General features: G+C 70.2%; 33 protein-coding genes (2 of these 33 only partly in view). 8 read left to right on the plus strand and 25 right to left on the minus strand.

From position 1 onward, the window contains the following. Window positions 1-305, plus strand: the final stretch of a protein-coding gene (locus tag MCHLDSM_RS15855) for an acyl-CoA thioesterase domain-containing protein (protein ID WP_048470953.1). The gene continues 511 nt to the left of window position 1, outside the view; only the last 305 of its 816 coding nucleotides appear in the window; the start codon falls outside the window, past its left edge; the stop codon is at window positions 303-305. Here the strand turns inward: MCHLDSM_RS15855 and MCHLDSM_RS15860 are convergent. Both MCHLDSM_RS15860 and panD read right to left on the minus strand, forming a co-directional pair. Then, window positions 296-1,594 (minus strand): lysine N(6)-hydroxylase/L-ornithine N(5)-oxygenase family protein, encoded by a 1,299-nt coding sequence (locus MCHLDSM_RS15860; protein WP_048470954.1) that lies wholly within the window; start codon window positions 1,592-1,594, stop codon window positions 296-298. The two genes, MCHLDSM_RS15855 and MCHLDSM_RS15860, sit on opposite strands and share 10 nt — an antisense overlap. Further along, entirely contained in the window at window positions 1,594-2,001 is a 408-nt protein-coding gene (gene panD, locus MCHLDSM_RS15865) for an aspartate 1-decarboxylase (RefSeq protein ID WP_048470955.1), read from the minus strand. Before panD ends, MCHLDSM_RS15860 begins: the two co-directional genes overlap by 1 nt. Window positions 2,002-2,342: 341 nt before the next feature. Between panD and MCHLDSM_RS15870 the strand changes: the two genes are divergently transcribed. Next, a complete protein-coding gene (locus tag MCHLDSM_RS15870; protein WP_234714035.1) occupies window positions 2,343-3,260 on the plus strand; it encodes an ABC transporter substrate-binding protein in 918 nt (305 codons plus the stop codon). 55 nt (window positions 3,261-3,315) lie between these two features. Here the strand turns inward: MCHLDSM_RS15870 and MCHLDSM_RS15875 are convergent, their stop codons facing one another. The 4 genes from MCHLDSM_RS15875 to MCHLDSM_RS15890 form a co-directional block, all read right to left on the minus strand. Further along, window positions 3,316-29,067 (minus strand): non-ribosomal peptide synthase/polyketide synthase, encoded by a 25,752-nt coding sequence (locus MCHLDSM_RS15875; protein WP_053083002.1) that lies wholly within the window; start codon window positions 29,065-29,067, stop codon window positions 3,316-3,318. A gap of 63 nt (window positions 29,068-29,130) precedes the next feature. Continuing rightward, window positions 29,131-30,915, minus strand: coding sequence for an ABC transporter ATP-binding protein (locus MCHLDSM_RS15880; RefSeq protein ID WP_048470957.1), 1,785 nt, complete (start codon window positions 30,913-30,915; stop codon window positions 29,131-29,133). Further along, entirely contained in the window at window positions 30,912-32,639 is a 1,728-nt protein-coding gene (locus MCHLDSM_RS15885) for an ABC transporter ATP-binding protein (protein WP_048470958.1), read from the minus strand. Before MCHLDSM_RS15885 ends, MCHLDSM_RS15880 begins: the two co-directional genes overlap by 4 nt. Then, window positions 32,636-32,884, minus strand: a complete 249-nt coding sequence (locus tag MCHLDSM_RS15890; RefSeq protein WP_048470959.1) for an MbtH family protein — start codon at window positions 32,882-32,884, stop codon at window positions 32,636-32,638. Before MCHLDSM_RS15890 ends, MCHLDSM_RS15885 begins: the two co-directional genes overlap by 4 nt. Before the next feature lie 134 nt (window positions 32,885-33,018). Between MCHLDSM_RS15890 and MCHLDSM_RS15895 the strand changes: the two genes are divergently transcribed. Next, window positions 33,019-33,963 (plus strand): methionyl-tRNA formyltransferase, encoded by a 945-nt coding sequence (locus MCHLDSM_RS15895; RefSeq protein ID WP_048470960.1) that lies wholly within the window; start codon window positions 33,019-33,021, stop codon window positions 33,961-33,963. Here the strand turns inward: MCHLDSM_RS15895 and MCHLDSM_RS15900 are convergent. The 4 genes from MCHLDSM_RS15900 to MCHLDSM_RS15915 are packed head-to-tail and all read right to left on the minus strand — an operon-like array spanning window position 33,947 to window position 37,681. Next, on the minus strand, window positions 33,947-34,762 hold the full coding sequence (locus MCHLDSM_RS15900; RefSeq protein WP_048470961.1) for an ABC transporter ATP-binding protein: 816 nt from the start codon (window positions 34,760-34,762) through the stop codon (window positions 33,947-33,949). The two genes, MCHLDSM_RS15895 and MCHLDSM_RS15900, sit on opposite strands and share 17 nt — an antisense overlap. Before the next feature lie 7 nt (window positions 34,763-34,769). After that, the gene (locus MCHLDSM_RS15905) at window positions 34,770-35,822 is read right to left on the minus strand and encodes a FecCD family ABC transporter permease (RefSeq protein WP_048470962.1); all 1,053 of its coding nucleotides are present in this window, start codon (window positions 35,820-35,822) and stop codon (window positions 34,770-34,772) included. After that, the gene (locus MCHLDSM_RS15910) at window positions 35,819-36,859 is read right to left on the minus strand and encodes a FecCD family ABC transporter permease (protein WP_048471145.1); all 1,041 of its coding nucleotides are present in this window, start codon (window positions 36,857-36,859) and stop codon (window positions 35,819-35,821) included. Before MCHLDSM_RS15910 ends, MCHLDSM_RS15905 begins: the two co-directional genes overlap by 4 nt. A 9-nt stretch (window positions 36,860-36,868) precedes the next feature. Then, entirely contained in the window at window positions 36,869-37,681 is an 813-nt protein-coding gene (locus tag MCHLDSM_RS15915; RefSeq protein WP_048470963.1) for a siderophore-interacting protein, read from the minus strand. 188 nt (window positions 37,682-37,869) lie between these two features. Between MCHLDSM_RS15915 and MCHLDSM_RS15920 the strand changes: the two genes are divergently transcribed. Continuing rightward, window positions 37,870-39,081 (plus strand): ankyrin repeat domain-containing protein, encoded by a 1,212-nt coding sequence (locus tag MCHLDSM_RS15920; protein WP_048470964.1) that lies wholly within the window; start codon window positions 37,870-37,872, stop codon window positions 39,079-39,081. On the opposite strand, the gene MCHLDSM_RS15925 is transcribed toward MCHLDSM_RS15920, so the two are convergent. Genes MCHLDSM_RS15925 through MCHLDSM_RS15935 form a run of 3 tightly spaced genes read right to left on the minus strand, consistent with a single transcriptional unit; the run spans window position 39,059 to window position 42,547 of the window. Next, window positions 39,059-40,039, minus strand: coding sequence for an SIS domain-containing protein (locus MCHLDSM_RS15925; RefSeq protein WP_048470965.1), 981 nt, complete (start codon window positions 40,037-40,039; stop codon window positions 39,059-39,061). The two genes, MCHLDSM_RS15920 and MCHLDSM_RS15925, sit on opposite strands and share 23 nt — an antisense overlap. Then, complete coding sequence (locus MCHLDSM_RS15930; RefSeq protein ID WP_174545815.1) at window positions 40,036-41,235, minus strand: glucosamine kinase; 1,200 nt, start codon at window positions 41,233-41,235, stop codon at window positions 40,036-40,038. Before MCHLDSM_RS15930 ends, MCHLDSM_RS15925 begins: the two co-directional genes overlap by 4 nt. Further along, window positions 41,228-42,547, minus strand: coding sequence for a glycosyltransferase (locus MCHLDSM_RS15935; protein WP_234713991.1), 1,320 nt, complete (start codon window positions 42,545-42,547; stop codon window positions 41,228-41,230). Before MCHLDSM_RS15935 ends, MCHLDSM_RS15930 begins: the two co-directional genes overlap by 8 nt. Window positions 42,548-42,608: 61 nt before the next feature. Here MCHLDSM_RS15935 and MCHLDSM_RS15940 point away from each other — a divergent pair, with 61 nt between their 5' ends. Next, window positions 42,609-43,433, plus strand: a complete 825-nt coding sequence (locus MCHLDSM_RS15940) for an alpha/beta fold hydrolase (RefSeq protein ID WP_048470966.1) — start codon at window positions 42,609-42,611, stop codon at window positions 43,431-43,433. On the opposite strand, the gene MCHLDSM_RS15945 is transcribed toward MCHLDSM_RS15940, so the two are convergent. The 4 genes from MCHLDSM_RS15945 to MCHLDSM_RS15960 are packed head-to-tail and all read right to left on the minus strand — an operon-like array spanning window position 43,430 to window position 46,787. Then, complete coding sequence (locus MCHLDSM_RS15945) at window positions 43,430-44,254, minus strand: PHP domain-containing protein (protein ID WP_048470967.1); 825 nt, start codon at window positions 44,252-44,254, stop codon at window positions 43,430-43,432. The two genes, MCHLDSM_RS15940 and MCHLDSM_RS15945, sit on opposite strands and share 4 nt — an antisense overlap. Window positions 44,255-44,257: 3 nt before the next feature. After that, window positions 44,258-44,665 (minus strand): nuclear transport factor 2 family protein, encoded by a 408-nt coding sequence (locus tag MCHLDSM_RS15950; protein WP_048470968.1) that lies wholly within the window; start codon window positions 44,663-44,665, stop codon window positions 44,258-44,260. 45 nt (window positions 44,666-44,710) lie between these two features. Then, a complete protein-coding gene (locus MCHLDSM_RS15955; RefSeq protein ID WP_234713993.1) occupies window positions 44,711-46,318 on the minus strand; it encodes a phytoene desaturase family protein in 1,608 nt (535 codons plus the stop codon). Next, window positions 46,308-46,787, minus strand: a complete 480-nt coding sequence (locus MCHLDSM_RS15960; protein ID WP_048470969.1) for an SRPBCC family protein — start codon at window positions 46,785-46,787, stop codon at window positions 46,308-46,310. Before MCHLDSM_RS15960 ends, MCHLDSM_RS15955 begins: the two co-directional genes overlap by 11 nt. Window positions 46,788-46,879: 92 nt before the next feature. Between MCHLDSM_RS15960 and MCHLDSM_RS15965 the strand changes: the two genes are divergently transcribed. Continuing rightward, window positions 46,880-47,710, plus strand: coding sequence for a peptidoglycan recognition protein family protein (locus MCHLDSM_RS15965; RefSeq protein WP_048470970.1), 831 nt, complete (start codon window positions 46,880-46,882; stop codon window positions 47,708-47,710). Here the strand turns inward: MCHLDSM_RS15965 and MCHLDSM_RS15970 are convergent. Further along, window positions 47,694-49,940, minus strand: a complete 2,247-nt coding sequence (locus tag MCHLDSM_RS15970; protein ID WP_048470971.1) for a molybdopterin-dependent oxidoreductase — start codon at window positions 49,938-49,940, stop codon at window positions 47,694-47,696. The genes MCHLDSM_RS15965 and MCHLDSM_RS15970 overlap by 17 nt on opposite strands. Before the next feature lie 70 nt (window positions 49,941-50,010). Here MCHLDSM_RS15970 and MCHLDSM_RS15975 point away from each other — a divergent pair, with 70 nt between their 5' ends. After that, window positions 50,011-50,598 (plus strand): TetR/AcrR family transcriptional regulator, encoded by a 588-nt coding sequence (locus MCHLDSM_RS15975; protein ID WP_048470972.1) that lies wholly within the window; start codon window positions 50,011-50,013, stop codon window positions 50,596-50,598. Here the strand turns inward: MCHLDSM_RS15975 and MCHLDSM_RS15980 are convergent. Genes MCHLDSM_RS15980 through MCHLDSM_RS15995 form a run of 4 tightly spaced genes read right to left on the minus strand, consistent with a single transcriptional unit; the run spans window position 50,595 to window position 53,267 of the window. Further along, a complete protein-coding gene (locus tag MCHLDSM_RS15980; protein WP_048470973.1) occupies window positions 50,595-51,584 on the minus strand; it encodes an SDR family NAD(P)-dependent oxidoreductase in 990 nt (329 codons plus the stop codon). The genes MCHLDSM_RS15975 and MCHLDSM_RS15980 overlap by 4 nt on opposite strands. Before the next feature lie 49 nt (window positions 51,585-51,633). After that, window positions 51,634-52,023 carry a VOC family protein gene (locus tag MCHLDSM_RS15985; protein ID WP_048470974.1) on the minus strand — a complete coding sequence of 130 codons (390 nt, stop codon included), beginning with the start codon at window positions 52,021-52,023 and terminating at the stop codon, window positions 51,634-51,636. Further along, complete coding sequence (locus MCHLDSM_RS15990; RefSeq protein ID WP_048470975.1) at window positions 52,020-52,304, minus strand: ArsR/SmtB family transcription factor; 285 nt, start codon at window positions 52,302-52,304, stop codon at window positions 52,020-52,022. Before MCHLDSM_RS15990 ends, MCHLDSM_RS15985 begins: the two co-directional genes overlap by 4 nt. 48 nt (window positions 52,305-52,352) lie before the next feature. Beyond that, a complete protein-coding gene (locus MCHLDSM_RS15995; protein WP_048470976.1) occupies window positions 52,353-53,267 on the minus strand; it encodes a DUF5996 family protein in 915 nt (304 codons plus the stop codon). Window positions 53,268-53,371: 104 nt separating this feature from the next. Here MCHLDSM_RS15995 and MCHLDSM_RS16000 point away from each other — a divergent pair, with 104 nt between their 5' ends. Continuing rightward, window positions 53,372-55,357, plus strand: coding sequence for a DUF7064 domain-containing protein (locus MCHLDSM_RS16000; RefSeq protein WP_048470977.1), 1,986 nt, complete (start codon window positions 53,372-53,374; stop codon window positions 55,355-55,357). Between the two features lie 4 nt (window positions 55,358-55,361). On the opposite strand, the gene MCHLDSM_RS16005 is transcribed toward MCHLDSM_RS16000, so the two are convergent. From MCHLDSM_RS16005 to MCHLDSM_RS16015, 3 genes are all read right to left on the minus strand, one after another. Beyond that, window positions 55,362-56,735, minus strand: coding sequence for a wax ester/triacylglycerol synthase family O-acyltransferase (locus MCHLDSM_RS16005; protein WP_048470978.1), 1,374 nt, complete (start codon window positions 56,733-56,735; stop codon window positions 55,362-55,364). A 102-nt stretch (window positions 56,736-56,837) separates the two neighbouring features. Next, window positions 56,838-57,461, minus strand: a complete 624-nt coding sequence (locus tag MCHLDSM_RS16010) for a flavin reductase family protein (protein ID WP_234713994.1) — start codon at window positions 57,459-57,461, stop codon at window positions 56,838-56,840. A 45-nt stretch (window positions 57,462-57,506) separates the two neighbouring features. Beyond that, window positions 57,507-57,671, minus strand: partial view of a GNAT family N-acetyltransferase gene (locus MCHLDSM_RS16015; RefSeq protein WP_048470980.1) — the final stretch only. The gene runs 342 nt beyond the window's last position; the window shows 165 of its 507 coding nt (coding positions 343-507); its start codon lies off the right edge, out of view; the stop codon is at window positions 57,507-57,509.

Here is a 57,671-nt window from a genome sequence, read left to right on the forward strand (position 1 = left end):
CGCCGTTCGTCCGGGCGGCGATGGTGGCGGAGGCGACCAGTCTGGTCACCAACCTCGGCACCGCGGGCGTCGGCTACATCAACGGCGACCTGACCGTGGCGCTGTCCCGTCTGCCGGTCGACGAGTGGGTCGGCATCCAGGCCGACTCCCACCACGCCGCCGACGGCATCGCGGTCGGCACCGCGACGCTGTTCGACCGCCTGGGCGCCTTCGGTTCGGGGATGACGACGGCGATCGCCAACCCGGCCGCACAAATCGATTTCTCCACGCGCGCATTCGGTGTGGACGATCTCAACTACGAGTGAGCGGGCGCCCCGACCTTCTCGTGCGCCATCGCGGACCTGCTCGCGGCGATCGACCCCACGATCTCGCCGCTGCGCACCGCGATATTCGACAGCAGCGACGACGTGAGCCCGTGGGTGTGTTCGGTGTTGCCCTGGATGTAGAGCGATCCCGCCGTCGGTGGATCGGTGGTCAGGCGGTAGTCGCGGGACACGACGGGCTGACCGTCCTGGTACACCAGCCGCGCGTGCAGATCGCCCAGGATGGCGCGCAACGACGCGGGTGCGAAGCCGGTGGCGTAGATGACGGCGTCGCACTCGATCCGGTCGATGTCACCGGTGGGGTGGTGCAGGATGTCGACCTCGATGCCGTCCTCGCGCTCGGTGGTCGCGCAGATGCTCGACGCGCCCCGTAGGAAGAGTCTCCTGCGTTCGGCAACCCGTTCGGCGTACTCACGGGCATAGAGATCTTCGATCAGTGGGAGGTCGACGGCGGAGTAGTTGGTGCTGCGGTGGTAGTTCAGCAGCTGTCGCCGCACCCCGGGTTCGGCGGCGTAGAAGTCGTCGACGGCGTCGGGATCGAAAACCCGGTTGGCGAAGGGGCTGTCGTCTGCCGGGCTGTACCCGTACTTGGCGAAGACGCCGTGCACCTCGACCGAGGGCAGATCGTGGAGATAGGCGCAGACCTCGGCGGCGCTCTGCCCGGCGCCCACGACCACGAATCGGTTGTGGCGTCGACTCGGCAGGCGCTCCAGGTCGTGGAGCAAGCCGTGATTGTGGATCTGGCGCGCCGACCTCACGACTCCCGGCGGTAGGCGGGGTTGCAGCCCACCGGCGATCACGACGTTGCGGGTGAGCAGTACCCCCGCCTGCGCCCCCTCGACCTCGACCCGGAAGAGTCCGTCCACGTCGCAGACGGACGTGACGCGCGATCCGAAGCGGACGGAGGCGGCCACCTTCTCGGCAGCCCAGGTGAGGTAGTCGTGGAACTCGAGGCGGGTGGGGAAGAACGTCTTGTAGTTGATGAACTCGGTCAGCCGGCCGCGTTCGGTCAGGTAGTTCAAGAACGTGAAGTCACTCGTCGGATTACGTTGCGTGACGAGGTCTTTGAGGAACGAAATCTGCATGGTGGCGCCGGGAATGAGCATTCCGGTGTGCCAGCCGAACTCGGGCTTGAGTTCGACGAACTCCGCGCTCAGCGGCACGCCTGCGCGCTGGTTGTGTTCATGGAGGGCGACGGCCAGCGCCAGGTTCGACGGACCGAAGCCCACCCCCACGACATCGAGGACACGGTGATGTCCGTTGGAGCTCATCAGGCTCCCGCCATCTGGTCGACCGCCCCCGGCACGGGCTGCGACGGGTCGGATCCCACGGCGACGATCCGGTTCGCGGAGTCCACGTGGACCACCTTGGGGCGGTGCGCTGCTCGTTCGGCCTCGTCGAGGGTGAGGAACGACATGATGATGACCAGGTTGCCCGGCGAGACCAGATGTGCGGCCGCACCGTTGATGCCGATGACGCCCGATCGGGCGGCTCCGGTGATGGCATAGGTGACCAACCGGGCGCCCGTGCTGATGTCGACCACATGGACCTGCTCGCCGTCGCAGATGCCGGCGGCCGACATCAGGTCCGCGTCGATGGTGATGGACCCTACGTAGTGCAGATCCGCTTGGGTCACCGTGGCTCGGTGGATTTTTCCTCCGAGCATTGTGCGCTGCATTCGACCTCCCGGCTCGGCTGCCTGACTCGACACGTCACAACTCGATCGCGCGGCACCTCGACCCACGCTTAGCCAAGGCTAACCTATTTCTGGTGCCGCGCAATACCGCCCCTCTGCCCGGTCGGCTCGATTGAAGTCGTTGCACCGCAACCTCGCTCGCGGCGCGCCCGTCCGTCCTCGTCGAACGCGGCACTCCGGGAAGGCGCATGACTTAAGAAAGCCTAAGCTAATGTACTTCACGCACTGATGTCGAAAGAAGGGACATACGCGTGGAGCATCGATCGGGTCGATATCGCGGTTGGCGCCGCCTCACGGCGGTGCTGGCCGCCGTCGTGCTGGGTGTGGGAGCGTTGGCGGGCTGTGCCTCCGAGCAGAAGTCGGAGCCGCAAGCCGCGACGGTGACGATCGCGCACAAATTCGGCGAGACCAAGGTGCCTGCCGATCCGAAGCGGGTGGTCACCGTCGGGTGGACGGATCAGGATTTCGTGCTGCCGTTGGGGGTGGTCCCGGTCAGCACCCGGGAGTTCTTCCAGGAGTACAACAACTATCCCTGGGTCAAGGCCGCCACCGACGGCAAAGGTGTCGGCACCTGGGGCGCGGACACCATCGATTTCGAGGCCATCGCCGCGCAGAAGCCCGACCTGATCTTCGCGATCTACGAGACGATCGACAAGCAGACCTATGATCGCCTGTCGCAGATCGCGCCTACGGTGATCCAGTCCGGTGACTATGCCGACGAGGAAACCCCCTGGGACGTGCAACTTCTCACGACCGGTAAGGCGCTGGGCAAACAGGAGCGGGCGCAGCAACTGGTCGACGAGGTCAAGGGGCGCATCGACGAGGCGCGGAAAGCCAACCCGGAATTCGACGGCAAGATGCTCGTGGTCGACTTCGGGCCGGAGAACGGCGGTCACTACCTGTTGCCCGCCAAAGATCCGCGCCGTGCCCTCTTCTCGGCGTTGGGGTTCGAGACCCAGGACGTCGAAGGTGATGTCAGCGAGGAGAAGTTGGATCTGCTCGACCGTGACGTGCTGTTCGTCAACGGAGCGACCAGGGAACAGATGATGGCTTCACCGGCCTTCGCGCGTCTGGGCGTGGTGCGTGACGGGCGCACGCTGTACACGACGTTCGAGTCCAATCTCAGCGGTGCGCTGACCTACAGCGGTCCCCAGGCGCTGCTCTACGCGCTGGATGTGCTGACCCCGCAGCTGGCCAATGCACTCAACGGTCGCCCCGTGGCCGACCTGGCCAACGCCTGAGAAATTCTCCTCACCCGCGATGCCCCGCCGGCGACCCGCCGGCGGGGCATCGCGGTCAGTCCTGCCGGTGGGTCAGATCGGCGGCCAGCACCGGGCCGATCTCGTCGAGTGCGGTCGGGCCCAACACGTCCGCGTGCCGGCATTGCACGGTCATCACGCGCAGCGAACCCGGAATGTATCGCCGCCAGGCCTGTGACGCGACTCCCCACCTGTCGTCCTCCAGCGCAGCGTCGACGAAGAACACCTCGCCGTCATAACGGCCGTAATCGGCTCTCACCGTGAACTTCTCGGCGGCGATGTAGTTCTCGACGGCCGCAGCGATCTGCGTGTCGTCGAGGATGGCGATGGCGTCGTCGTGAGCCCGCATCAGGTCGATCGCCTCCGGGACCGTCAGACGATCGCCCACATCTGCCGCAAACCCCATCTCGCTGAGCACGGACGCCAGGACCGCCTCGCGGTCGAACTCGCCGCTCGACACGTGCGGATAGGAGTCCAGCATCCCGACGTAGCCGACGTCGCGGCCCCGGCGGACCAGTTCCTGGGCGACCAGCAACGCCAGGACACCCCCGAATGACCAGCCGAGCACCCTGATCGGGCCCGTCGGCGCCACCCCGGTGATGGTGTCGGTGTAGAGATGCACGAGTTCGGTGAGGTCGTCGGGGAGCGCCCCGCCTGAGAACAACGGCGACTGCAGCGCGTAGATCGGGATCTGCTGGGGCACATGACGTTTCAGTGCGGTATAGGGCCAGCTCAGCCCGCTGGCCGGCGGGAGGCAGAACAGCGGCGGGGCGGTGCCGCCCGTGCGCACCGGCAGGATCGGCGCGAAGCTGTCGTGGCGGTCCTCGCCGGACAGGAGGCGATCGACCGCGGAGACCGTCGACGCGACCATCAGATCGCCCACCGAGAGTTCATCGGCGACCACCGGGAACTCACGACGAATCGCTGACGCCAGACGCACCAGCAGCAATGAATGCCCGCCCAGCTCGAAGAAATCGGCGTCGACCGTGGTGACGGGGGTCTGCAACACCTCACCGAACAAGGCGCAGAGCGTGTGTTGACGGGTCGTGGACGGTGGCCGGCCGGATGTCGACCCGCGCTGGGGCACCGGCAGCGCGCGCTTGTCGAGCTTGCCGCTGGGCGTCAACGGAAACACGGTGAGCTCGACGAAATCGGACGGCACCATGTGCAGGGGTAGATGGCGCGAGGCGTAGTCGCGTATCGGTTCGTCAGCCGGATGGCCGGTGGGCAGGTAATAGGCGAGCAGTCGGTCCCCGCGGGCGACGACGCGCGCCGAGGCGATCGCGGGGTGGCTGTCGAGCACGGCCTCGATCTCCCCGGGCTCGATCCGCACGCCGCGCAGTTTGATCTGTTCGTCGGTGCGACCCAGGTATTCGAGTGCCGGTGCCCCGTTCGCGCCGACGCGCCAGCGCACGAGGTCACCGGTGCGGTACATGCGGGTGCCCGGCGTGTAGGGGTTGGCGACGAACCGCTCGGCGGTCAGGCCGTGGCGGTGCAGGTAACCGTCGGCGAGTTGCGTTCCGGCCAGGTACAGTTCGCCCGCCACATTGTCGGGCACCGGGTTCAGGTAGATGTCCAGCACGTGGGCTCGGACGTTCCAACCGGGCAGCCCCAGGGCGACCGGGCCGCCGTCGGCGGTCCAGTTCAGTACGTCCACCGAAGCCTCGGTCGGACCATAGAGGTTGTGCAGTGGGGTGTGCGGGCAGATGCGACCGAATCTGCGGGCCAGTTCGGTACTGAGCGCCTCACCCCCGACGGTGACCCGGGTCAGGGAGCGGCAGTTGCGCACCGCGGGTTCGTCGAGGAACACCTCGAGCATCGAGGGAACGAAGTCGACGGCGGTGACGCGCTCGTCGGCGATGACCTCGGCGAGGTATCGGGGCTCGCGGTGGCCGCCGGGACGGGCGATGACCAGGGTGGCCCCGGTGCTCAGCGGCCAGAAGACCTCCCAAACCGAGGTGTCGAAGCTGATCGGGGTCTTGACCAGCATCCGGTCGGTGTCGTCGAGGGGGTAGGCGTGTTGGAGCCAGGCGATGCGATTGACGATGCCTGCGTGGGCGACGGCGACGCCCTTGGGCGTGCCGGTGGATCCCGAGGTGTACAGCACGTAGGCCCAGGACGCCGGGTGAGGGTCGGGAAGGCTGGCGGGCGGTGGACCGTACTGCGCCCCGCGGATGTCGGCGACGTCGTCGAGCACCTCGGCCGGTGTCGCATCGGCGATCATGAAATCGATTCGCTCGCCGGGGTATTCGGGGTCCAACGGCAGGAATGCTGCGCCGGTCTTGGTGACTGCGACCAGTGCGACGACGAGCTCGACGCAGCGTGGCAGCCGGACCCCGATGAGCGTGCCCGGGCCTGCGCCCGCACCGATCAGTCGAGCGGCGAGGCGGTCTGACCACTCGTCGAGCTCGGCATAGGTCAGTTCGCCTGTGTGGTCGCGCACGGCACAGGCATGGGGGCTGCGCCGGGCCTGGGCTGTCACCATGGAAGCCAGGCTCGTCGCCTCGACCACGTGACCGGTGTCGTTGCGCGCGGCCAGAGACGCCTGTTCGGCCGGCGCGAGTACGTCGAGTTCGGCGATGCGGACCGTGCTGTCGCGCGCGACCTGGTCGAGGACGGCCACCAACCGTTCGGTGAGGGCGTGGGCCGTGGACCCGTCGAACAGGTCCGAGCTGTACTCGGTGGTGACCACACCGCCGCCGTCGCTGGTGTCGGTGACGGTGAAGCCGAGGTCGAAGATCGCCGTCGACACCGTGTGCTCGTGCCAGTGCGCGGACATCCCGAACAGCATGGAGTCGTCCCCGTCGCGGCGGTGGTGGGCGATGAAGACGTTGAACAACGGGTTGCGCCCGTGGACCCGGGGCGGTTTGAGCGCGTCGACGACCTGATCGAACGGCAGCTCGGCGTGGGCGAACGCAGCCAGGTCGGTATCGCGCACGCGGGCGAGCAGCTCGTCGAACCGGGGGTTGCCCGAGACGTCGGCCCGCAGCACGACGGTGTTGATGAAGAGACCCACCACGTCGCCCAGGGCGGTGTCGTCACGGCCCGCCACCGGTGTCCCGGTGACGATGTCGGTGCCCGCCCCGATGCGGTGCAGCAGCGCGGCCACCGCGGCGTGCACCACCATCAGCATGCTCACCTTATGGTGGTTGGCCAGGGCGCCCAGCGCGGCGACGGTGTGCGCGTCGAGGTCGCGGTGCAGCGCACCGCCGGCGCCGGTGGGTTCGGACGGCCGGGGGCGGTCGGTGGGCAGCGGCAGTTCGTCCGGCGCGTCGCGCAGAGCGTCGGTCCAGAACTGCCGATGCGCGTCACCGACCTGGGCGAGCAGGTCCTGCTGCCAGCTCGCGTAGTCGGCATAGTGCACCGGCAGGTGTTGCCACTCCGGTGCTCGGCCTTGCCGTCGTGCGGTGTACGCCGCCTCGAGGTCGCGCAGCAACGGTGCGTCCGACCACTCGTCGGTGGTGATGTGATGCAGCAGCAGCACGACGGTGGTGGCGCCGTCGGAGCCACGGATCACGCTGGCGCGCAACGGGATCTCGGAACGCAGATCGAATCGGTGACGTACTGCCGCGGCGATCTGGTCGTCGATCTCGGGACCGGTGCCCTCGATGATCTCGACCGGCACGGCGGTGCCGGCGGGCTGGATCTGTTGGGCGAAGCCGCCGTCGTGCTCGACGAACACCGTGCGCAGCGACTCGTGGCGGTCGACCACGTCGCCGAGCGCCCGGGTCAGCGCCACCACGTCGAGTTCCCCGTCGAGGGTGACCACCAGCGGGTAGTTGTAGGCGACCCCGGTCTCGGGGAGCTGATCGAGGATCAGCATCCGTTCCTGCGCCGGGGACACCGGGACGACCTCGGGCCGAGGTCGAACGGTCAGTTCCGGTCGCCGGTCCGCGGGTGTGTTCGCCGCACCCACGACGGCGGCCAATCCGGCGACCGTCGGATTGTCGAACACATCGCGCAGCGACAGGCTCACCCCGAAAGCCGCCCGCACCTTGCCGATCAACCGGACACCGGCCAGCGAATGCCCGCCGAGGGCGAAGAAATCGGCGTCGATGTCGGCGATCTCGGCATCGAGCAGCGACCCGAAGAGCTCACACATCCGGCGCTGGACATCGTCGGTGGGCGGTCGCCCCGTCACGCGGGTGCCAACGGAGTCCGGAAGTGCGCGTCTGTCGAGCTTCCCACTGGGCGTCAGCGGGAAGGCCGCGAGCTCGATGAACTCCGACGGAACCATGTGGACGGGCAGACGACGCGCGACGTACTGGCGCAACGGGTCGTCGATCGGCTCCCCACTGGGCAGGTAGTAGGCGAGCAGTCGGTCGGCGCGCGCGATGACCCGCGCCGAGGCAACCGCCGGATGACCGCCGAGGACCGCTTCGATCTCCCCGGGTTCGATCCGTACGCCGCGCAGCTTGATCTGGTCGTCGGTGCGGCCGAGGTAGTCGAGAACCACCGCGCCCGAGGGCGTCGACCGCCATCTGACCAGATCCCCGGTGCGATACAACCGGCTTCCGCCGGCGCCGAACGGGTTGGCGACGAACCGTTCGGCGGTCAGGACGTGCCGGTTGAGGTAGCCGTCGGCGAGCTGGACCCCACCGAGGTAGAGCTCCCCGGGGGTGCGGTCGGCAACCGGCGTGAGATGTTCGTCGAGCACGTAGGCGGTGACGTTCCACCCGGGTACACCGAGCGCCACCGGGCCGCCGTCGGCGGTCCACCCCAGCACGTCGACGGAGGCCTCGGTCGGACCGTAGAGGTTGTGCAGCGGGGTGCCGGGGAAGGCGCGCGCGAACTGTCCGGCCAGCTCGGCGCTCAGCGCCTCGCCGCCCACTGTCACCCGGGTCAGCGAGTTGCAGGTCGCCGCGGCGGGTTCGTCGAGGAAGACCTCGAGCATCGAGGGGACGAAATCGACGGCGGTGACCTGGTTTTCGGCGATGGTCTGCGCCAGATACTCCGGTTCCCGATGCCCGCCCGGGCGGGCGACGACCAGCGCGGCGCCGGTGCTCAGCGGCCAGAACACCTCCCACACCGAGGTGTCGAAACCGACGGGTGTCTTGACCAGCATGCGGTCGGACACTCCCAGCGGGTACGCGTGCTGCAGCCAGGCGATCCGGTTGACGATGCCGGCGTTCGGCACCGCGACTCCCTTCGGGGTGCCGGTCGACCCCGAGGTGTACAGGATGTACGCCCAGGAGGACGGGTCGATCTCGGGCAGCGGGCCAGGTGCTGTGTCCGCCCGGGCGCGCCGGACCTCGGCGGCGTCGTCGACGACGACGACCGGCCGCGCGTCCGTGATCATGTGGTGGACACGTTCGCGCGGGTAATCGGTGTCCAGCGGGAGGAATGCCGCGCCCGACTTGGCGATGCCCACCAGCGCCACGATCAGCTCCACCGACCGCGGCAGCGCGAGACCGACGATCGCCCCGGGTACCACGCCACGCCCGCCCAGGCGCGCCGCCCACCGGTCCGACCATGCGTCGAGTTCGGCATAGCTCAGTTCGTCGGCCCCGGACACCACGGCGAGGACGTGCGGGCTGCGGCGGGCCTGCGCCGACACCAACGCACCGAGGCTGGTCGGTGGCAGCGGGTGCGCGGTCGCGTTGCGTTCGACGAGCACCGAGTGTCGTTCTGCGGCGGTGAGAATCGGAAGATCGCGCACGTGCACCGCAGAGTCGGTGGCCGCCCCGACGCACACCCGCACCAGCCGGTCGGTGATCTCACGCACCGTCTGCTCGTCGAAGAGATCCCTGCTGTACTCGGTGACCAGGTGCGCCGAACCCGATCCGGGCGCATCGACGAGGGTGAACCCGAGGTCGAACATGGCGCCGTCGGGCGGCAATTCGTGCCAGTCCGCGGGCAGGCCGAAGATCGACGGGTCGTCGTCGCGGCGGTGGAAGCCGACGAACACGTTGAACAGCGGGTTGCGGCCCGCCGCGCGGGTGGGGTTGAGGTCCTCGACGATGCGGTCGAACGGCACGGTGCTGTGGGCGAACGCAGCCAGGTCGGCGCTGCGGACCCGGTCGAGCAGCTCCGCGAAGTCGGGGTCGCCCGACAGGTCGGCGCGGAGCACCACGGTGTTGACGAACAAGCCCACCACGTCGTCGAGCACCGACCCATCGCGGCCTGCCACCGGCGTACCCACCACGATGTCGGTGCCCGCCCCGAGCCGGTGCAGCAGCGCCGCGACGGCAGCGTGCAGCACCATCAGCATGCTCGCCTGGTGCCGGGCCGCCAGGGTGCGCAGCGCCGCCGCGGTGGCGGCGTCCAGGTCGACGCGGAGGGTGCCGCCGGCGCCACTCGGTGTGGCCGGCCGGGGCCGGTCGGTCGGCAGCGGCAGCTCGTGGGGAGCGCCACGCAGCGCCGCACGCCAAAACGCGAGCTGGCTGTCCTCGATGTCGGTCAGCAGTTCGCGTTGCCAGAGTGCGTAGTCGGCGTACTGCACCGGCAGCGGTTCGGTCACCGGGGCCTGGCCGCGCCTGCGGGCGTGGTACGCCCGGTCCAGATCCGTCAGCAGCGGCGCATCGGACCATTCGTCGGTGGCGATGTGATGCAGCAGCAGCGCCACGGTGTGACGTTGCGGATCGTGGCGAAACACGCTGACTCGCAACGGGATGCCTGATTGCAGATCGAACCGGTGGGCCACCGCCGTGGCCAGCTGCGTCTGCAGGTGCGCGTCATCGCAGTCGATGACGTCGATCGGGACGTTCACCCCGGGCGGCAGGATCTGCTGGGTGAAGCCGCCGTCGCCTTCGGGGAACATCGTGCGCAGCGACTCGTGGCGGTCCACCACGTCGCCGAGGGCTCGGCGCAGGGCGGGCAGATCGAGTGCGCCGTGCACGGTGACGGCCAGGGGATAGTTGTAGGCCACGCCCGACTCGCCGAGTCGGTCCATGATGAGCATGCGTTCCTGCGCGGGGGACACCGGGATCACGTCGGGGCGCGGACGCGCCTGCAGGCCGGTCCGCTGCGTCGTCGCGGGCCGGCTCTCGAGCCTTTCGGCGAGTCGTGCGACCGTCGGGTGATCGAAGACGTCCCGCAGTGACAGCGTCGCGCCCAGCTCCGCCCGCACCCGGTTGATCAGCCGGATGCTCGACAGCGAATGCCCGCCGAGTGCGAAGAAATCGGCGTCCACACCGGCCACCGTGGTCCCCAGCACCTCGCTGAACACCGCGCAGAGAACCTCCTCGACCGGTGAGCCGGGAGCGCGGCCCGCATCCTGGCCGGGGTCGGCGTCGACCTCCGGCAGCGCCCGCACGTCGAGCTTGCCGTTGTCGGTCACCGGCAGCTCGTCGAGCACACCGATGGCCGCCGGCACCATGTACGCCGGCAGCGACGCGCGCAGATCGGCGCGCACCCGGGCGGCCAGATCGCCGGTGTCGGTCTCGGGGTCGGTGGGCACGACGAAGGCCACCAGCCGGGGCGAGCCCGTCGGGTCGGGCCGGGTGATCACCGCCGCCTGCGCCACCTGCGGGTGCTCGACCAGAGCGGACTCGATGTCACCGAGCTCGACGCGGTAGCCCCGGATCTTCACCTGGTCGTCCGAGCGGCCGCGGAAGTCGAGATTTCCGTCAGGGCGCCGGACGACGATGTCGCCGGTCCGGTACATCCGTGCGTCGAAGTCCGCGTCGGCGCCGCGGAACGGGTCGGCGACGAAGCGGCTCGCCGTCAGCGCCGGCTGCCCGAGATAGCCCTGCGCCAAGCCGGCGCCCCGGATGTAGAGCTCGCCGGCCACGCCGTCGGGGACCGGCCGCAGCGCGCGGTCGAGGATGTGGACGGTGGTGTTCCAGATGGGTTGCCCCACGGTCGGAGTGGGGCTCGAATCGGTACCTCCGCCGAGCGTGTTGATCGTGTACTCGGTCGGACCGTACAGGTTGTAGCCGGAGGTGTTCTCTCGCAGTCTGTTCCACACTGCCGTCGAGACCGCCTCCCCGCCCAGCAGCACCAGCAGGGGGGGATGCCCGGCGGGGTCGAGCAACCCCTGCTCGAACAGCAGTGCCGCGTAGGTGGGTGTCACGTTGACGACGTCGATCCGGTGACGGTGGCAATAGGCCACCAGCGCGTGGGCGTCCCGGCGCAGCGTCTCGTCGCAGATGTGCACTTCGTGGCCTTCGATCAGCCACAGCAGCTCTTCCCACGACATGTCGAAGGAGAACGACACCGTGTGCGCGACCCGGATCCGGCGTCCGCCGGCCTCGGCGATCGCCGGACCGAAGATCGCCTCCCGGTGGTTGAGGTGCATGTTGGTCAGCCCCCGGTGGGGGGTCACGACACCCTTGGGCCGGCCGGTGGACCCGGAGGTGTAGATGACGTAGGCCGTCTCGTCCGGATAGGGGGAGTAGCCATCCCAATCCGGCCGAGCGGCAGCACATTCGGAGGTGACGGCGTCGCCGTCGAGGAGCCACGACGGGCACGCCGACGGTGCCAGGCCGGTGATGCGGTCGGCGACCGCGGCGGTGGTGAGCACACAGGCGGGCTCGGCGTCGTTGAGCATCGCGGCGAGCCGGTCGTCGGGGTAGTCGAGTTCCAAGGGCAGGTAGGCCGCGCCGGCCCGCAGGACACCGAACAGTGCCACCACCGCCTCGATCGACCGGGGGATGGCCAGCGCCACGATCGCACCGGAGCCGATGCCGCGGTTGCGCAGCACCCAGGCCAGCCGATTGATGCGTGCCTGCAGGTCGCGGTAGTCGACGCGCTCGTTTCCGCACACCAGGGCAGTCAGCTCCGCGCTGTGATCGGCGCGGTGGGCCAGCAGATCGGTGACCGTCGCCGGCGGCAGCTCGTGCCGGGTGGTTTCGTCTCGGGCCTCGAGGGCGGCGACCTCACGCGGCATCAGCACCGGCACGCCACCGAGGGGTTCGTGGGCCCCGGCGGCGGTCAGGTGAATCAGCAGGTGCTGCAACCGATCCAGCAGGCGGGCGGCGTGGTCGCGCTCCACCACGTCGGGCCGGTATTCGAGCTTGACCCACAACCGGCGTCCGGGCGAGGCCACCCATGTCAGCGGATAGTGCGAGGCGTCGATCGAATCGTGCCCGACGATGCCGTGCTCGGCCTCCATGTCGGTGAACGTGTCGTCCCCGAGGAAGTTCTGCAGCACGTAGAGGCTGTCGAAAAGCGGGGTGGCGCCCGCGAAGGTGTCGTTGTCGGGGTTGGCCGCGGCCAGCGCGCGCAGGATGTCACCGAGACCGAGATACTCGTGATCCATCAGGACCAGGCGCGCAGACTGCACCGCGTGCAGGGTTTCGGAGAGCGTGTGGTCGGGCCGTAACCGGACCCGGGTCGGGACGGTGTTCAGGAACAGCCCGATGACCTCGTCGATCCCGTCGATCTCGGTCGGTCGCCCCGCCACCGTGGTGCCGAGAACCACGTCGTCGCTGCCTGATTCGTAGCCGATCACCATCGCCAGCGCCGTGGTGATCACCGCGTTCAGGGTGACTCCCCAGGCCTGTACCCGCGTGGTCAGTGCGGCGGTCTGCTCCTCGGTCAGGAAGAACTCGAGCCGCAGCGCGAGGGTCGGTTCGGTGCCGACGGCCGAGGGCACCAGCAGCGACGGCCCCGCAAGACCCGCGAGTGCGTCGGCCCACGCGGCCGCGGATTCGGATGTGTTGCGGCCGGCCAGCCATGTCAGGTAGTCGGTGAACTGTGCCGGGGCCGGGGGCACGTGCGCCGAGCCGCCCCGGCGGGCCGCGGTGTACTCGCCGAACAGTTCGCGGAGCAGGTGTTCGCGCGACCAGCCGTCCAGCAGCAGGAAGTGATAGCTGAAGATCAGTCGGTCAGCAGCGCCGGTGCGCACGACAGTGAAGCGGGCCAGCGGCGGTGCGGACAGGTCGAAGGTGCGTAACCGGTCGGCCTCGGTGATCCGGTCGAGTTCGGCGGCCATCGCAGTCTCGGGCCGGTCGCTGATGTCGACGACCTCGACCGTGACGGCCGGGTCGGCGGCCACGGCTGCCACCGGGTGCGGCACGCCATCGGCCCAGAAGCCGCACCGGAGAACCGGATTGCGCCGCATCACCTGCGAGTACGCCGCTTCCAGCGCGGGCACGTCCACCGGCTCGGCGACGTCGAACACGTTCTGCACGATGTAGACCGCGGCCGGCGAGTAACTGGCCTGGAAGAAGACACCTTCCTGCAGGGGTGACAGCGGCCAGATCGTCTCCACCGGACCGGGCGCTGCCAGGACTGCGTCGATCTGCTTCTGGTCCAGCGAGACCAGCGGCAGATCCGACGGGGTCAGCGACGCCGCCGGGGCGCCCGTGCCGGCGTCGCCCATCTCCCGCAGAACGGCGGACCAGTGCGCGGCGAGGTCGCCGACCTCGTCCTCGGTCAGTTCGCCGTCGGCGTAGGTGAACACGGCGCGCAGGCGCGGTCCCTGTGGGGTGTCCTCGCAGTGTGCGTTGATCTCCAGCAGGTAGGGCGTACCCAGGTCGGGGTCGGGATCGACGCGCAACGCCGCCGATTCCGGGGCCGTTCGCCAGTCGCCTTCCTCACCGCCGGCCGACCGGCCGAGATAGTTGAACAGCAGTTGGGGCGCCGCCATTCTGGCGAGTGGGGCCGCGGTGCGCGGATTGCAGTAGCGCAGCAGACCGAATCCGACACCGCCGTCGGGGACGGCGCGCACCGTCTCCTTCACCTGTTTGAGAGAGCCGATCAGATCGTCGGCCGGGTTGCCACCGCCGAGGCGCACGGGCGCGAGGGCAGTGAACCACCCGACGGTGCGCGACAGATCCGTCTGGTCGCCCCAGCGGTCGCGGGCATGCCGTTCCAGGTCCAGCACCAACGGTGCGTCCGGTGCGCCACCGCGCCCGGTCCGCCATCGGTTCACCGCGAGATACAGCGCGGTGAGCAGGGTCTCGGTCACGTCGGCATTGGCCGTCGCAGGCACGGTGGTGAGCAGCGGCACCGTCTCCTCGACGGTGAGCCGAATCTCGTGATCTCGCGTCGCGCCGACGGTCAGCCCCAGCGCGTTCGACTCGGCGACGAGCTCACCGCCCGGGGCCAGTGCGGAGCTCCAGAGCTCGAACTCGGCGAGGCGAGTGGCCTGCTGGGCGTTCTCGTTCACCATGCGCGCGTAACTGCGGTACGAGGTGGGCACCGGCGCCGCGATGGGGGACCTGCCGCCGGCGGCCTGGCGGCACGCTTCAGCCAGGTCGTCGATCAGGATGTTCCAGGACACCGCGTCGACGGCGAGATGGTGAACCACCAGCAGCAGCCTGCCCCGCTGCGCCGAACCCCGGTCGAACCACACCGCCTGCAGCACCGAGCCGGCCTCCGGATCCAGCCGGTCGGCAGCCGCGTCGGACTCGCGCGCGATCACCTCTGCCAGTTCGGCGTCCGGTATACCGCCGACGTCCACCCGGGTCGCCGAAATCGGTGCCGCGGCAGTGGTTTCGAGCGACCAGAGGCTCGGGATCGGCCGCACCAGCCGTATCCGCAGCGCATCGTGGCGGCGCACCACCGCGTTCAGTGCCGCATCGAGGTGTTCCAGCGTCAGCCCCGCCGGGGTGTAGAGCAGGTCTGCCTGGTTGAACCGGTCGATACGGCCGCCGAGTTCTGCGAGTCGCAACACGATAGGCGTCGGCGGCACGTCACCGGGTTCGGCGTCGGCATGGGGTTCTGGTTCGCTTTCTTGGGCCGACGCGCGCGGCGGGGTCGCGAGCTCTGCCAGCGCGGCAGGTGTGCGCGCGGTGAAGACCTGCTGCGGGGTGAGCTGCAGACCCAGTCGCCGCGCCCGGTTGACCAGCTGGATGGCGACGATGCTGTCGCCGCCCACCACGAAGAAATCGTCGTCGACTCCGACTGGTGCTCGCAGGATCTCACTGCACAACGCGGCGATCTGCTCCGCTGCGTCCCGGCCTGGTGCCGGTGCGCCGGACGGGGCAGGAGGCGCCGCGGACTCCGGCGCCGGCAGGGCCGCCCGATCGAGTTTGCCGTTGACCGTCAGCGGCAGGTGGTCGAGGACCACGAACGCGGTGGGCACCATGTAGTCCGGCAGTCGCTCGGTGAGCGCCCGCCGGATCTCGGCGACCTCGACACCGCTGCCGGAGACCAGATAGCCGACCAGCCTGGCCCGGCCGGAGTCGTCGACGAGCACCGAGGCGGCGGCGTTGTCGACCCCGTCGAGCGCGACGAGTGCGGACTCGACATCGCCGAGTTCGATGCGGTAGCCACGGATCTTGACCTGATGATCGGACCTGCCCTGGTAGATCAGATCCCCCGATTCGGTCCACATCGCGGTGTCCCCGCTGCGGTAGAGGCGCTCGCCTGCGGCGTCGAACGGGTTCGCCACGAATCGGCTGGCGGTCAGATCGGGCCGGCCCAGGTAACCGCGGGCGAGTTGTGCACCGGCGATGTACATTTCGCCGACCACGCCTGCCGGGACCGGTCGCAGGTTCCGATCCAGCAGATGGATCCGCAGACCCGGGATCGGGCCGCCGATCACGCTGTCGGCGCCGGGGTGTGCATCGGCGGCCGCCAGGGTGCGGTGCGACACGTGCACGCACGTCTCGGTGATGCCGTACATGTTGACCAGCATCGGGTTTCGTGGCTCGTGCCGGCCGTACCAGCCGGCCAGCCGTGAGGTGTCCAGCGCCTCGCCGCCGAACACGATGTATCGCAGTGCCAGGATCGGCCGCAACCGCCGATCCGCCTCGGCGAGCGGGTAGAACGCCGAGGGGGTCTGGCTGAGCACCGTGACACGCTCTGCTTCGAGCAACCGGACGAACCGGTCGGGATCCCGGGCGTCCGCGGAGTCGACGAGTACCAGCCGGCTGCCGTGCCACAGCGCGCCCCACAGCTCCCACACCGAGAAGTCGAAGGCTGCCGAATGGAACATGGTCCACACATCGTCTGCGCCGAGATCGAAAAGGTCTGCGGTGCTGTGGAACAGCGCGGCGACGTTGCGATGGGAGACGGCCACGCCCTTGGGAAGGCCGGTGGAGCCGGAGGTGTAGATGAGGTAGGCGGTGTGCTCGGGCAGCACGGCGATCGGCGCGGTGGTCGCCGATCCGCGGGGCTGCTCGGCGTCGGCGAGCAGGACCGTCGGCGCCGCCATCCGGGGCAATCGATCCGCGTCATCGGTGAGCACGCACACCGGCGCGCAGTCGGTGACGATGTGGTCCAGCCGCGCAGCAGGGGAGTCGAGGTCGAGCGGTACGTAAGCACCCCCTGCCTTGACCACACCGACGATGGCGACGATCAGCTCCAGCGACCTCGGCAGCGCGACCGCGACCCGCGACTCGGGCCCCACTCCCATGCCGGTCAGCGTCTGCGCCACCGCGCCCGCGCGGCGATCCAGTTCGGCGTAGGTCAGCGCCGTGGACCCGACAGTGATCGCGACGGCATCCGGTCGCTGCGCTGCCGTTCTCGAAAACACCTCTGCGAGAGTCGGAGTCGTCCTCTCGACGGTCGGTGACGCGGTGCCGAAGCGGAGCTCGTCGGTGCCGCGCACGTCGAGTCTGTCGACGGGTTCGTCGGGCTGGTGGGCGAACGTGGTCAGCACCCGTTCGATCCTTTCGGCGTAGCGCGCGGCCTCGGCGTCGGAGACCACGGCGGTGTCGTACTTGATTTCCAGCGTCAGCCGTTCGCCGAGGTAGGCGACGAGGGCGAGCGGATAGTGCGGGGCGTCGGTCCCGGTGAACCCGTCGTAGGTGAGCAGCTGCTCGCCGGCCGGGGAGTTCGCCGCCGGGAAGTTCTCGACGACGACCATCGTGTCGAAGAACTCCCGCACCCCGGCCAGCCGGGCCAGCTCGGCCAGACCGAGGTGCTGCGCGTCCAGCACCCCGCTCTGCTGTTCCTGGAGTGCCCAGAACACCTCGGCGATCGAGCTGCCGGGTCGCCAGGACATCGGCACCGGGATGGTGTTGATGAGAAGTCCCACGACGGACTCCACACCGCCGAGGTCGGTGTCGCGGCCGGAGACCGTGGATCCGAACACCACCCGGGTGCGACCGAGCAGCCGGCCCAGCAGCAGGCCCCATGCCCCGTGCAGCGCAGTGGACATCGTGATGCCCTGGTCCCGGGTCAGTGTGATCAGCCGGGACGTCAGCCCGGCGGGCAGGTGACGGATCGCGCTGCGGTGCACACCGGCGCGGTGGTGGTCGGCGGTTCTCCCGTCGAACAGGGCGGTCGGTTCGACCCCGTCGAGCAATTCGGCCCAGGCGCGCCGGGCAGCGTCACGGTCCCTGCGTTGCAGTGATTCGGCGTGGTCGCGCAGCGTCGCGGGCGCCGGCGGCAGCGATCCGGGCTGTGCGTGCGCACCGTGGTACAGCGCGACGACGTCGGTGAAGATCAGCGGGTAGGACCAGCCGTCGGCGACGATGTGGTGCATCGTCTGGATCAAGCGGTGGTCGCGCGGGCCGACCGAAACCAGGGTGTAGCGCACCAGCGGCGGTTCGGCGAGATCAAACGGACGCGAAAGACGTTCGCGAGCAACGTCGTCCAGCGTTTCGGCAGCATCCTGCGGGTCGAGGCCGGACGCGTCGACGACGTCGAACTCCATGGGTACCTCCGGCCGGATCACCTGCGCCACCCGGCCGTCGTCGAGTTCTGCGAAGCTCGCCCGCAGCGCCTGGTGTCGCCGCATCACCGCGTCGAGGGCCTGCCGCAGGCGCTCGGTGTCGATCGCTCCGGACAGCCGAGCGATCTGCTGCACGCGATAGGTGTCCACGCCTTCGCCGTACACGCTGTGGAAGAACATGCCCTGCTGCAGGGGCAGCAGGGGCAGCACATCTTCGACGTCGCCGGCACGCTGCAGCGTGTCGACGTCGCGCTGGGTGAGTTCCACCAGCGGGAAATCCGACGGCGTGTGCCCGCTCAGCGCTGAGCACCGGGTCAGTGCACACAGCGCGTCGCGCCACCGGTCGGCCAGTGACTCGACGTCGGCGGCGTCGATCAGTCCTGCCGGCCAGGCCAGCGTGGCGCTGAGCGACGTGCCGTCGGGACGGTCCTCGGCGATCGCGTTGATCTCCAGCGCGACCGCCGGATTGGTGGCGTCGACGCCCTCGCGCAGCGCGCCGATTCCGGCCACCGGTGTCCAGTCCCGGCCACTGCCGCCGCTGAACCGACCCAGGTAGTTGAACAGGATCTGCGGCGCCGGACCCTGCAGCGACGGGTGGGCGCGGACGTGCCGCAGCACGCCGTAGCCCAGGCCGCGACGGGGGATCGCCCGCAATTGCTCCTTGACTGCTTTGGTCGCTGCGGCCAGCGCTTCACCGGCGTCGAGGACCTGGTCCCAGGACAGCGGGCCGGGATCGACGCGCACCGGGTAGATGGCGGTGAACCAGCCGACGGTGCGGGACAGATCGGGGTGTCCCGGCACGAGGTCGGCTTCCCGGCCGTGTCCCTCGAGGTTGATCAGTGCCGCGGTGCCTGCCTGCCGGCCCCGGTCGGCCCGCCACTGCGCCAGCGCCAGTGCCAGCGCGGTCAGCAACACATCGTTGACCCCGCCGTGTAACGCGGCCGGGATGGTCGACAGCAGCGCCGCGCTGATGTCGGACGGCAGTGAGAACGTCTGGCTGCGAACGGTTTCGGCCGTGTCGATCGCGGGGTCCGGCGCTCGGCCGCCCAAGGCGGGGTCCGGGGTGGCCAGCATGTCCGCCCAGTACGCCACCTCGTCGTCGAATCCGGTGGACGCACGCAGCGCCGCCGCCCAGGAGCGGAACGACGTCGCAACCTCGTCGACGCGGGCCGGCCGGCCGGCGGCCACCTCCGCCCAGGCTCGCGCCAAGTCCTCGCTGAGGATTCGCCACGACACACCGTCGATGACCAGGTGGTGGATGACGAGCAGCACCTGCCCGGTGACGCCGGGCGTGTCGAACCACACGGCACGGACCATCCGCCCATCGGCCGGTGACAGCTCGGCGGCAGCCGCGGCAGTCGCGGCTTCGACGTCGTCTTCGCTGAGGACGCCGGTCTCGCGGGACCACACCGACGCGACGTCCCCGGCGGCGTCTCCGACCGAGAGCGTCCAGCCCGTGTCGTGCACCTCGAGGTGGGCACGCAGCATCCCGTGCGCGGTCAGCACAGCTGCGAGCATCTCGTCGAGCTGCGGGCCGGTGAGGCCGGCAGGGGTGGCCAGCACCATCGACTGGTAGAAGTTGGCCAGCGGTGTGCCGGCGCGGGCGGTTTCAGCCAGCATCGGCGTGGCGGCGATCTCGCCGAGGCCGGTGTCGGGGCCGGCCGGGGCAGCGGAGGACACCTCGCCCGCGGTCGCGGCCAGCGCGGCGACCGTGCGCCGGCGGAAGATGTCGCGCGGGGTGATGTGCAGCCCGGCTTTGCGCGCCCGACCGCACACGGCGATCGAGGAGATGCTGTCGCCGCCGAGGCCGAAGAAGTCGTCGTCCACGCCGATGTCTTCGAGATCGAGAACGCCGGAGAACACCTGCAGCAGAATGGCTTCCGCCGACGACCGCGGCTGCCGGCTCTCGCCGCGGGTCGCGGCGACCGGTTCGGGCAGGGCCGCGGTGTCGAGCTTGCCGTTGACCGTCAGCGGCAGCGTCTCGACGACCCCGTAGCGGGTGGGCACCATGTACCCGGGCAGCAGCTCGGACAGCCGGCTGTGCAGGCCCCGGACGAAGTCCCCGCGGTCGTCCGGCGGTGAGGACGGCACGACGTAGGCGGCCAGGGTTTTCACCGGCGGGACGCCCGAACCCGTGCGCACCACGACCGCGCAGCGCGCGACGCCGTCAACGGCGGCGAGCACGGACTGGACTTCGCCGAGTTCGACCCGGTAGCCGCGGATTTTCACCTGATCGTCGGCGCGTCCCAGATAGTCGAGGATGCCGGGTTCGGCGGCGCCGGGCCGGCGGCGCACGAGGTCGCCGGTCCGGTACATCCGTCCGCCGGGAACATACGGGTCGGCCACCATGGACGCCGACGTCAGTCCGGCCCGTCGGTGATACCCGCGGGCCAGACCGGTGCCGGCGATGTAGAGCTCACCGGCCGCACCGTCGGGCACCGGGCGCAGCGCGGCGTCGAGGACATATCCGCGGGTGTTCCAGATCGGTTGTCCGACAGTCGCGGTGGCGCTGTCCTCGGTCCCGCCACCGAGGGTGTTGATGGTGTACTCGGTGGGGCCGTACAGGTTGTAGCCGGCGGTGTCCGGATGGTCGCGCAGCGCCGACCACACCTGCTCGCTGACGGCTTCGCCACCCAGCAGCACCAGCGCGGGAGCATGCCCGTCGAGAAGCCCGGCGTCGAACAGGTGGTGGGCATAGGTGGGCGTCACGTTGATGACGTCGATGCGGTGCCGGCGGCAGTAGCCCACCAGCGCGGGCGCGTCCCGGCGCAGCTCTTCGTCGCAGATGTGCACCTGGTGGCCGTCGAGCAACCAGAACAGCTCTTCCCACGACATGTCGAACGAGAACGAGACGGTGTGCGCGACCCGCAGCCGCGCCTGTTCGCGATCGCTGCCGCGGGCCCGTCGGACCGTCGGCTCGAAGATGGCTTCGCGGTGGTTGAAGTACATGTTGGTCAGCCCCGCGTAGGGCGTCAGCACACCCTTGGGCGTGCCGGTCGACCCGGAGGTGTAGATCAGATACGCCGGATGTGCCGGCCGCGCCGGACCGATGGGGCCGAGCTCGCTGTCCGACAGCGGTTCTGACGATGTGGCCGCGAGGGCATGCCGTGTGTCCGGGTCGTCGAGGGCGATCACGGTGGCGCCGTGCTCGCGAGCGCACGTGCCGATCGCGGTGTGGTGCGCGGTCGTCAGCAGCAATGCCGGGCGGGCATCGGAGACGATCGTGCGCAGCCGTTCGAGCGGCAGATCCAGCTCCAGCGGGAGATACGCCGCGCCGGCGCGCAGCACCGCGAACAGTGCGACCACCATGCCGATCGAACGCGGAAGCGCCAGCGCCACGAACGATTCGGGCGCCGCGCCGTGCCGGCGCAGGTAGCGCGCCATCGCGGTGACCCGGTCGTCGAACTCGCGGTAGCTCAGGCGCTCGCTGCCGAACACCAGCGCGGTCTCGTCGGGATCGGCGGCGGCGCGGCGGGCCAGCAGCTCGGCGACCGTGGCCGGCTCGACCTGACGGGCGGTGGCCGACCAGCGCCGCTCGAGCGCGGCGGCGCGCTCGCCCGACACGACGGGCAGTGCGCCCAGCGCCACGTCGGGCGTGTCGGCGACCGCCCCCAGCACCGCGAGCACCTGGGTGACCATCTCCTGGGCGCGGGCCGCGCCGATGACCCGGTGTTCGAGCTTGACCGTGAGCTCCCGGCCTGGGGTGAGCACCCAGGTGAGCGGGAAGTGCGTGGTGTCGTGATAGTCGACGGCGATCACACCGTGTCTCGACTCGAGCTCGGTGAACGTGTCGTCGGCGAGAAAGTTCTGGAAGACCAGCAGCGAATCGAACAGGGCCGCCGCGGAATCGCCTGCGGCACGCTGGATGTGGCCGAGGCCCAGGTGGTCGTGGCGCATCATCGAGATGCGCTGCTCGTGGATCGCGCGGATCGCGTCGGCGGCGGTGCGGGTGGGGGACAGGTCGGCACGCACCGCGACGGTGTTGAGGAACGACCCGATCGCGTCGTCGATACCGATCAGTTCGCCGGGTCGTCCGGCCACGGTCGTCCCGAGAACGACGTCGGTGGTGCCGGCGTGGTAGCCGGTGACTGCCGCGACCGCCGCGGTCACGACGGCGTTGAGGGTGACCCCGAGCGTGGCCGCCGTGGCGTGCAGCCGCCGGGTCACCTCACGCGACAGGTCGACGACGATGCGCTCCGGTTCGGTGTCGGCGAGCGCCGCCGGCTGGCCGGGTGCGACGCCGCTGGCCAGCGTGGGCTCCGGCAGGCCGCCCAGCAGGTGCCCCCACGCCTGACGCGCCTCGGCGTCGCCGACCTCGTCGACCCAGCGCAGGTATCCGGTGACCACGTCGGTATGTGGCCGTATCACCCCGCTCTCGCCGTGGGAGTCGTACAGGGCGAACAACTCCCGCAGGACCAGCTCGCGCGACCAACCGTCGAACAGCAGGAAGTGATAGGTCAGAAGCATCCGGTCCCGCCCGTCGGGCAGCCGGATCACAGTGAGTCGCATCAGCGGGGGCTGCGCGAGGTCGAACGGCGCGGTGCGGTCGGCCTCTCCGACGCGGCGTAGCGTCTCGGCGACCGCTTCCCCGTCACCGTGCGCGGTGAGGTCGACGACGGAGATCTCCGCCGGTGGATCGGCCAGGATCACCTGAACCAGCGCCGTGGCGTCGGGTGCAGGCATCTCCTCGGCGTGCTCGACGGTCCGGAAGCCCGCGCGCAGCTGGGGATGACGTCGCAGCAGCGAGCCGAATGCCAGGCCTAGTGCGTCGAGGTCGAGTCGCCGGTCGAAGTCGAACGTGTTCTGCGTGAGGTAGGTCGCCGAGGCGGCATTGCCCAGCGTGCTCTGGTAGTACACGCCCTGCTGCAGCGGCGACATCGCCCAGATGTCCTCGACCGCCTCGGAATCGGTGATCCGCCGCAGTGTCTCCTCCGACAGCCGGAGCGTGCCGAACCGGGGAATCGCCGCTCGCGCGAGGGCGGTGTCGGCAGCCAGTGCAGCGAGCCCGATCGCGGTACGGCCGCGGAACACGTCCTCTGTCGTCACCTGCAGGCCTGCGCGGGCCAGCCGACTGGTCACCCGGATTGCGGCGATGCTGTCACCGCCGAGGGAGAAGAAGTCGGCGTCGGCGCCGACCGATTCCCGGCCGAGCACGTCGGCGAACACCTCGACGATCGCGCGCTGCCGATCGTCAGCGGGCGGGACCGGCGCACCGGTCGAGGCCGGACGATCGTCGTCGAGGATCGCCAGGATTGCCGAGGTGTCGCGTTTTCCGTTGGGCAGCAGAGGGATTGCGTCCGCCTTTGCGATCGCCGAGGGCACCAGATGCCGGGGCAGGGCGCCGGCCGCGGCCGCGCGTATCTCGGCGACGTCGGGTCCGCCGGGTTCGGTCACCACGACCGCGGCCAGTTCCGGTCCACGGCCCACGACGGCGGCCTGGCTCACCCCGGCAACCCGCATCAGCGCCGCCTCGACCTCGGCCGGCTCGACGCGGTGGCCGTTGATCTTCAGCTGGCTGTCGGCGCGTCCCGCGAACACCACGCGGCCGTCGGGCAGCCGCGCCCCGAGATCGCCGGTGCGATACATCCGCCGCCCGCCGGGCGCGGCGACGAACCTCACCGCGGTGTGTCCCGGCCGGTGCAGGTACCCGCGGGCCAGCTGCGTGCCGGTGACATAGATCTCGCCGATCACGCCGGCGGGCAGCTCCGCCAGCGCGGTGTCGAGAATGCGGACGCCGGCACCCGGCACCTCGGCGCCCAGCGTGACCGTGTCGGCGTACTGGTCACCGGTGAGCACATCACCGGTGACCTCGGACGACCCGTACGAGTTGACGATCACCGAATCCGGGCAGGCCGCCTGGAGGGCGGTCAGGGCGTGCGGAGTGAGTGCTTCGCCGCTGACGATCCACCGCCGGATCGAGCCGACCTCGGCGGTGTGCTCCTGGGCGAGCGCCGCGGCCAGCGACGGGATCGCCACCAGTTGCCGGACGTCGTGCTCGGCGATCAACGCGGCCAGCCGCCGGCCGTCGCGCACGGCATCGTCGTCGGCGAGCACCGTGCACGCCCCGGCGACCAAACCGGCCAGCAGTTCGGTGGTGCCGTCGATGAACGACAGTGAGCTCTTCGCCAGCCTGATCGGTGCCGGCCATGCCTCGGTCGCCCATGCCAGCCGATTGGCCAGCGCGCCGTGCGTACCGATGACGGCTTTGGGCTCACCCGTCGATCCGGAGGTGTAGAGCACCGAGACCGCATCCAGCGGGCCGACGTCGACAAGCGGGAGGTCGGCGTCGTCGGGTGTCACCCGGTCCGCGTCGACCGCGGCGGTCCCGTCGGGGATCGTCGTGCCGACCACGCGTCGCCCGGCGGTGTCGGCGAGCACCGCACGGGGGCGGGCATGACCGAGCATGAACTCGATGCGGGGGCGCGGGTACCCGAGGTCGACGGGCAGGTACGCGGCGCCGGTCATCGTGATCGCCCACAGCCCGGCGACCAGGTCCGCCGACCGCGCCATCGCGAGGGCGACGACATCGCCCCGACGCACCCCGGCGTCGACGAGCAGGTGCGCCAGCCCGGCGGCTCTGGCTTGGAGTGCCCCGAACGTCACGGGAACGCCGCCGACGACCAGCGCCGGTGCGCCGGAACGTTCAGCGGCCGCCGTGGCGAGCAGCCGCGTGACCGAGCGGTCGCCGCGCGGGTGGGATTCGGCGTCGCGTGCGACGGCGGCATCGGCCAGCGCAATGCGCCCGCAGGCCAGCTCGGGGTCGGCCGCGACCGCCCGCAGCAGTGCTCCGAATGCTGCGGCGACCGCGTCGGCGAACGCATCGCAGAGCCGGGTGCAGTCGTTGGTGACCGTGACCGCGACCTGCTCGCGGACGGTGATCGTCACGGTGAGCGGATAGTGCGGCGCCTCGATCACGGTGATGTCGCCCAGCTCGAGGTCTGGGCTCGAATGTGTGCTGGCGCCCAGGTTTTCGATCACGACCAGGGAATCGAACAGGTCGTCGACACCGGCCATGCGCAGCGCCTCGGGCAGCGGCAGGTGATGATGGTCCAGCAGTGTCGCCTCGGTGTGCGCCAGCCGCGCCGCCACCGCGCGGACGGGGTCCTGCTCGGTCCAGCGAACGCGCATGGGGATGGTGTTGACGAGGAGCCCGACCATCCGGTCGACGTCGAGCAGGTCGGCGTCGCGGCCCGACACCACAGTGCCGAACGTGACGTCGGTGCGGCCGGTCAGCCGGCCCGCGGTGAGCCCCCAGGCGGTGTGCAGCAGCGTGCCGATCGTGACACCGGCGTCGCGCGCGGCTGCGCCCAGCAGCCGGGCATCCATCGATCGTGCGGTGCGGCGGCCGAATCCGGTGTCGCGGGAGAGACGGAGGCCGTCGGCCGCCGCGATCCGGGTCGGTCCGTCGATGCCGGTCAGTACGGGCGTCCAGGCGAGCCGGTCGGCGGCCTCGTCGCGGTCGGCGAGCCAGTCGAGGAAGGAGCCGAACTGCGGGGCCGGGCCGGGGAAGTCCTCACCGGCGTACGCGGTGAGCAGGTCGTCGAGCACCAGCGGCACCGACCAGCCGTCGGCGACGATGTGGTGCACGGTCTGGATCATCGTGTGCAACTCGTCGCTGTGGCGGACGAGCACGTACCGCGTGAGCGGCGGCGCGGCGAGATCGAAACGGCGAAGCCGTTCCCGTTCGGCGTGTCCGGCGATCACCTCGCCGGCGTCGGCGATTCCGGCGTCGACGACCTTGAAGTCCGGCGCGACGACGGCGGCGTGGACCGACACCGGGGTGCCGTCACCGAGCGTGGTGAACGCTGCCGACAGGGCGCGGTGCCGGGTGACGACGGCTTCGGTGGCCCGTTGGAACCGGTCGGTGTCGAGGGGTCCCCGGATGTCGACGATCTGCTGCACGACGTAGGGGTCGTTGCGTCGATCGAACGTGGAATGGAAGTAGATGCCCTGCTGGGTCGAGGTCAGCGGCAGCACGTCGACCAGATCGCGGTAGCGGGCCGCGAGGTCGGCGACGTCACGCTGGGTCAACGCGACCCGCGGGAAGTCGGACGCGCTGTGCCCGCGGACGTGCTCGCTGCCGGCGATTCTGCCCAGCAGCTCGCACCACAGCCTTGCCAGCCGGTCCACCTCGGATGCCGAGATCGCCGCGGCGGGCCAGTTGAAGGTCGCGCGCAACACGGTTCCGGTGGGCGCGTCGACGGCTTCGGCGTTGATCTCCAGCAGCCGGGGCAGCGGCATGGCGGGGTCGCGCCCCTCGAGGACCGCGTGCTCGTCGGCGAACGCCCACGGACGATCCGCGGCGTCGAAGCGGCCCAGGTAGTTGAACAACACCTGGGGAGTGGCGACCGGCACGGCGTCTGTCGGGTGCAGGTACCGCAGCGCGCCGTAGCTCAGGCCGTGTGACGGCACGGCCCGCAGCTGGTCCTTGACCGAGCGCACGGCGGCACCGAGCGCGGCGTCGTCCCGCACCGCCGCGCGCCAGTCGATGTCTTTGTCGCACAGCAGGACCGGGTACAGCGTGGTGAACCATCCGACCGTCTCGGACAGGTCCAGATCGCCCACGGCGTGACCTTCACGGCCGTGGCCTTCCATTTCCACCAGCAGATCCCCGGACCCGTGCACCCCGCGGTCGTCGAGCCACACCCGCAGCGCGAGATACAGCGCGGCCACCATCGGATCGTTGACGTGGCCGTGGATGCGGTCGGGCACGGTGGTCAGCAGGGCGGCGGTGACGTGCTCCGGCAGCTCGACGATCAGGGCGGCTTCGCTGGCCACCGTGTCCCGCGTCGGATCGAGAGACCGGTCACCCCAAGCTGTTTCGGTGACCGTGCCGAGGTGTTCCCAGTAGCGGTGGTCGGCGTCGAAGGCGCCCAGTGCGGTCGCGTCGGTGAGCTGCCGGGCCCACTGCAGCCATGGCGTCGGCGCCGGCGGGAGTGCCGGATCGGACCCCGAGGTGAGCCGGCGGTGCGTGGTCTCCAGGTCCTCGGCCAGGACGCGCAGCGACACCCCGTCGACGACGATGTGGTGGGCGATCACGACGAGCCGGCCGGGTTCGCCGGGATCGGTCAGCCAGCCGGCGGCGATCATGACGCCGGCCGCGGGGTCGAGGAGCGCGACCAGCCGGTCCCGCATCGCCTCGACACCGTCGTCGAGACGGCCGGTCAACAGCGGTACCCGCGGGGCGGAGTCCGGGATGGTCAGCTCAGTGGGTGTCGCGCCGGTCGATGCCCACAGCAGGTGGTGGCGGGCCACCACGGCGTCGAGGACCGACCGCACGGTGTCCTCGTCGAGATCGGCCGGCGTCACCAGCGTCATGCCCTGGTAGAACCCGTTCAACGTCGACGCCGCAGCAGGCCGTCCGACGTCGGCCAGCCAATGCAGGATCGGTGTCGCCGGCACCGCACCCGTGGCGTCACCGCTGTGCAGCGCGACCGGTTGTGCCTCGGTGAGCAGTGGGGCGAGTGACTCGACGGTGCGGTGGGCGAACATGTCGCGGGGACGCAGCGTGTACCCGGCTGACCGCACCCGGCTGACGACGCGGATCGCGACGATGCTGTCGCCACCCAGCCGGAAGAAGTCGTCGTCGACGCCGATGTCGTCGAGGTCGAGCGCGTCGGCGAAGGCGCGGCACAGCAGCGCCTCCCGCGGGTTGCGCGGCGGCGTGGTCCCGGTCGCCGAGGATGGTGGCGGAGGGGCGGGCAGCGCGCGCCGATCGACTTTCCCGTTGGCGGTCAACGGAATCCGATCGATCGTGAGCACACTCGTGGGCACCATGTACTCGGGCAGCCGGGATCGGCACCAGTCGGCGATCCGGGTGTGCAGTGCGGGGTCGTGGCGTGCTGCGTCGGTGGCGACCACATAGCCGACGAGGTGGTCGGCGCTGCCCTGCCGGTGCACGGTGACGACGGCCTGGCGAACCGCCGGGTGCGCGGCGATCGCCGACTCGATCTCCTCGAGTTCGATGCGCCTGCCCCGGATCTTGACCTGGTTGTCGGTGCGGCCGAGGAACTCCAGCGACCCGTCGTCGCTCCAGCGGGCCAGGTCGCCGGTGCGGTACATACGGGAGCCGTGGGCATCGAACGGGTTGGCCACGAAGCGCGACGCGGTCAGCGGGGCCGCGTTGACGTAGCCGCGGCCCAGCAGGAATCCGGCGGCGTACAGCTCACCGCCCACACCCGGGGGGACCGGACGCAGGTCCTCGTCGAGGACATAGAGCTGAGTGTGCGGATTCGGCCGGCCGATCGAGGTGGCGATCCGCTCCGCGGAGTCGCGGTAGATGACATGGGAGACGCCGATGGTCGCCTCGGCCGGTCCGTACCCGTGATACAGCGTGGTGGTGAGCTGCCGCCGGAATCGGACGAACAGGCTCGGGGTCAGCACCTCACCTCCGCACCACACGTGGCGCAGGGAGCTCAGCGCGCTCGGCGATCCCGCCGACGTCCCGAGCCGGTCGAGCTCGAGCAGGGTGTCCAGCATCGAGGACACCAGGTAGACGAACGTCACCTGCTCGTCGCGGATGAGGTCGAGCAGGTAGTCGGGATCCCGGTCGCCGTCGGGTGCGGCGATCACCACCCGGCCCCCACTGACCAGGGGCAGCAGGATCTCGTTGACCGAGATGTCGAACGACAGCGGCGCCTTGAACAGCGATGCGTCGTCGGCGCCGAATCCGAGGATCTGGTCGCGCTGCCACACAAGTCGCTCGGCGATCGCCTCGTGGCGGATCATCGCGCCCTTGGGCCTGCCGGTCGACCCGGAGGTGAAGATCACGTAGGCGAGCTGGGCGGGCTGCACCGCGGCCTCCGGCAGTGTCGCCGACTCCGAGCCGTATCGCCAGTCGTCGAGGTCGACGACCAACGTCGCTACGCCCCAATGACTGTCGTCGGATGCGGTGACGAACGCCGTGCGGGCGCCCGCGTCGGTGAGCACCTGCTGCCGGCGGTGTGCCGGCCACGCCGGATCCAGCGGCACGAAGGCCGCGCCGGCGAGCATCGTGGCGAGCACGCAGACCACCATCTCCGCCGAGCGCGGCACCCCGACGGCGACCGTGGCCTCCGGACGGTCATCGACGGTGCCGAGGGCGTGGGCGAGCTGGGCGGCCCGTTGCCCGAGCTGTCGATAGGTGAGCCGGCGCGCGCCGTCGACGACGGCGACCGCGTCGGGGTCGTGCAGGCATCGGGTGGCGAACAACTCCGGAACCGTCGACGTCTGTTCAGGCGTCGACCGGTTGTTCCACCGATCCAGGAGTTCGGTGATGTCCAGCGAGTCCGCGGTCACGTACCGGCAACCTCTCCGTCGTCTCGAGGTGATGTGTCGTCTTGAGTTGGCGCGCAGGGGATTTCAGCTGTATGCCCGCCACGCCCGCCAGAGCCGGGCGTAGCGGCCGTCCCGGGCGATCAGCTCGGCGTGAGTGCCGCGCTCGACGATCCGTCCGTCGGCCATCACCAGGATCTGATCGGCGGTGGCGGCCTGGGTGAGGCGGTGGGCGACCACCAGCGTCGTGCGTCCGGCGGTGGCGGCCAGCGCGGCTTTCTCCAGTTCGGCGGCGTGCGCGCTGCCGGCCTCGGCAGTCGCCTCGTCGAGGATGGCCACCAGCGGATCGGCCAGGATCAGTCGCGCGAGGGCGATCTGCTGAGCCTGCGCCGCGGTGAGTGTGGTGCCCTGCTCGCCGACGTCGGTGTCGAGGCCGTCGTCGAGCGCCTCCACCCAGCGTCGCGCGCCGACCCGGTCGAGGGCCGCCCAGATCTGCTCGGGTTCGGCCTCGGGTGCCGCGAGTCGGAGGTCCTCGATCAGCGGGCCGGAGAAGACGTGCACCTCCTGGGTGATCGTCGCGACCCACGACCGCAGTTCGGCGTCGTCGATGTCGGCCACCGGCACCCCGCCGATGCGGCAGGTGCCGCGATTGGGCAGGAAGAGTCCCGCGATGACGGCGGCCAGCGTCGACTTGCCCGCCCCGGTGGTGCCCACCAGGGCGCATCGGGTGCCTGCCGGAATGGTCAGCGACACGTCATGGAGGACAAGGGGTCCCGTGCCATAGGAGAACGAGACGTTCTCGACCTCGACATCCGCGGTGGCCGGGGTCGGCGGCACGCCGTGCGCGGGCATCCGCGGCGGTTGCGTGGACGTGCGCAGGTCGACCACACCCACGAGGCGGGCCAGGCAGGCGGCACCGGCCTGGATCTCGTCGAAGTTGTACATCATCATCCCGATCGGGTTGAACAGGCGATGGAACATCAGTGCGGCCGCGGTGGTCTGCCCGACGGTGACGCTGCCGTTGCGCACCAGCACGAATCCGACCACCAATGTGGCTGTCAGCCCGATGAATTCCGCTCTGTTGACCCTGCCGACCAGACGAGTGAACAGCGTGAACACCGAGACCTCGACGTCGCGGGCGCGCGCCGAGGCGCTCTCGATCCCGGCGAGATGGCGCGCGTGCATCTCGTAGGCGTCGATCGTGCGAGCGCCCTGGATCGATTCGACGGTGGCCTGGGCACGCCGGGCGAGGGCGATGCGCTGCTCGGCGTAGAGGGGAGCCGATCGCGGCAGATACCACCACAGCCCCGCGGCGTAGGCGGGAATGCTCAGGGCACCCGCCACGCCGAGTCGCCAGTCCAGGCTCGCCATCCCGACGAGGGTGACCACACCGAGGAGGAAGGCGTTGAGCATGTCCGGCAGCACCTGCGAGACCGCCTTGGCCACGGCGGCGACGTCGGCGCTCACCCGGGAGAGTAGATCGCCGCGGCCGCTCTCCTCGATCGTGGTGGCCGGAAGGTCCAGCGCGTGACGCACGACGTCCTCGCGCAGCTCGGCGACCGCAGCTTCGCCGAGCCGGGTGATCAGGTAGGCGGACAGGCCGATACCCAGCCCGCCGATCAGGGCGGTGACTCCGATGACCGCTGCCAGTCCGGCCAGGCTGCGCGCCGAGCTGCCGGCGTCGACACGGTCGACGAGCGTGCCGAGCAGATAGATGGGCACCGTGGAGGCGGCCGCGGCCGCCAGCCCGACCAGGATCGTCACCGCGCTCGGGAGACGACGCCGGCGGATCTCGCCGAGCAACCACGACCCGGTGCGCGCCATGGTCGCGACGGGCAGCACCGGAGGGATGCTCGATTGACTGATCGTCATCGCGCCACCAGCTCCCGGTACCGCGGGTCGGTACCCAAGAGGTCGTTGTGCGTGCCCTGACCTTCGATGCGCCCGTCGCTGATCAGCACCACCCGGTCGGCCGCGGCCAGCAGCGCCGGGCTGCTGGTCAGCACGATCGTGGTCCGGCCGCGCGGGCAGCGCACCCGCCGGATGCCGTCGGCGATGGTCTGTTCGGTCACGGCGTCGACCGCGGTGGTCGGGTCGTGCAGGACCAGGATCTCGGGGTCGGCGGCCAGGGCGCGCGCCAGAATCCAGCGCTGCCGCTGACCTCCGGACAGACTGGCGCCGCGTTCGGCGACGCGGTGCTCGAGGCCGTCGGAGAAGCACTCGACGACGTCGAGTGCGCAGGAGGCCTCCAGCGCGGCGCCGGCCGCCGGACTGTCGGCCTCGACGCCGGACATCGCGAGATTGGACCCCAGGGTGCCGCTGAACAGGTCGCCGTGGTGATGTTCGACGACGAGGGCGCGACGACGGTCGCCGTAGGGGAGCTGACCGACGTGATCGCCGTTGACCCGGACGACTCCCCGTTCCGGGGAGCGCTCGTGCCCGGAGAGCAGGTCCACCAGTGCGGCCGCATCGCGGGGTTCGGCCGCGAGCACCGCGACGAATTCCCCTGGTGCCACGTCCAATGACACGTCAGACAACCCCTGATGGGTTCCGCCTCGCAGTGTGAGTGCGGCCGGCGAGGCGTCGGCGGCCGGGACGGTCATCTTCCCCTCGTGGCGAGTGGGGGAGGACAGCACCCCGGCGACCCTGTTGGCGGATGCCCGCGATTCGGCGACCGAGCTCGGCAGGGTTGCCAGCACCTCGAACGGCTCGGCGAGGAACTGCGCCAGACCGATGACGGTGATCAGCTGGCCGAGGGTGAGATCTCCGGTCAGGGCGAAGTAGGCGGCGGCCACCGCGACGGCCATCGCGGCCAGCGCGCCGGCCGCGGCCGCGGCACCGGCGTGCGCGCTTTCGATGCGGGCCGCCCGCAACGTCGCGGTGAGCGACCGGCGGCTCGCGACGCGGTAGCGGCGGGCGGCATTGCGCTGGGCGCCGATGCCCTGCAGCGGGCGGTGGCCACTGATCAGATCGGTGGCCAGGGCGGTCGCCCGCCCGATCTCGGCCTGCTGGTCCTCGACGCGGCGCGCGATGAGTGGTGCGGTCAGCTGCAGCGCCGCCATCACCACCGGCACTCCGATCAGGACCATCAGGCCCAGTGGCACGTCGATGGACAGCAGCACCGCGCCGCACGCGATGGTGGCCACGACGGCGCCGACCATGCGCGGGACGTAGTCGAGCAGATAGGCCGTCTCCTCGGCGTCCGTCGACGAAATCGACAGTAGCTCACCGACTTTGCGATCGGTACAGATGCCCGACGGGTCGAGGATCTTGCGGCTGAGCTCGACCCGCAGCAGGTGGCCTTCCTCGGCGATGGCGGCCATCAGCATGCGGGCCCCGAACCGGTAGACCAGGGTGAGCACCATGAACAGCGCCGCCAGCGCGCCGACCCAGACCACGACCGCGGGTACCGATCCGGTGGCGACCGCCCGGTCGACGATGATGCCGATCAGGATCGGCACCGACACCTCGCAGAGCTGGTGAGCGGCGATCAGGGCGGAACCGAAGCCGAGCCGGCGCAGGTTGCGCGTCACCGCGCGGCGCAGTACCGCCGTGCCGGTCCAGGTGGGGGCAGCGCCGACAGGTGCCGAGGTCAACTCCGCGCGGTCGCGTCGGCGGCCGAACGCTCCATCTGCTCACGCAGGGAGCGTGGCCGCATGTCGGTCCAGTTCTCTTCGACGTAGCGCAGTGCGCTGGCGCGATCCGTGCCGTCGGGGCCGCCGTAGACGATGTGCCAGCCAGCGGGCACGTCGGCGAACGTCGGCCACAGCGAGTGTTGCTCCTCGTCGTTGCGCAGCACCAGGAAGCGGCCGTCCTCGTCGTCAAAAGGATTGCTGGACAAAGGTTTCCTCCTGTAGATCCGGCCTCGTCGATGGCCTTGCGCGGTGGGGCACGTCGGTGTCCGCGGCGACCGGAAGGCATGCTATCAAAGGTAAGGCTAACCACAGTAGGCTAGCCGTGAGACGAGGAGGCTACGTGCGGGTCGCGATGTTCGGGTACCAGACGTGGGGCCATCGCACGCTGCAGGCGCTGGTGAAGTCTCGCCACGAGGTCTGCCTGGTGGTCACCCACCCCGCCAGCGAGCATGTCTACGAATCGATCTGGGACGATTCGGTCGAAGACCTGGCCCGCGCGGAGGGGATCGAGGTGTTCCTGGCCAAACGTCCGACACCCGAGCTGATCGACCGGGTGGCGGCGCTGGCGCCGGACGTGATGGTGGCCAACAACTGGCGCACCAAACTCCCGCGGGAACTGTTCGGCCTGCCGCGGTACGGCACCGTGAACCTGCACGACTCGCTGCTGCCGAAGTTCACCGGCTTCTCGCCCGTCATCTGGTCTCTGATCAGTGGGGCGACCCACACCGGGCTGACCGCCCATCTGATGGACGACGAGCTGGACACCGGTGCGGTACTGGTGCAGCGATCGGTGGAGATCACACCGACGAGCACGGGCACCAGCCTGGTGTACGAAACACTGGATCTGGTTCCCGAGGTGCTCACCGAAGCTCTGGACGGGCTCGAATCGGGCACGGTGACGCCGGTTCCGCAGGATCTGTCCGAGCGCACCTTCTTCCACAAGCGTTCCGACCGGGACAGCCTCGTCGACTGGACCTGGCCGGCGGCTGACATCGAGCGGTTCATCCGAGCGCTGTCGGATCCGTATCCCAATGCCTACACCTACTTTCGCGGCGAGCGGGTGCGACTGATCGCGTCACACGTGTCCCGATGCGCTTACGGCGGCACCCCCGGGCGGGTGTTCATCGACGAGGACGGTGGCATGGTGATCGTCGCCGGGGCGGACGCGTACCGGGGCCGGTCACCCGGCCTGGTGCTCGACGTCGTGCGCACCGACGACGGGGTCGACCACCGGGCGGTGGACTACTTCGGTCGCGGTGGCGGGTATCTCACCGCCGAACCCTGAGGTGCGGGGACGCCCGCGGCACGATCAGCGGCGTCGCCGTCTGCGGGTCCTCGATGATCTGGCACTTCAGTCCGTAGACGGCCTCCACCAGCTCAGCGGTGATGACCGACGTCGGATCGCCCTGAGCCACCACGCTTCCGGCCTTCATGACGATGATCTGATCGGCGTAGCGGCAGGCGTGGTTGAGGTCGTGCAGGACCGCGACCACGGTGTGGCCGTGTTCGCGGTTCAGCATCGCGAAGAGGTCGAGCAACTCGACTTGGTGGGCGATGTCGAGGTAGGTGGTCGGTTCGTCGAGCAGAAGTAGCGGGGTCTGCGCCGCCAGCACCATCGCGACCCAGACCCGCTGGCGCTGACCACCGGACAGTTCGTCGACGAGCCGGCCCGCCAGTTCGCTGACGCCGGTGAACCGCATCGCCTTGGCCACCGCAGCCTCGTCGCGAGCCGACCACTGGCGCAACAGGTTCTGGTGCGGGAACCGGCCGCGGGCCACCAGGTCGGCGACGGTGATGCCCTCCGGGGCGATCGAGGTCTGGGGCAGCAGCCCCAGCCGGCGGGCGACCTCTTTGGTGTGCACGGTGGCGATGTCGGCCCCGTCGAGGAGCACCTGCCCCGCGGAGGGTTTCAGCAGTCGCGCCAGGCCGCGCAGCAGCGTGGACTTGCCGCATGCATTCGGGCCGACGATCGCCGTGACCTGCCCGTCGACGATCGTCAGGGACAGGTCGGCGATGATCGCCGAGTTCTGATAGCCGATCGACAGGTCCGCTGTCCGCAGGCGTGAAGGGTTGTCAGTGTTCATCGTTGGTTCATCTCTGCCGCGCCTGAGTGATGAGGAGGTACACGAGGTAGGTGCCGCCCAGGGAGACGGTCACCGTGCCGACAGGGAGCTCGTTGTCGCGGAACACCTGCTGGGCCAGGATGTCGCTGAGCAGCAGCAGCACGGCTCCCATGACCGCGGCCGGGACCAGCGCGACACCGGGGCTCGCGGTGAGACGGCGAGCGAGCTGCGGCGCGGCCAGCGCCACGAACGCGATCGGTCCGGCCGCGGCACAGGACAGCGCGACCAGCCCGACCCCGATCACCAGATAGGCCAGTCGAGCTCGGTCCGGATGAACGCCGAGCGCGCCCGCGGCGTCATCACCCAGTTGCAGGATGGGCAGCTGCGGCCCGACGATGAGCAGCATCGCGGTCAACGCCGCCAGACAGACACTCATCGGCACCACCTGCGCCCAGGTGAGCCCGCTGAGGGTGCCCTGCTGCCACACCGCGGCGGTGACCGCGGTGTGGTGATCGAGCTTGATCACGATCCACTGATTGACCGAGTTGAGCACCGCACTGACCGCGATGCCGACGACGATCAGGCGGTACCCGGCCACGCCGTTGCGGTGGGACAGGGCGGAGACCGCCACGGCGGTGATGAGTCCCCCCACCACAGCACCGCCGGCGACGGCGTAGTAGCCGCCGCCGACCGTCGCGAGCACGGCGAGCGCACCGGTGTAGGCGCCGGAGTTGACTCCGATGATGTCCGGGCTGCCGAGCGGATTGCGGGTCAGCGCTTGGAAAATTGCTCCTGAGATGCCCAGGGCGGCACCGATCAGCAGCGCCATCGACATGCGCGGCAGGCGCCACTCGAGGATCACCACCCGGTCGAAGGACATGTTGGTGCCGGCCAGCACGGCGACGACGTCGGCGGGCGCGACGTGGTACTTGCCCAGCCCGACGGCGATCACAGCGCAGGCCAGTGCCGCCACCATGAGCGCGGTGACGATGGCGACTGCGCGCCAGGACGCCCGCGCGGACAGCCTGCCGACGCGCACCACGCATTGGCGTTTTCCGAAGTCGAGGTGTGCGGCGGTCACGGGCGATCCGTCCCGCGCCTGCGGATCAGCCAGATGAGCACGGGCGCACCCACGAACGCCGTGACGAGTCCGGCGGGCAGTTCGGCCGGGCGGATCACCACCCGCCCGATGATGTCGGCGGCCAGCAGCAGCGCCGGACCGCACACCACCGAGTAAGCCAGGATCCAGCGCCAGTCCGGGCCGGTGAATCGGCGCACGGCATGTGGGACCATCAGCCCGACGAAGCCGATCGGACCCGCGGCCGCGGTGGCCGATCCCGCGAGCAGTGTCACCGCGATCAGGCTGAGCACCTGGGTACGAACGACGTTGCCGCCGAGTGCTTTGGCAAGATCGTCGCCGAACGCCGTGACGTTGAGGGAGCGGGACACGACCAGGCACAGCACGGCGCCGGCGGTGATGAACGGACTGATCGCCAGCGCCACGTCCAACGGCCGCCCGTCCAGCGCCCCGGCGTCCCAGAAGCGCATGTTGTCGAAGGCCCTGGGGTGGCCGAGGCGCACCGCGAACCCGATGCCGTCCATGACCGCGCCGACCGCGACGCCGGCGAGCAGCACGCGCACCGGAGTCACGGTCGCGCGCCCGGACATCCCGACCAGGTACACCAGCACCATCGCAACGAGCGCGCCGGCGAAGGCGAACCAGATGTAGGTCCAGATTCCGCCGAGTCCGAGCAGGGCGATCGCACACACTACGAAAAGTGCTGCACCGGAGTTGATCCCGAGCACCTCGGAATCGGCCAGCGGATTACGTCCGACGGCCTGGATCAGCGTGCCCGACAGGGCCAGCGCCAGCCCGACCAGCAGTGCCAGCACCGTCCGAGGGATGCGCAGCTCGTGCACGATCCACTGGTCGCCGACGTTCTGGTAATCGGTGACGGCCTGCCACACCGTCGGCAGTGACACGGTCTGCGTTCCGATCGCGAGGCTGGCCACGCACAGCACGGCCAACAGCACGGTCGCGCCCCCGAGACCGAGCGGCCGGCGACGCCGTGGCGTGGGGCGCGTAGGCGCGGCGGCCGGTGCTGCCGGAGCGCTGATGGTCACGGACTACAGACCGATCCGTTCGCAGGCGTCGTCGAACTCCTCGAAAGCCAGTTTGTCGCTCTTGCCCTCGGCCAGGGCGCGCTCGTAGACGGTGAGCAGGTCGTCGCTCACCTCGGCGAACCGGACATCCCACGCGGCGGAGTCTTCGCGCCAGTAGCCGGTGATGTCGTAACGGTCGGCGGTCCAGCCGAGCCCGCGAAGGTACTTGCGGACCGCGCGGGACTCGGCCGCCTCCCCGGCGAACCAGCAGTAGCCGCATCCGGGAGGGAGCCGGAACTCCCGCACCGCGGCCGCCAGTGTGCTTGGTGCCGAACCGTTTCCGGTGCCGACACGGGGAATCACGGTGACGCCCGGATGCCGGGGCAGGTAGTCGAGATCGTCTTTGGCGAGGACCTCGACGATGAGCGTCACCGGCACGCCGGCCGGCAGTTCCTCGATGATGCGGGCGGCGGCGGGCAGGCCCGACATGTCGCTGGCCAGCAATTGCCACTGCGCGCCGGCCGGGGGCCGGTACCAGGACCGCGCGTGATCGAGCCCGACCCGCGCTCCGGGTGTCACCGACGCGGCCCAGTCGGTTCCCGGGCCCCGGGAGTGCACCACGACGTCGAGGGTGATCAGCGCTCCGTCGTGATGGCGCACCGAGTAGTTGCGGCCTTCACCGTCGGGATGGTCGTCGGCGCAGAAGTACACCCCGACAGCGGAATCGCCGCCCGGCCGGACGCCCAGCGCAGGCGGATCGTCGACGCGCAGCACGATCCGCCGCAGTCGACGGCTCAACTCTGCGGTCTCGACGACCGACGCGGGGGAGAACGACACCTAAGTGAGGCTAACCTATGCTGCGCGGCGGCGGGTGTCTGCCTCCCCGGGGCTACACTCGCCGCGGGCGCGCAGGACCGCCCGACGTCCGCTCGAAGAGGCTCAGCCTCCCTGCTCCACGCACCAGGCATTGCCGACCTCTTCTCGGCCCGACCCCGCGGACGCCGGGCCCACGAGAGGAGGCCGTGATGGCCAGCGCACTACCCGACAATCCGTCGTTGCCCCGACTGCGCGACGACGCCCGATCACTGCAGCGCCTCGTGCGCGCCGGTGACGCCGACGCCGTGGCGTCCGTGCGCCGTCACCACCCTCGTCCTGAGCGGGCATTGGACGGATTCGCCCTCCACGACGCCCAGCTGACCGTCGCACGTCGCTACGGATTCTCGGGATGGCCGGCCCTCGTGCGGTACCTCGACACCGCGGCGACGCTCAGCGTCGATCCCAGCCGCGTCGACGAGGACGCGCTCGACGTCGCCGACCGATTCTGCGCATCGGCGGTCCTGCACTACACCGACGTCGACGCCCCGCCACGCTGGGCGCACGCCGACGAGATGCTGCGGTGTGCACCAGATCTCACCGGGGATCACATCTGGGCGGCGGCCGCGGCGGCAGATGCCGGAGCGCTGCGCCGCGCGCTGGACGTCGATCCCGCGCGGGCGTCGGCCACCGGTGGTCCGTTCGGGTGGACGCCGCTCATGTACCTCTGCTACTCGCGGGCCACGGCGTCGCGTGCCGACACCCTCGAGGCCGCGGCGCTGCTGCTCGACGCCGGCGCCGATCCGAACGCCGGCTATCTGTGGCGGGTCATGGCGACGCCGTTCACCGTGCTCACGGGAGTGTTCGGGGAGGGCGAGCAGGGGCCACGCCTCCAGCCGCGCCACCCGTTCTGCACCGAACTCGCCACGCTGTTGCTCGACCGCGGTGCCCATCCGGCCGATCACCAGACGCTCTACAACCGGATGTTCCGGCCCGACGACTCCCACTTGGAGCTGCTGTTCGCCCACGGTGTGGCAAGTGTGGCGCCCAGCCCCTGGGAGCGCCGCCTCGGTGAGGCGATGGAGACACGCGAGCAGATGTGGCGACGACAGATTGATTGGGCTGCGGAGCATGGCTTTTCGGGCCGGCTGGAGCTGCTGGCGCGGCACGGGATCGACGTCGGCGGCGCGACGGCCGTCGCACCGGTCTTTCCGGCCGACCCGAACGCTCGCGACGAGAACGGCGCGACTCCACTGCACCACGCCGCCTGGGCCGGGGACCTCGCGATGATCGGAAGGCTGCTCGCGGCGGGAGCCGATCCCGCGGCGGTCGACGACCGGTTCGGATCGACGCCGCAGCAGTGGGCGGAGCACGCCTACCAGAGCGAGGCCGCGGCCCTGCTCAGGGAGCGCTCGCCTCGGTGAGCCGCTGCCACTGCCGCGCGGCGATCAACTCGGGCACCAGCACCTCGGTCAGCAGCGCGATGTCGTCGTCGGTGTCGCCCGGATAGCGCAGCACGCGGCCGGCCCCCGGCACGTCGCCGCCCACGCCGACGACGGTGCTGCCCCGCGCGGTGGTCCACTCGGCGAGTTGCGGTTCCCACGCCGAGCCCGAGAAGACCAGCAGGCGGTAGTCCGTCGTCTTGGTCAGATAGACGTCGACATGGCTCCAGTCACCGGTCTCGCACGCGGCGGCGGGTCGCCGAGGACCCTCCCGCAGCATCAGCGCACCCTGCTGCGCCGAGCACAACCGGTGCGCCGGGGCCGCCAGGTAGGTCCCCGATGGACCGAGCAGAAGCTCCGAAAGCTCTGGTAACCAGTCGGATTCATGTTCCAGCAGATGAGCGCTCGCGGCCGCGGCGCCATCCACGGATGCCGCGACCGCCGACGTGTCGACGCCGACGAGGTGGCTCTCCAAGGCGAGCAGCAGCGCCAATGTGTGCTGAAAGCTCCGGCACGCGACACCGCCGGCCTCGACCCCCGCCTCCAGGGTGACCACCCTGTCGCACCGCCCGGTGAGCGCGGAGCCCGCCGTGTTGGTCAGCGCGACGGTGGTGACGCCCGCGGGCAGCCGGGTCAGCGCGTCGAGGGTCTCGACCGATCCGCCGCTGGCCGAGGTCGCCACCACCAGTGTCCCTGGCCCCCACGCCGGCAGCAGCGACGACGAGGCGAGTTCGGCGGTCGCCACCACGCCGCGGGACCGCAGCCGGGCGGCGGCCACCGCGCTCGCGTAGGCCGAGGACCCCATGCCGAGCAGGACCACGCGGGTGGTGTCGGCGGGAACCACGTCGGCCCACGGATTGCGTTCGGAGAGCATCAGTGCCAGTCGCGCGAGCGCGTCGGGCTTCTGCGTCAGATCGGCGGCGAAGGCATCGGGTTTCACGGTGTTTCCTCCTCGTCGAGCAGGGCGGGCAGGGCGGCATCGGGCACGTACATCCAGCGGGGGAGATGCTCTGCGGCGTAGATCATCTCGCGCATCACCTGGATCAGGCGCAGCGCGCGCAGCGGACGCGGATCGAACAGCGCGCTGTGCCCGAGTCCGCGCAGGCGGGTGGCATAGGTGTCGAGGAACGTCCGCCGGGCCTTGCCCTCCACCGCATGCAGCACGGCCGGATCGAGATCGGTGTAGCGGCGGGCGACGATCGCGACGTGGGACAGCGATTGCGCCATGCCCGCGACGTCGACGACGGCGGGAATGGGCTTGACCCGCTCGGCGGCCGTCAGCACGGGGTTGCCGTCGAAATCGGTTACCGAGAACCGGTCGCCGCTGCGCAGCACCTGACCGACGTGCAGGTCACCGTGTCCGTCGAGCACCGTCGTGCCGGCCAGGGTCCGTAGCACCCCGAACTCCGAGGCCACCTCTGCGCGGCGTGCGCGCAGGACCGCGCCGCATGCGGAGTCACCGGTGGCGCAGGCGGTGTCGAGGCTCTCGAGAGCGGTGCGATGCCAGCGGTCCGCGTCTGCCGCGGCGGCCGTGGACGCCGTGGCGGACAGCGCGGCATGCAGGTCGGCGATCAGCGTCCCGAGCGCCTGCGCCGTGGGAATGATCGCCTCGGGATCGTGGTGGAGGGCGGCCGCGGTCATCGCCTCGACCGCCCACGTCCAGCCGTCGACGGCGCCGGGCAGGTACTCGTCGACGTACGCCACCACCGTCTCGTCGCCCCGTGCCGGCTGCCAGGTGACCATGCCCCACGGCGCGGGCATCCCCGTGAAGCCGGCCTCCCGCAGGACGGTGATGCGCCGCGGCGCCGGATGGGGGCCCTCCTGCAGGTGGGTGGCCCACTTGACGACAGCGGTGTCGCCGACGATCACCGATTCGTTGGTCTGGTCCACGCCGATGGCCCGTTCGGTCCTCGCGGGTCGCGACGTCCATGACCGCACCGCGAATCGGCCGAATATGTTCGAACCCCGTTGTGCGGCAAGCATCTCGAGCAGCGCCTCGGCGGCGCCATCGCCGGGCAGGGCGCGTCGCCATCCGTCGCGGTGCACCATGGGCGTCGCGGCCAGGCCCGCGCCGCCGTCGACGACGGCCAGCCGGTACCCGCCCGGCAGGTCCAGCCAGTCCAGCGGGTCAGCCACCCGGCGACCGGTGAGCACGGCCGGCCCGTTCGATGACGTCGGCGCCCACCCGCAGGCCGTCGCGTTCGCGGATCGCCGCGCCGAGGTCGGCCAGGCGGTCGCGCAGCGCGGTGTCGGCGAGGAGGCGATCCACCGCGTCCGTCAGCTCGTCGTCGGTGAACCGGTAGGTGTCCAGCCGGATCCCGAATCCGAGTTCGTCGACGCGCTGGGCGTTCTCGTACTGGTCCCAGAACAGCGGCAGCACGATCAGTGGCTTGCCGAAGTGCAGCGTCTCGGTGACGGTGTTGTTGCCGCCGTGCGAGATCACCAGGTCGACCTGCGGGATCACCTTCGTCTGCGGCAGCATCTGCTCGCCGACCATGTTGTCGGCCAACGTGATCCGGTCGGCCTGTGGTCCCTTGCTGACGATGTAGCGGTGTCGGGTGGTGCCCAGCACGTCGACCAACCGCTGCATGAGCTCGACGTCGGCGCCACCCAGGGAACCGAGCGACAGGTAGACCAGCGCACTGCCGGCGGGCCGGTCGGCCACAGCGGCAGGCAGCGGATAGGCGTCGTCGGTCTCCCGGACGCTGGAGTCCATCCGCGTCCACGTGGTGTCGAGGGGACGCCGATCCACATAATCGGCCTCGGCGGGATAGACGTAGAGGCCGGCCGAGTTGTCGCGCGGCATGAACTCCAGATCGGGCAGCGGTGCGGCGCCTTGCGCCTGCACCCAGGCGTCGAAATCGGTCCACATCGCGCGGTGGGTGCGGTCGAACTCCCCCCGGTAGGCGTCCCATTCCGTCCGATCGGCACTGGGCAAACCCGAGAACGGCGGTGGCACATCGGGTCCCGGGATCTCCAGCGGACTGCACGACACGATGCGCACGAAGGGCACCCCGGCGGTCACCAGCGCGGGAAACAGCACGACGTTGTCCTCGACGATGACGTCGGGCCGATGCTGGGCGATGATGTCGCGCAGCCGCGGCTCGCAGTAGCGGGCGCCGTCGATGAGTGCCTGGTACGTCGGCTGGATGAACGTCGCGAGCTGCTCGATCGTCGGCTTGCGGAACTCCGGGGCGGTCTCGGCGATGAACTGCGTCCAGAAGGCGCCGGCGTCCTCGTCGACGGCCCCCTCGGCCGGCGCGGCCAGATCGACGAGTTCCTCGACGAACCCGAACGGTGCGATCCGGCCCGCCCAGGAGCTCTCGGCGGCGAAGACGATCCGGTGGCCGCGGTCGCGCAGGATCGACGCCAGCCCGATGCACTGATTCGTCGGCCCGTACGCCGACTCCGGCCAGAACATGATCGTCAATGGTGTCTGCTCGGTCACGCAAGAAACCTACCTCGCGGCCAGGTGGTCGGCCCCGCGGTTGCGGAGTAGTTTTCCTCCCATGCCGACAATCACCACCAGCGATGGCGTCGAGATCTATTACAAGGACTGGGGTTCAGGACAGCCGATCGTGTTCAGCCACGGCTGGCCGCTGTCGGCGGACGACTGGGACGCCCAGCTGATGTTCTTCCTCGGGCAGGGCTACCGGGTGGTCGCGCACGACCGGCGGGGGCACGGCCGGTCGGAGCAGGTCGCCGACGGCCACGACATGGACCACTACGCCGACGACCTCGCCGCCGTCGTCGAACACCTCGACCTGCGTGACGCCGTGCATGTGGGGCACTCCACCGGTGGCGGCGAGGTGGTGCGTTACCTGGCACGCCACGGCGAGGAGCGTGCCGCGAAGGCCGCGCTGATCGCGGCGGTGCCGCCGCTGATGGTGCAGACCGAGACCAATCCGGGCGGACTGCCCAAATCGGTGTTCGACGACTTCCAGACACAGGTCGCGACCAACCGGTCGGCGTTCTACCGCGCGGTCCCCGAGGGGCCGTTCTACGGCTTCAACCGCGACGGCGTCGAACCGGTCGAGGGCGTCATCGCGAACTGGTGGCGGCAGGGCATGATGGGCGGGGCCAAGGCGCACTACGACGGTGTGGTGGCGTTCTCCCAGACCGATTTCACCGAGGACCTCAAGAAGATCTCGCTGCCCGTCCTGGTGATGCACGGCGACGACGATCAGATCGTGCCCTATGCCGATGCCGGTCCGCTGTCGGCCGAGTTGCTGCCGAACGGAATCCTGAAGACGTACAAGGGCTTTCCGCATGGCATGCCGACCACACATGCCGACGTCATCAACGCCGACCTGTTGGAGTTCCTCAGGGCCTAGCGACGCCAGAAGTCGAATCGGTCGCGGCCGGGCCGGAAACCGGCGGCCTCGACGATGTCGACCGCGACGCCGAAACGGCGTCCGATGTTCCCGGGCTCGTGGGCGTCGCTGCCGAAGGACACCGCCGCACCGCCCTCCTGCCACCACCACCGCACCAGATCGACCGATGCCAGAGGCGATTTGGTGTTGATCTCGAGCGCCCGCCCGGACGCGGCGAGCGCGCGGAACACCGTGCGGTAGTGCTCCTCGAAATCGGCTTCCCGGTAGGCGCCCGCGCGGTCGGCGGGCCAGTAGCGGCGCGGATAGTCGCAGTGGGCGAGCACGGTGAACACGGACGACTGCTCGATCAACGCCACCATGTCGGAGAAGTAGCGGTTGACCAACTCGTGGGGATCGTGGCGGGCGAACAGGCGCCTGTCGATCCCTTCGAGGGTCCCCGCCACCGGGATACCGTGCAGGCTGCCCAGCACCCGGTCGAACTCACCGGCCGCCAGCACTGAGGCGACGCTCTCGCTGAACCAGTGCGGTTCGCCCGCCTCGATGCCCGACAGGATGCGCAGGGTCGGGAACATGTCCCGGCAGCGTGCGATGTCGGCGAGATAGCCCTCGACGTCGAGGGGCGCCACGCCGCGCCGCATCCCGATCGCCATCCCCGCCGGAGGAGTGTCTCGCGCGCCCCAGTCGGTGAAGTCGACGTGTTCGGTGAACGCCACCGCCGGGATGCCGAGTTCGACCGCGCGCCGGCATTCCGCCTCCATGGTCGACGCGCTCGCCGTGTCCCACGACCACCTCGAGTGGACGTGGTTGTCCGAGGGCAGCACCGCTCAGGCCGGAGCGGAGCCGGCCTGCAGGGCCTCCCGCTGAATGCGGTCGAATTGAGCGCCCATGGCGTCGGCCAGCGCGGTGGCGGCCGAGAGCGGTCGCACCATCACCATGAAGTCGTCGATCAGGCCGTCGTCGTCGACGTGGAGGAAGTCGCAGCCGGTGACCAACTTGCCGGCGACCGTCGCCTCGAAGACGAGCGCGTGGTCACGGCTGTCGTCGTCGCCGATCTCGCGGATGTAGCGGAAGTCCTCGAACACCCGCATCACGGCGCGCAGGATGGCCGCGGTGATCGGCTTGCCCGCATAGGGCTTGAACGCGACCGGACTGGTGAACACGACGTCGTCGGCGAGCAGTGCCTCGATGGCGGCTGCGTCGCGGGCCTCGACGGCCTGGCGGAACGGATGCATGTGATGACCGTAGCGAAGCCGCCGATCACCCGGGTAGCAGGACCCTCAGCCGACGAGCAGCCGCGACGCCGCCCGGTTGAGCCGGCGGCGGGGCCAGCCCAACGGACCGTCGGCCGACAGTGCCGCCCGGGCGGCGTTGCGGCCGCAGATGCCGTGCACACCGCCGCCGGGCGGCGCTCCGGCGCTGCCGAGGAACACGTTGTCCAGCGGCGTCCGCGGACCACCCTGGCCCGGCATCGGTCGGAACACCAACTGCTGGAACAACTGTGACGTCCCGCCGTTGACGGCGCCGGCGTGCAGGTTGGCGTCGCTGTGTTCGAGGTCGGACGGCCGTTGGATCACCTTGCCGACGAGATGGCCGGTGAATCCCGGGGCGTGCTGCTCGAGCACCGCGTCGACCGCCTCGGCCAGTTGATCGGCGGAGCGGTCGTCGCTGCGGCCGCGCGGCAGATGCGTGTACGCCCAGGCGCTCTCCGTGCCGGCGGGGGAGCGACTGGGGTCGGCCGTGGTCATCTGGCCGAAGAGCAGGAACGGTGCCGACGGCACGGTGCCGGTGTTGAGGTCGGCCATCCAGCGGATCAGCCCGTCGTGGTCGGCGCCCAGGTGCACCGTGCCGGCGCCGGCGAGGCTGGGCGACCGCCAGGGGATGGGTGCGTCCAGGGCATAGTTGATCTTCAGCACCGGGGTGTCCCAGACGAAGCGGTCCAGGTCGCGGTGTGGTCCCGACGGCAGGACGTCGGGCGGCAGCAACCGCTGGTACAGCTGGGGGGCGGACGTGTCGGCGATGACGGCGCGCCGGCACCGCACGACGGCGCCGTCGGTCAGGTTCACCGCGGTGGCCCGGTGGCCGCGCACGTCGATGCTGTCGATTTCGCGTCCGCACTCCACGCGGGCGCCGGCCGCCTCGGCCCGGCGCACCAGCGCAGCGGTCAGGGCGCCCGCCCCGCCGACAGGGACCGGGAAGCCGCCGTCCTGGCCCAGCATCACCAACAGGTAGCCCATGACGCCGCTGCCGGGAGCGTCGACGGGCACGTCGGCGTGCATGGCATTGCCCAGCAGCAGTAGTTGCGCCGCCTCGCCGTCGAAGAGCTGCCGTGCCAGTTCCCCGGCCGGCAGCAACAGCAACTGCGCCAGACGCAGCGCGTCGGCCGCGCCGAGCCGGCGCAACAGCCCCGCCGGGCCGCGCACCGGCGGGAACGGGGCGAACAACGTCTCCAGCAGCGGCTTCTTGATGCGCTGATACTGCTCGAACGCGGCGATCCAGCGATCCCCGTCACCGGGATGACGGCGATCGAATTCGGCTGCGGTGCGCTCGATGTCGCGGTACAGCACCGGGGCGTCGTCATCGTCGGCGCTGCGGGCATGCCCCACGACGGCGGGTGCGTGGCTCCAGCGCAATCCGTGGTCCTCGAGCTGCAGGTGCTGCAGCGCCGGCGAGGCGACCGACAGGGGGTAGAACGCGCTGTAGAGATCGCTGACGTAGCCCGGGACCAGTTCGGCGCTCTTGACCGCGCCGCCGGGCGCGCTCTGCGCCTCGAGCACCACGACGTCCCACCCCGCGTCGGCGAGCAGCGCCGCCGCGACCAGTCCGTTGTGACCGGCGCCGATGACCACCGCGTCGGCGGTCTCCGACCGCGACAGCTCAGCGGTCATCGCGGGTGCGTCGCTCGGCCATCGCCGCCAACCGCCATGTCGTCTCCCGATTGCGGGGGAACGCGGCCGCCAGCGCCACCTGTTTGGGCAGCCAGTTCAGCGGCGGCGACACCGGGACCTCGGCCATCTCGATCCGGCATCCGCCCCCGTCGAGGTCCTGCAGGCGCAGGGTGATCCTTGCCTTGCCAAAAGGGCGGCCGTTGGCGATGAGGACGAGTTCGCTTTCGGGCGTGCAGGATTCGACCACGGTGCTGTCGTTGAGCACCAGCGGCCAGATGCCGATGGAATGGTGGATGGTGCTACCCGGCGCAGGCCAGTCGGCATCGACGGCCCGCATCCGGCTGTTGCCCACCACCCACTGCGAGTACGTCCACCCGTCGGCGATCACCGCCCAGACGTCGTGCCGGGACGCAGGCGTGTCGCGCGCGACGACCGGCGTGCTGTCGATGTCCTCGGGTTCTGTCGTCACCGAATCGCGTTACCCGCAGCTGCGGCGGATAAACGTCGGCTCGCCGTGATTGCATGGGGACCGACCGCAACGAGAATCGGAGGTGTTGCCGCATGCCGGGTGTGGGGCGCGGTGACTCTGTCTGGCTCGCTGACGTGCTGCGGGCCGAGGGGCTCGAGGTCGTCGAGCTGCCGGGCTGGCGTCAGCGCGGCCACGGCGCGTTCTCCGACATTCGCGGGGTGATGGTCCATCACACCGGGTCCGACTCGGCCACCGCGGAATCGATCGCGGTGGGCCGTCCTGATCTGCCCGGACCGCTCTCGCAGCTGCACGTCGCCCGGGACGGCACCGTCACGGTGGTGGCCGCGGGGGTGGCGTGGCATGCCGGCGCCGGGAGCTTCTCGTGGCTGCCGGCCAACACGGGCAACTGGCACACCCTCGGGATCGAGTGCGCGAACAGCGGGACCAGTCCGTGGGCGCCGCACCGCCGGAACTGGCCCGACGAGCAGTACGCCGCGCTGGTCGGCAGTTGTGCGGCACTGTGCCGGCGGCTCGGCCGGCCCGCGAGCCGCACCATCGGGCACAAGGAGTACGCCGGCCGTGCCCAGGGCAAGTGGGATCCCGGCGCGATCGACATGGGGACTCTGCGACGCGACATCGCGGTGCGCATCGCCACGCCCCGGCCGGCGCCCGACGACGACTACGTCGGCGTGCTGCTGCAGCGGGGTTCGACGGGCCCGCAGGTCGCCGAACTTCAGCGCCGCCTCAGATACGCCTACGCGGCCTACGCCGGCGACCTCGCCATCGACGGCGTCTTCGGACCCGATACCGAGGCTGCGGTCCGCGAATTCCAGCGCCGTTCAACGGGTTTGGAGGTGGACGGGATCGTCGGGCCGGCCACGGCCGCGGCATTGCGGCTGCGGCTGGTCAGCTCGCCGGCCTGACCTCGACCGGGATTCCGTTGAGGGCGCCGTTGCCCGAGGGTTCGTCGAGGAAATCCGGCGGGGAGAGCACGTTGGTGTTGACACCGGGGGAGCCGTTGGCGATGCCCAGCCGGGTGCCGGCCTTGCCGTGGCCCCAGCCGTGCGGCATCGACACCACGCCCGGTTTGATCGCCTCGGTCACCTCGACCGGGACCTCGATGCAGCCGCCCGACGAGGTGACCGTGACCCGGTCGCCGTCGGCGATGCCGCGGCGGGTGGCGTCCTCGCGGTGCATCAGCAGCGTGCAGCGATCGCGCCCCTTCATCAACGGTGCGACGTTGTGCAGCCAGGAGTTGTTGGAGCGCAGGTGACGTCGGCTCACCAGGACGAGGTCCTCAGGTGCCCGGGTGAGACGCCGCGCCAGCCGCGGCAGGTCCTCGAGCAGGTACGGCGGAGCCAGCCGGATCTTGCCGTCACTGGTCCCGAGCACCTCGGGCACGCGCGGCACCATCGGCCCGAAATTGATGCCGTCGGGATGCTGCCGCAACTTGTCCAGCGTCAGGCCGTCGGGATCATCGCCGTATCGGTCGCCGAACGGACCGGTGCGCAGTGTGAGGTCCAGCGTGCGTTCCGGGCCACCGTGGTCGTACAGGGCACGCACCGTGGCGCCGTCGAGGCCCTGCGTGAAGCACAGATAGTCGAAGAAGCCGTCGTCGATCGCGGCGACGTCGACGTCCTCGGCCGGTGTCCCGGTGCACAGCCCGGTCAACCGGACCAGGATCTCCCACTCGTCCGGCGCGTCCGGGTCGGGTCTGGCGAACACCGGCGGCGAGTAGTTCGCGACGCTGTTGACGGCAAAGTGCAGGATGAGGTCGTCGTGGTGGGGCTGCTCGAGGGGGGAGGGGCCGGGCAGGATCACATCGGCGTGGCGCGTTGTCTCGTTGAGCCACAGGTCGATCGAGATCATCGCCTCGAGTTCGTCGAGCGCCTCGTCGAGCCGATGGCCTGCCGGAGTGGACAGCACCGGATTACCGGCGACCGTGATCAGCGCCTTGATCTGCCCCTCGCCCGGTGTGGCGATCTCCTCGGCCAGGCAGGACACCGGAACCTGGCCGAGCACCTCTTTGGCGCCGCGTACCCGGGTGCGGTACCGGCCGAAGTCGGCGACGCCGTCTTCGAGTCCCGGGATGGGTTGCACCGTGACCGACCACGCGGCGGCGGTGGGGAACATCGCGCCGCCCGGTACGTCGAAGTGGCCGGTGAGGACGTTCACCACGTCGACGAGCCAGCTCGCGAGGCTGCCGAATTCCTGGTTGCAGGTGCCGATCCGGCCGTAGACGACGGCGCGGGGCGTCGCCGCGAGTTCGCGAGCGAGTTCCCGGATGCGTTCGGCGCCGATGCCCGTCACCTCGGCCACCCGCTCGGGCGGCCAGTCGGCGACGACCTCGCCGAGGGTGTCGACACCGTCGAGTTGCGGCGCCACCGTCCCGAGGTCGACCAGCTTCTCGTCGAACAGGGTGTGGGCGACGGCGAGCAGTAGCGCGGCGTCGGTGCCCGGCGTGATGGGCAGCCACTCGTCGGCCCGCTCCGCGGTGGCCGTGCGGACCGGGTCGACCACGATCACCCGGCCACGCTGCCGAACGGCGCCGATCAGGCCCATCACATCCGGGGCGGCCAGCAGCGATCCCTGCGACGCGGCGGGATTGGCGCCCATGATGACCAGCAGGTCGGTGCGTTCGACGTCGGGCACCGGGAAGCTCCACCAGCCGCCGTACATCAGGTGCGAGGACAGGTTCTTCGGCCACTGGTCGACGGTGCCCGGCGAGTAGGTCATCGGCATGCCGGAGAGTCCGAGCAGGATGCCGGCGTAGCGCGCCAGGGAGAACGAGTGGGCGAGCGGGTTTCCGGTGTACGCGGTGACGGCGCCGATCCCGTACTTCTCGATGACCGGCGCCAGCAGCTCCGTGCAGCGCCGGAAGGCGGTGTCCCAGTCGACCTCCTGCCACTGGCCGTCGACCTTGACCATCGGCCGCCGGATGCGGTCGGGGTCCTCGTGCACGGCGCCCAGCGATGCTCCCTTGGGGCAGATGTGGCCGTGACTCCACACGTCCTGCCGGTTCGGGCGGACACCGGCGACGTGCCCCTGCTCGACACGAATCTCCAACCCGCACATGGCCTCACAGAGCGGACACGTGTACAGGTGCAGCCCGTCCTCGCCGACCCCGGCCAACTCTCTTCGCGTTCCCGCCATCGACTCCGACCCCGCTCCGCCGTTGTTGTGACAGACTGTATCGACAATCCGCCCGGAAGGGGCCGCATTCGTGGACAGAGCATCGCCTCCCCGGCGTCGGCACCACGGCTCGCGCCGCGACCCGACGATCAACGACGCCGTCCTCGACGCCGCCCGCACGCTGTTGGTCACCCGCGGTTACGCGGGCACGTCGATCGACCTGATCGCGGCCACAGCCAAGGTCAGCCGTCCGGCGATCTATCGGCGGTGGCGCACCAAGGCCCACCTCATTCACGAGGCGGCCTTCCCCGGCCTGGGCCCCGACCCGTGCGAGGACGACCTGACGGCGGAGATCGCCCGGCTGTGCCGTGGGGCGCTGGTGATGTACGCCGATCCTGTTGTGCGCGAAGCAGTTCCGGGACTACTCCACGATCTGCGGATGGAGCCTGCGATGCGCAGGCTGCTCAACGACCGGTTGGAGGCCGCGGCGCGCCGGCAACTGGCGGCGCAGCTGGCTGACGCCGCCGACGCCCGGTCCGGGGTGGACGCCGACACCGTGATGGACGCGATCGCCGGAGCGGCCTGGTACGCCGTGTGCGTCCGCAAGGTGACCGACCTCGATCGCGCGGCCACACACCTGGCCGACCTGGTGTGCCACGGCGTACTGCGCCGCGATTAGAGCCGGCCCACCTCGCGCAGCCCCTCGACGGTGTCCGCGATCGTCTCGGCCGGGTCGCGCCAGTGCAGACCGAAGTCCCGAGCGCTCGGCGCGTCATCGGAGGCCGGCATCTGCGTGTAGTACTGCATCGCCGCGGAGTTGATCGGCGTCTCGAAGGGAAGGAACGGTCCCACGACGTCGAAGACCCGACCGACGCTGCGCAGCGCCACATCGGGCACCGGGACCGCCGTGAGCGTGCGGTTCGCCGCGGTGCCGATCATCTGGGCCAGCTGATCCACCGAAACACGTTGTCCGCCGGCCATATAGCGTCGGGGTCCGTGGCCGGGCTCGAGGAGCGCGACGTGCAGTGCGGCCAGGTCGCGGACGTCGATGACGATCCAACCGGCCCCGCGGCCGGGCACGCTGCGCATCTTCACCGATGCCTCCACGCCCTCGGCGGCCTCGCCGAACTGGTCGCCGGCGGGCGGGCCGAGAACCATGCCGGGATAGGTGATGTTCACCGGTGCGCCGGCGTCCTGCAGGCCGCGTGCGTACGCCTCGACCGCCGCCTTCGACCGCCCGTAGCCGTCGCTGCCGCCGACCACCGGCAGATCGGCGTGCAGTATCTCGAGGTCCGGACGGAACAGAGCGGTGAAGCTGGAGACGTGCACGATCGGGTCGATGCCGGCTGCGACGGCAGCGCCGAGCACGTTGCGGGCACCTTCGAGATTGGTGTGCAGCATCTCGTCGGCGCGGTTGGGATCGGTGGACACCATTGCCGCGCAGTGGATCACGGCGTCGCAGCCGTCCAGCGCAGCCGCGGTGCTCTGCGCGTCGGCGATATCGCCGAGCACGTGATCGCCGATGTCGACGCCGATCTTCTCGGCGCTGGTGCTCAGTCGGCCCGCGTTGCGCACCAGGAAGCGCACGTCGTGCCCGGCATCCTGCACGGCCTTGGCGGTCCATGCGCCGACGAAGCCGGTGCCGCCGGTGATCAGTACCTTCATCTACCCTCCGGTCTCACGACGCGCTCTATACCCGTTCGGCCCGCGCGCCTCACCCGCTGACGTGCTGGATCTGGATCAGATTGCCACACGTGTCGTCGAGCACCGCCGTGGTGACCGGCCCCATGTCGGTGGGCTGCTGGGTGAAGCGCACGCCGAGTGCGCGAAGACGGTCGTATTCGGCCGCCACGTCGTCGACGTCGAAGGCGGTGAACGGGATGCCGTCGGCCACCAGCGCCTCCTTGAACGGTCGGGCGGCGGGATGTTCGTCGGGTTCGAGCACGAGCTCGACGCCGTCGGGGCTGTCCGCGGAGACGACGGTGATCCACCGGTGCGATCCCATCGGGACGTCGTGCTTGGGGCGGAAGCCGAGCACGTCGGTGTAAAAGCGCAGCGCTTTGTCCTGGTCGTCGACGAGCACGCTCGTCAGGGTGATTCTCATGACTGTCCTCCCCGGTCGGTGAGCCACCGCGCCGTGATCTCTTGCAGCGGAGCGGTATTGAGGTAGTGGAACTTGTACTTGCCGTCGCGCCGGGTCTCGACGAGCCCCGCCGCTTCGAGCACGTCCAGGTGCTGTGAGATCGCCTGACGGGACGACCCCAGCCCGTGCCGCGTCGTCAGGCGGGCGCGGATCTCGAAGAGCGTCTGACCGTCGCGCTCGGCCAGTTCGTCGAGGATGGTGCGCCGCGTGGGGTCGGCCAAGGCCTTGAAGACGTCGCCCACCCCACGACCATAGGCAAGTGATTACTTGCCTGTCAACGACGGCGGCAGTCAGGTGGGGTCGGGGACCTGATCGGGCCATTGCGCCAGCGTGCGGGCGGCCTCGGCCGTCGAGCGCAGGAAGGTCAGGAGCATGGCGTCGGGATCGGCGGCCGTCCGCACGGCGCGGTAGGGCAGCACGTACTCGCCCAGATCGGTGTCGAAGTACGCCGCGTCCGGCGCCACGTCCCACTGCTCGAACCCGGCAGGCTGGGGATAGGCGTACGAGTAGAAGACGCCCTCGTCGGCGCCACCCGGCCAGTACCCCGCGCTGGACACCTCGTCGCTGTAGGCGTCGACCATCACCGAGTCGGGGCAGTTCGGCACGCCGCCGGGATGCACAGGTGCGCCCCGGCCGGAGAACCGGGTGACCGCCAGGTCGAAGGCGCCCCAGAAGAAGTGCACCGGACTGACCTTGCCGCGGAAGTCGGCGCGGAAGGCAGTGAACACCCGATGCGCGCTGACCAGCGAGCGCCAGAAGGCGTTCATCGCCTGCGGGTCGTAGCTCGCATGGGCGGTGTCCTCGGCGAACGGGATCACGTCGGGCAGCTCGACCGGCGTGCCGACGATCGGGATGTCGAGATCGAGTTCGGCCAGCAGACGCCGGAACTCGGCGTAGAAGTCCGCCACAGACCGCGGTTCGAGGGCCATGGACCGGTGCGTGCCGTCGGTGACGCGGATGTGCAGGCGATGCTCGATGAAGTCGAACGTCACCTCGAACGCGCGCGGCGCGTAAGGGATGAGTGAGGTGGTGAGGCCACTGGCATTGACGTAGAGCGGCACCTCCCACCAGTGGTTGAGGTGGACGCTCGCCGCCATGCGCACTTTGCCGACGATCTGGGTCCACAGGTGCACGGTGTCGCGGGTGTCCTGCCAGTCGGCCAGCGGGAGCTCCGGCCAAGCGAGTGAAATCTGAGCGTCGGTCATCAGTCCATCTTGGTCGTTGATGGCGTGTCACGACCAGTTGACGGCTGTCAATTTTCTTGCCGGATGTGCCCGTCAGGTCGCGCCCGCTGCTCTACATTGGCCGAATGTCCTCGCCGCGTCCGCCGCTCATCGAACGTCCCGCCGATCTGACCGCCGAGTGGCTCACCGCCGCGCTGGGTCATGGCACGGTCGACGAGTTCAGCGTCGCCCGCATCGGGACCGGCCAGATGAGCGAGTGCTACCGCGTCACCCTCACCTACGCCGACGGCGCATCGGGGCCGGCGTCGGTGGTGCTGAAGGTGGCGGCCGCCGACCCGAGCAGCCGGCAGACCGGCCTGGCGATGGGGCTCTACGAGCGCGAGGTCCGCTTCTACACCGACATCGCGCCGGGGCTCGTGGGCCCCGTCGCGCCCTGCCACCACGCGGCCTATGATCCCGCGACCGGCGTCTTCGATCTGCTGCTCGACGACGCGGCGCCGGCGGCCGTCGGTGACGAGATCCGCGGTGCCACTGCCGAACAGGCGGTGCTGGCGCTGCGTCAGCTCGGGCTCGTACACGGCCCGCTGCTCGGCGACGAGGCGCTGGCGCACGCCGCGTGGATCAACCGGGAGTCGCCGGTCAATCAGGGGTTGATGAGCGCCCTGTATGCCGGCTTCATCGACCGCTACCGCGACCAGGTGGCGCCGGAACACCGCGAGGTGTGCGAGCGGTTCGTCGCCGCCTTCGATGCCTACGCCGCAGAGGACGCGGCCGGCGGCCGACGCGGACTGGTGCACGGTGACTACCGGCTGGACAACATGCTCTTCGGGCAGGACGGCGCCGATCGGCCGCTCACCGTGGTGGACTGGCAGACCGTCACCTGGGGGCCGGCGTTCACCGACGTCGCCTACTTCCTGGGGTGCGCGCTGCCGACCGAGGAACGTCGGGCCCGCTACGACGAGTTGCTCGCCGCCTATCACGAAGCGCTGGGTTCCGGTTCCGGCGTCACCCTCGACGAGGTCCGCGAGGGTGTGCGGCGGCAGAGCTTCTTCGGTGTGCTGATGGCGATCGTGTCGCCGATGCTCGTCGAACGAACTGAGCGCGGTGACGAGATGTTCATGGCGATGATCGCCCGACACTGCCAGCATGTGCTCGACACCGACGCGCTGGCGCTGCTGCCGGAGCCGTCGACACCCGAGCCGTTGCAGCCCGAGCCGTCCGACGAAGGCCGTCACGCCCCGACCGACGAACCGCTGTGGAGCGAGAGCTGGTATTTCGACTTCGCCGACCCCGCCCAGCGTGTCGGTGGCTGGATCCGCCTGGGAGTCATCCCGAATCAGGGGCACGCCTGGATCAACGGGCTGCTGTGCGGGCCGGACATGCCGACGATCGCGGTGCTCGATTTCGAGGCTCCGCTGCCGGAGGACCACACGCTGGTGCGGTCCGACGTCGGCGAGCTCGCCATGGATGTCGTCGAACCCCTTGCGGTATACCGTGTTTCGCTGCGGGGACGCGGGGAGGCGCACGACGATCCGGCGGCCCTGCTGCGCGGTGAGGCCGGACGGCCGGTGGAACTCACGATGGATCTGACGTGGACGACCGTCGGCACCCCGTTCCAGTACCGGGTGTCGCCGCGCTACGAGATCCCGTGCCGGGTCTCGGGCACGGTGACCGCGAACGGCCAGTCGTATGCCTTCACCGATGTGGCCGGCCAGCGCGACCATTCGTGGGCCTCGCGCGACTGGTGGAGCATGGACTGGGTGTGGAGTGCGCTGCACCTCGACGACGGGACGCACCTGCACGGGGTCGACATCCGGATCCCGGGGGCGCCGCCGTTGTCGGTCGGCTACGAGCAGCGGGGGGGCGAGCCGCTGCTCGAACTGTCGACGGTCGACGCGCGGGAAACCGCGTGGGACAACGAGTTACCCATCTCCGCCGAGGTGTTCTACGGTGATCTCGGCGCGACGATCACCGTCGTCGGGCACGCGCCCGTGCTGCTGACGTCTCCCGACGGGCGCCTGAGCCGGTTCCCGCGCGCCTGGGGGACCGTGACCACCGCCGACGGCCGGACGGGGATCGGCTGGATCGAGTGGAACCGCAGCCAGGGCTGATCCCTCAGACTCGGTCCGCGACCTTCAACTCTCCATAGGCCGCGCGGGTGTGTTCGGCGAGTGCAGGCACATCGCTGATCGCGGCGCTGTTCGCCACGAAACCGAAGTCCATGTGATCGCGATACGAACTCAGCGTCACGTTCAAGCCGATGGCGGCGGCCAGCGCCGACACCGGGAAGATGCCGGTGAGTGTCGCGCCGTTGAGATACTGGATGTCGTTGCTGCCCGGCACATTCGAGATGACCAGATTGCACGCCGGGTGGCCCACTCGGTCGAGGTGGGTCGATGCGCCGGCACCGGCGAGCGCGACCAGCGCGACGGCATAGGTCATCGCCGCGTCCGGCGACAGGCCGCCCAGTTCCCTCTTGGCCGTGGCGACCGAGTGGGCCACCTGACGCAGACGGTCTTCCATCGCGGCCTCCGGCTGCCCGAGGCGGACGAACATCGCCGACACCTTGGTGCCCACGGTGGTGTCGCCGTCCCCGCGCAGCGACACCGGACACATGGCGATCAACTCGTGCGCGTACGCCTGATCCGTCTCGCGCAGGTAGGCGTGTAGACCGTGGTCGATCACGGCGGCCGCGACATCGTTGAGCGTGGCGCCGTGGTGGTGGGCGATCTGGTGCATCTCCTCGAGCGGCAGCGACAGGGTGGCGAAACCACGCGCCTGCCGCAGCGGTGCGTTGGTCGGGGCGCGGCCGGCGACGAACGGCAGACTGCCTTCGACGTGGGTGCCGAGCGCCGCACTGAGCGCCTTGCGCGCTGCGCCCCAGGAGATCTGCTTGACCGCGCCGACCTGGGTGAGCACGCCGTGGACGGCATCGGTGAGCCGTCGCAACGCGGGTGGGGGTGATGAGGAAATCGGCGCCGGGCCGGGCAGCGCGAACGCGGGCGCAGGGATGGTGTCGCCGGGGGACAGGCTCAGGCCGTCATAGAGTCGCTTCAGGCCGGACACGCCGTCGATGATGCTGTGGTGGGTCTTGGTGTAGATCGCGAAGCGGCCGCCGGGGACCCCGTCGATGATCCAGCACCGCCACAGTGGCCGGTTGCGGTCCAGCATCGGCTCGTGCAGGTCGGCGACGAGGCGCAGCAGGTCGTCGTAGGAACTGCCGGCCGGCAGCGACAGATGCTGCACGTGGTAGTGCGGATCCCAGGTGGGCGCTTCGCGGAAATGCGGGATGCCCGTGCCGAGGATCTCGGGCACATAGGTGAACGGGGGCAGCGGTTTGCGGCTGCGGTAGTCCGCCACCACCTGGGCGACGAGACCGCGCCGGCCGGGCGGCTTCTGGAACAGCAGCATCGCTCCGACGTGCGTCGTGCCGCCGGGCGTCTCCATCAGCAGCCAGGCGAGATCGAGCGGGGGAATGGCGGTGCTCATCGTGGTGTACCTCCACTTCGGGCCACACCCCGCAGCCGAGAGTGTGCCGCAACCTCACGGCGCGCGCAGGCGATCGGCGCGAGAACCGATCGCGTGCGGCCGTCAGTCGGGCCGCGACATCTCGAAGCCGGCGTCGGGGGCGATCTCGAAGTAACCCGCGGGCCCGCCTGCACGCAGGATGGGCCGGGGTCCGGCGGTGTCGTAGACACCGTCGACCAGCCAGTGGCGATCGATGTGGACGGCGACGACCTCGCCGAGCACCAGCCAGGTGTCGATCTCCGCACCGGCCGCATCGCGAAGCTGAATCAGCTGGGACAGCCGGCACTCGAAATTGACCGGACTCTCCAGTACGCGCGGCGGCGCGACCGCGACCGAATCGACGGGGGTCAGGCTGCCCAGGTCGTACTCGTCGACGTCGGTGTCGACCATCGCCGCGGTCTCGTTCATCGCGGCGGCCAAGTGCCGGGTCGCGAGATTCCACACGAACTCGCCTGTGGCATCGGTGTTGGCGACGCTGTCCTTCCAGCCGATGGAGGAGAACCCGATCACCGGTGGGCGGTAGTTGAACCCGTTGAAGAAGCTGTAGGGCGCGAGATTGCGCACCCCGTCGGCGCTCAGCGTCGAGATCCAGCCGATCGGCCGAGGACCGATGATGGCGTTGAACGGGTCGTGCGGAAGCCCGGTGCCGTCGGCGGTCCGGTAGAAGTGGGCGTCGGGGAGGGCCAACAGTGTCTCCGATCGAGGTGGCGGTGAGGCCATTCTCCTATGCGCTCAGCGACCGGTGAACTTGGAGAGGTACAGCCACGTCGGTCGGTACCCGCGTCGCTGATAGAGCCGCAGGGCGTCGTCGTTGCCGGCCAGCGCGCCCAGAACGATGTCCGGGGCGCCGACCGCCTCCAGGTGTTGCTCCAGCCGTCGCAGCAACTCAGAACCCAG

The organism is Mycolicibacterium chlorophenolicum (assembly GCF_001044235.1).
Lineage (GTDB): Bacteria > Actinomycetota > Actinomycetes > Mycobacteriales > Mycobacteriaceae > Mycobacterium > Mycobacterium chlorophenolicum.

Excerpts from the sequence above, each read along its gene's own strand:
- MCHLDSM_RS16000 (WP_048470977.1), top strand. The coding sequence starts at position 53,372 with ATGTCCTCGCCGCGTCCGCCGCTCATCGAACGTCCCGCCGATCTGACC.
- MCHLDSM_RS15970 (WP_048470971.1), bottom strand. The coding sequence starts at position 49,940 with ATGGCGGGAACGCGAAGAGAGTTGGCCGGGGTCGGCGAGGACGGGCTG.
- MCHLDSM_RS15995 (WP_048470976.1), bottom strand. The coding sequence starts at position 53,267 with ATGACCGACGCTCAGATTTCACTCGCTTGGCCGGAGCTCCCGCTGGCC.
- MCHLDSM_RS16005 (WP_048470978.1), bottom strand. The coding sequence starts at position 56,735 with ATGAGCACCGCCATTCCCCCGCTCGATCTCGCCTGGCTGCTGATGGAG.
- MCHLDSM_RS15940 (WP_048470966.1), top strand. The coding sequence starts at position 42,609 with ATGCCGACAATCACCACCAGCGATGGCGTCGAGATCTATTACAAGGAC.
- MCHLDSM_RS15920 (WP_048470964.1), top strand. The coding sequence starts at position 37,870 with ATGGCCAGCGCACTACCCGACAATCCGTCGTTGCCCCGACTGCGCGAC.
- MCHLDSM_RS15900 (WP_048470961.1), bottom strand. The coding sequence starts at position 34,762 with ATGAACACTGACAACCCTTCACGCCTGCGGACAGCGGACCTGTCGATC.
- MCHLDSM_RS15955 (WP_234713993.1), bottom strand. The coding sequence starts at position 46,318 with ATGACCGCTGAGCTGTCGCGGTCGGAGACCGCCGACGCGGTGGTCATC.
- MCHLDSM_RS15880 (WP_048470957.1), bottom strand. The coding sequence starts at position 30,915 with ATGACGATCAGTCAATCGAGCATCCCTCCGGTGCTGCCCGTCGCGACC.
- MCHLDSM_RS15860 (WP_048470954.1), bottom strand. The coding sequence starts at position 1,594 with ATGAGCTCCAACGGACATCACCGTGTCCTCGATGTCGTGGGGGTGGGC.
- panD (WP_048470955.1), bottom strand. The coding sequence starts at position 2,001 with ATGCAGCGCACAATGCTCGGAGGAAAAATCCACCGAGCCACGGTGACC.
- MCHLDSM_RS15980 (WP_048470973.1), bottom strand. The coding sequence starts at position 51,584 with ATGAAGGTACTGATCACCGGCGGCACCGGCTTCGTCGGCGCATGGACC.
- MCHLDSM_RS15985 (WP_048470974.1), bottom strand. The coding sequence starts at position 52,023 with ATGAGAATCACCCTGACGAGCGTGCTCGTCGACGACCAGGACAAAGCG.
- MCHLDSM_RS15965 (WP_048470970.1), top strand. The coding sequence starts at position 46,880 with ATGCCGGGTGTGGGGCGCGGTGACTCTGTCTGGCTCGCTGACGTGCTG.
- MCHLDSM_RS15950 (WP_048470968.1), bottom strand. The coding sequence starts at position 44,665 with ATGCATCCGTTCCGCCAGGCCGTCGAGGCCCGCGACGCAGCCGCCATC.